At 66.1% G+C, this 57671-nt stretch carries 50 protein-coding genes (2 of these 50 cut by a window edge); 15 read left to right on the top strand and 35 right to left on the bottom strand.

The window, feature by feature from the left end; translation table 11 throughout:
- The 4 genes in view from fliO to fliR are tightly spaced (at most 57 nt apart) and all read left to right on the top strand, a layout consistent with a single transcriptional unit that may run on beyond the window.
- Positions 1-203: the 3' portion of a flagellar biosynthetic protein FliO gene (gene fliO / locus C2U31_RS18125; RefSeq protein WP_103276438.1), read on the top strand. Its footprint begins 121 nt before the window's first position; only the last 203 of its 324 coding nucleotides appear in the window; its start codon lies beyond the left edge, outside the window; the stop codon is at positions 201-203.
- A 57-nt stretch (positions 204-260) separates the two neighbouring features.
- On the top strand, positions 261-1007 hold the full coding sequence (fliP, locus tag C2U31_RS18120) for a flagellar type III secretion system pore protein FliP (RefSeq protein WP_199771043.1): 747 nt from the start codon (positions 261-263) through the stop codon (positions 1005-1007).
- Between the two features lie 15 nt (positions 1008-1022).
- Positions 1023-1292 carry a flagellar biosynthesis protein FliQ gene (gene fliQ, locus C2U31_RS18115; RefSeq protein WP_103274036.1) on the top strand — a complete coding sequence of 90 codons (270 nt, stop codon included), beginning with the start codon at positions 1023-1025 and terminating at the stop codon, positions 1290-1292.
- 23 nt (positions 1293-1315) lie between these two features.
- Positions 1316-2104 (top strand): flagellar biosynthetic protein FliR, encoded by a 789-nt coding sequence (gene fliR / locus C2U31_RS18110; protein ID WP_103274035.1) that lies wholly within the window; start codon positions 1316-1318, stop codon positions 2102-2104.
- A 166-nt stretch (positions 2105-2270) separates the two neighbouring features.
- On the opposite strand, the gene C2U31_RS18105 is transcribed toward fliR, so the two are convergent.
- From C2U31_RS18105 to flgB, 15 genes are all read right to left on the bottom strand, one after another.
- Positions 2271-3941 (bottom strand): methyl-accepting chemotaxis protein, encoded by a 1671-nt coding sequence (locus tag C2U31_RS18105; RefSeq protein ID WP_103274034.1) that lies wholly within the window; start codon positions 3939-3941, stop codon positions 2271-2273.
- Between the two features lie 118 nt (positions 3942-4059).
- Positions 4060-4539, bottom strand: a complete 480-nt coding sequence (locus tag C2U31_RS18100) for a hypothetical protein (RefSeq protein ID WP_103274033.1) — start codon at positions 4537-4539, stop codon at positions 4060-4062.
- A 28-nt stretch (positions 4540-4567) separates the two neighbouring features.
- Positions 4568-6472, bottom strand: a complete 1905-nt coding sequence (locus tag C2U31_RS18095) for a methyl-accepting chemotaxis protein (RefSeq protein ID WP_103274032.1) — start codon at positions 6470-6472, stop codon at positions 4568-4570.
- 101 nt (positions 6473-6573) lie between these two features.
- A complete protein-coding gene (locus tag C2U31_RS18090; RefSeq protein WP_103274031.1) occupies positions 6574-8454 on the bottom strand; it encodes a methyl-accepting chemotaxis protein in 1881 nt (626 codons plus the stop codon).
- 138 nt (positions 8455-8592) lie between these two features.
- Positions 8593-9846, bottom strand: a complete 1254-nt coding sequence (flgL, locus tag C2U31_RS18085) for a flagellar hook-associated protein FlgL (RefSeq protein ID WP_103274030.1) — start codon at positions 9844-9846, stop codon at positions 8593-8595.
- Positions 9847-9903: 57 nt separating this feature from the next.
- Positions 9904-11580, bottom strand: coding sequence for a flagellar hook-associated protein FlgK (gene flgK / locus C2U31_RS18080; RefSeq protein WP_103274029.1), 1677 nt, complete (start codon positions 11578-11580; stop codon positions 9904-9906).
- A 72-nt stretch (positions 11581-11652) separates the two neighbouring features.
- Positions 11653-12624: a flagellar assembly peptidoglycan hydrolase FlgJ gene (gene flgJ, locus C2U31_RS18075; protein ID WP_103274028.1), complete on the bottom strand. Its 972-nt coding sequence runs from the start codon at positions 12622-12624 to the stop codon at positions 11653-11655.
- 112 nt (positions 12625-12736) lie between these two features.
- Positions 12737-13864, bottom strand: coding sequence for a flagellar basal body P-ring protein FlgI (locus C2U31_RS18070; RefSeq protein ID WP_103274027.1), 1128 nt, complete (start codon positions 13862-13864; stop codon positions 12737-12739).
- A gap of 154 nt (positions 13865-14018) precedes the next feature.
- Positions 14019-14708 (bottom strand): flagellar basal body L-ring protein FlgH, encoded by a 690-nt coding sequence (locus C2U31_RS18065; RefSeq protein WP_103274026.1) that lies wholly within the window; start codon positions 14706-14708, stop codon positions 14019-14021.
- A complete protein-coding gene (flgG, locus tag C2U31_RS18060) occupies positions 14708-15493 on the bottom strand; it encodes a flagellar basal-body rod protein FlgG (RefSeq protein ID WP_103274025.1) in 786 nt (261 codons plus the stop codon). Before flgG ends, C2U31_RS18065 begins: the two co-directional genes overlap by 1 nt.
- Before the next feature lie 57 nt (positions 15494-15550).
- Positions 15551-16315, bottom strand: a complete 765-nt coding sequence (locus C2U31_RS18055; RefSeq protein WP_103274024.1) for a flagellar basal body rod protein FlgF — start codon at positions 16313-16315, stop codon at positions 15551-15553.
- Positions 16316-16483: 168 nt separating this feature from the next.
- Positions 16484-17983: a flagellar hook-basal body complex protein gene (locus tag C2U31_RS18050; protein ID WP_103274023.1), complete on the bottom strand. Its 1500-nt coding sequence runs from the start codon at positions 17981-17983 to the stop codon at positions 16484-16486.
- A 90-nt stretch (positions 17984-18073) separates the two neighbouring features.
- Positions 18074-18772 (bottom strand): flagellar hook capping FlgD N-terminal domain-containing protein, encoded by a 699-nt coding sequence (locus tag C2U31_RS18045; protein ID WP_103274022.1) that lies wholly within the window; start codon positions 18770-18772, stop codon positions 18074-18076.
- Between the two features lie 54 nt (positions 18773-18826).
- Positions 18827-19246 (bottom strand): flagellar basal body rod protein FlgC, encoded by a 420-nt coding sequence (flgC, locus tag C2U31_RS18040; protein ID WP_103274021.1) that lies wholly within the window; start codon positions 19244-19246, stop codon positions 18827-18829.
- Between the two features lie 156 nt (positions 19247-19402).
- Positions 19403-19810 (bottom strand): flagellar basal body rod protein FlgB, encoded by a 408-nt coding sequence (gene flgB / locus C2U31_RS18035; protein WP_103274020.1) that lies wholly within the window; start codon positions 19808-19810, stop codon positions 19403-19405.
- A 184-nt stretch (positions 19811-19994) separates the two neighbouring features.
- On the opposite strand from flgB, the gene flgA reads away from it, so the two are divergent.
- The 3 genes from flgA (at position 19995) to C2U31_RS18020 (ending at position 21653) form a co-directional block, all read left to right on the top strand.
- Positions 19995-20708, top strand: a complete 714-nt coding sequence (flgA, locus tag C2U31_RS18030) for a flagellar basal body P-ring formation chaperone FlgA (protein ID WP_103276436.1) — start codon at positions 19995-19997, stop codon at positions 20706-20708.
- 140 nt (positions 20709-20848) lie between these two features.
- Entirely contained in the window at positions 20849-21142 is a 294-nt protein-coding gene (gene flgM, locus C2U31_RS18025; protein ID WP_103274019.1) for a flagellar biosynthesis anti-sigma factor FlgM, read from the top strand.
- Between the two features lie 31 nt (positions 21143-21173).
- A complete protein-coding gene (locus C2U31_RS18020; protein ID WP_103274018.1) occupies positions 21174-21653 on the top strand; it encodes a flagella synthesis protein FlgN in 480 nt (159 codons plus the stop codon).
- Between the two features lie 56 nt (positions 21654-21709).
- Here C2U31_RS18020 and flhF read toward each other — a convergent pair whose 3' ends face one another.
- From flhF to flhD, 16 genes are all read right to left on the bottom strand, one after another.
- Entirely contained in the window at positions 21710-24685 is a 2976-nt protein-coding gene (gene flhF, locus C2U31_RS18015) for a flagellar biosynthesis protein FlhF (protein WP_103274017.1), read from the bottom strand.
- Positions 24682-26802 carry a flagellar biosynthesis protein FlhA gene (flhA, locus tag C2U31_RS18010; protein ID WP_103274016.1) on the bottom strand — a complete coding sequence of 707 codons (2121 nt, stop codon included), beginning with the start codon at positions 26800-26802 and terminating at the stop codon, positions 24682-24684. The genes flhF and flhA overlap by 4 nt, the downstream gene beginning before the upstream one ends.
- A 3-nt stretch (positions 26803-26805) precedes the next feature.
- Positions 26806-27960 (bottom strand): flagellar biosynthesis protein FlhB, encoded by a 1155-nt coding sequence (gene flhB / locus C2U31_RS18005; protein WP_103274015.1) that lies wholly within the window; start codon positions 27958-27960, stop codon positions 26806-26808.
- Between the two features lie 173 nt (positions 27961-28133).
- Complete coding sequence (locus tag C2U31_RS18000; RefSeq protein WP_233772414.1) at positions 28134-29684, bottom strand: methyl-accepting chemotaxis protein; 1551 nt, start codon at positions 29682-29684, stop codon at positions 28134-28136.
- Positions 29685-29895: 211 nt separating this feature from the next.
- Complete coding sequence (cheZ, locus tag C2U31_RS17995) at positions 29896-30528, bottom strand: protein phosphatase CheZ (protein ID WP_103274014.1); 633 nt, start codon at positions 30526-30528, stop codon at positions 29896-29898.
- Between the two features lie 8 nt (positions 30529-30536).
- Positions 30537-30926, bottom strand: a complete 390-nt coding sequence (cheY, locus tag C2U31_RS17990) for a chemotaxis response regulator CheY (protein ID WP_103274013.1) — start codon at positions 30924-30926, stop codon at positions 30537-30539.
- A 49-nt stretch (positions 30927-30975) separates the two neighbouring features.
- Entirely contained in the window at positions 30976-32034 is a 1059-nt protein-coding gene (locus C2U31_RS17985; protein WP_103274012.1) for a chemotaxis response regulator protein-glutamate methylesterase, read from the bottom strand.
- A gap of 20 nt (positions 32035-32054) precedes the next feature.
- Positions 32055-32822: a CheR family methyltransferase gene (locus C2U31_RS17980; protein ID WP_233772413.1), complete on the bottom strand. Its 768-nt coding sequence runs from the start codon at positions 32820-32822 to the stop codon at positions 32055-32057.
- Positions 32823-32917: 95 nt separating this feature from the next.
- Positions 32918-34621 carry a methyl-accepting chemotaxis protein gene (locus C2U31_RS17975; protein WP_103274011.1) on the bottom strand — a complete coding sequence of 568 codons (1704 nt, stop codon included), beginning with the start codon at positions 34619-34621 and terminating at the stop codon, positions 32918-32920.
- 93 nt (positions 34622-34714) lie between these two features.
- Entirely contained in the window at positions 34715-35215 is a 501-nt protein-coding gene (gene cheW / locus C2U31_RS17970) for a chemotaxis protein CheW (RefSeq protein WP_103276433.1), read from the bottom strand.
- Between the two features lie 15 nt (positions 35216-35230).
- Complete coding sequence (cheA, locus tag C2U31_RS17965; RefSeq protein ID WP_103274010.1) at positions 35231-37372, bottom strand: chemotaxis protein CheA; 2142 nt, start codon at positions 37370-37372, stop codon at positions 35231-35233.
- Positions 37373-37401: 29 nt separating this feature from the next.
- Complete coding sequence (locus C2U31_RS17960) at positions 37402-37782, bottom strand: response regulator (protein WP_103274009.1); 381 nt, start codon at positions 37780-37782, stop codon at positions 37402-37404.
- Between the two features lie 2 nt (positions 37783-37784).
- Positions 37785-38774: a flagellar motor protein MotB gene (gene motB, locus C2U31_RS17955; RefSeq protein ID WP_103274008.1), complete on the bottom strand. Its 990-nt coding sequence runs from the start codon at positions 38772-38774 to the stop codon at positions 37785-37787.
- A gap of 14 nt (positions 38775-38788) precedes the next feature.
- Positions 38789-39658 (bottom strand): flagellar motor stator protein MotA, encoded by an 870-nt coding sequence (gene motA, locus C2U31_RS17950; RefSeq protein WP_103274007.1) that lies wholly within the window; start codon positions 39656-39658, stop codon positions 38789-38791.
- Between the two features lie 118 nt (positions 39659-39776).
- Positions 39777-40358, bottom strand: a complete 582-nt coding sequence (flhC, locus tag C2U31_RS17945; protein WP_103274006.1) for a flagellar transcriptional regulator FlhC — start codon at positions 40356-40358, stop codon at positions 39777-39779.
- Between the two features lie 33 nt (positions 40359-40391).
- Positions 40392-40715, bottom strand: a complete 324-nt coding sequence (gene flhD, locus C2U31_RS17940; protein WP_006219025.1) for a flagellar transcriptional regulator FlhD — start codon at positions 40713-40715, stop codon at positions 40392-40394.
- 431 nt (positions 40716-41146) lie between these two features.
- Here flhD and C2U31_RS17935 point away from each other — a divergent pair, with 431 nt between their 5' ends.
- The 7 genes from C2U31_RS17935 (at position 41147) to C2U31_RS17905 (ending at position 48097) form a co-directional block, all read left to right on the top strand.
- Positions 41147-41905 carry an RNA polymerase sigma factor FliA gene (locus C2U31_RS17935; RefSeq protein ID WP_103274005.1) on the top strand — a complete coding sequence of 253 codons (759 nt, stop codon included), beginning with the start codon at positions 41147-41149 and terminating at the stop codon, positions 41903-41905.
- 183 nt (positions 41906-42088) lie between these two features.
- Positions 42089-43693, top strand: a complete 1605-nt coding sequence (locus C2U31_RS17930) for a methyltransferase regulatory domain-containing protein (RefSeq protein ID WP_103274004.1) — start codon at positions 42089-42091, stop codon at positions 43691-43693.
- Between the two features lie 257 nt (positions 43694-43950).
- Positions 43951-45723, top strand: a complete 1773-nt coding sequence (locus C2U31_RS17925) for a flagellin (protein ID WP_103274003.1) — start codon at positions 43951-43953, stop codon at positions 45721-45723.
- A 392-nt stretch (positions 45724-46115) separates the two neighbouring features.
- Positions 46116-46928, top strand: coding sequence for a hypothetical protein (locus tag C2U31_RS17920; protein ID WP_103274002.1), 813 nt, complete (start codon positions 46116-46118; stop codon positions 46926-46928).
- Positions 46929-47082: 154 nt separating this feature from the next.
- Positions 47083-47277, top strand: a complete 195-nt coding sequence (locus C2U31_RS17915) for a putative motility protein (protein WP_103274001.1) — start codon at positions 47083-47085, stop codon at positions 47275-47277.
- Between the two features lie 215 nt (positions 47278-47492).
- Entirely contained in the window at positions 47493-47774 is a 282-nt protein-coding gene (locus C2U31_RS17910) for a type II toxin-antitoxin system Phd/YefM family antitoxin (RefSeq protein ID WP_103274000.1), read from the top strand.
- Positions 47771-48097: a type II toxin-antitoxin system RelE/ParE family toxin gene (locus C2U31_RS17905; RefSeq protein ID WP_103273999.1), complete on the top strand. Its 327-nt coding sequence runs from the start codon at positions 47771-47773 to the stop codon at positions 48095-48097. Before C2U31_RS17910 ends, C2U31_RS17905 begins: the two co-directional genes overlap by 4 nt.
- A 96-nt stretch (positions 48098-48193) precedes the next feature.
- On the opposite strand, the gene C2U31_RS17900 is transcribed toward C2U31_RS17905, so the two are convergent.
- From C2U31_RS17900 to aceE, 4 genes are all read right to left on the bottom strand, one after another.
- Complete coding sequence (locus tag C2U31_RS17900; protein ID WP_103273998.1) at positions 48194-49264, bottom strand: YhcG family protein; 1071 nt, start codon at positions 49262-49264, stop codon at positions 48194-48196.
- Positions 49265-49521: 257 nt separating this feature from the next.
- Positions 49522-51303: a dihydrolipoyl dehydrogenase gene (lpdA, locus tag C2U31_RS17895; RefSeq protein ID WP_103273997.1), complete on the bottom strand. Its 1782-nt coding sequence runs from the start codon at positions 51301-51303 to the stop codon at positions 49522-49524.
- A gap of 13 nt (positions 51304-51316) precedes the next feature.
- Complete coding sequence (aceF, locus tag C2U31_RS17890; RefSeq protein WP_103273996.1) at positions 51317-52966, bottom strand: dihydrolipoyllysine-residue acetyltransferase; 1650 nt, start codon at positions 52964-52966, stop codon at positions 51317-51319.
- A 12-nt stretch (positions 52967-52978) separates the two neighbouring features.
- Positions 52979-55687, bottom strand: a complete 2709-nt coding sequence (gene aceE, locus C2U31_RS17885; protein ID WP_103273995.1) for a pyruvate dehydrogenase (acetyl-transferring), homodimeric type — start codon at positions 55685-55687, stop codon at positions 52979-52981.
- Positions 55688-56043: 356 nt separating this feature from the next.
- Between aceE and C2U31_RS17880 the strand changes: the two genes are divergently transcribed.
- Positions 56044-57671: the 5' portion of a PAS domain S-box protein gene (locus C2U31_RS17880; protein WP_103273994.1), read on the top strand. Its footprint extends 127 nt past the window's final position; 1628 of the gene's 1755 nt are visible here — the first part of the coding sequence; its start codon is at positions 56044-56046; the stop codon falls past the right edge of the window.

The raw sequence follows: 57671 nt of genomic DNA, 5'->3' as shown, positions 1-57671 counted from the left end.
TCAAGCAGGTCGCCGCCCTGCCGCTGGGCGCCCGCCAGAGCGTCGTGGTCATCGAAGTGGACAAGACCTGGCTGGTGGTGGGCGTGAGCCCGAACCAGCTCACCACCCTGCACACCATGCCTGCCGGCGAGCTGCCCGAAGGCGCTTCCCTGCCCGCCTCGGCCTTCGCGGCCAAGCTGGGCCAGGCGCTCAAGCGCCGCTAGCCCGCGACCCTCATGAATTTCCTCAGACGCATGACCTCCTCCCGCGCCGGGCGCGGCATGCTGCCCATGCTCGGCGCCGCGGCGCTGCTGGGGCTGGCGCTGTTCCCGGCCGGCGTCGTGGCCCAGGCCACCCTGCCCGCCCTGACCGCCACGCCAGGCCCGAACGGCTCCGAGACGTACTCGCTCAGCATGCAGACCATGCTGCTGATGACCTCGTTGTCGTTCCTGCCGGCGGCGCTGCTGATGATGACGGGCTTCACCCGCATCATCATCGTGCTGGGCCTGCTGCGCAGCGCCATGGGCACGGCGATGTCGCCGCCCAACCACGTGCTGATCGGGCTGGCGCTGTTCCTGACCTTCTACACCATGTCGCCGGTGTTCGACAAAATCTACGCCGACGCCTACAAGCCGCTGTCCGAGGGCTCGATCCAGTTCGAGACCGCCGTGGAGCGCGCCGCCGGACCGCTGCGCACCTTCATGCTGCACCAGACCCGCGAGAACGACCTGGCGCTGTTCGCCAACCTGGCCAAGCAGCCCGCGCTGGAGGATCCCTCGCAGGTGCCGTTGAAGATCCTAGTGCCGGCCTTCATCACCAGCGAACTCAAGACCGCGTTCCAGATCGGCTTCACCATCTTCATTCCCTTCCTCATCATCGACCTGGTCGTGGCCAGCGTGCTGATGGCGCTGGGCATGATGATGGTGCCGCCGGTGACGGTGTCGCTGCCGTTCAAGCTGATGCTGTTCGTGCTGGCCGACGGCTGGCACCTGCTCATGGGCTCGCTGGCCCAGAGCTTCTACCAATAAGCCCGGAGGACCGCCATGACCGCTGAAACCGTCATGACCATGACCTACCAGGCGATGAAGATCGCGTTGGCGATGGCCGGCCCGCTGCTGCTCGTCACGCTGGTCGTGGGCCTGGTCATCAGCATTTTCCAGGCCGCCACGCAGATCAACGAGATGACGCTGTCCTTCATCCCCAAGCTGCTGGCCATGTGCGGCGTGCTGGTGCTGCTGGGTCCGTGGCTGATCGGCCTCATGGTGGACTACATCCGCCAGCTCATCGGGCAGATCCCCGGCCTGGTGTCCTGACCGGCGCGGCCGCCGGCGCACCCATGATCGCGTTCACACTCGAACAGCTCAACGGCTGGATCGGCCAGTTCATCTGGCCGTTCGTGCGCATCCTGGCGCTGGTGGCCACCGCGCCGCTGTTCGCCGAATCCGCAGTGCCGGTGAAGGTCAAGGTCGGCTTGTCCTTCGTGCTGGCGGCCGCCATCGGCCCGACGCTGGACCCCATGCCGCCCGTGGCTCCCGGCTCCTACGCCGGACTCTGGATGGTGATGCAGCAGGTGCTGACCGGCATCGCGCTGGGCTTCACCATGCGCATCGTGTTCGCCTCCGTGCAGACGGCCGGCGAGTTCATCGGCCTGCAGATGGGTCTGTCCTTCGCGTCTTTCTTCGATCCCGGCACCGGCGCCAATACGGCGGTGCTGTCGCGCATGCTCAACGTCATCGCCATGCTGACCTTCCTGGCGCTTGACGGACACCTGCTGGTGCTGGCGGCGCTGGTGCGCTCCTTCGACACCCTGCCCATCGCGCAGATCCAGCTACACCAGAACGGCTGGGGCGTGGTGGTCGAATGGGGCAAGACCATCTTCGTGTCCGGCCTGCTGCTGGCGCTGCCGCTGATCTGCGCGCTGCTGACCATCAACCTGGCCATGGGCATCCTCAACCGCGCCGCGCAGCAGCTGTCGGTGTTCTCGGTGGGTTTTCCCGTGACCCTGATCGTGGGCGTCACCGTGCTCACCGTGGTGCTGCCCCATGCAGGGCCCTTCCTGGAATCGCTGTTCGAATCCGGCCTCTCGGCCATGAGCCGAGTGGTAGACGGATTAGCCGGAGGCTAATCCGGAGTGGAGCCCCCCCGGAGCGCTTGCGCGCTTCCCCCCAGGGGGCGCCGCTACGGACCGGCGGAGCCGGATCCGTGCGGCCCCGGTCTTGGAAGACTGAGGCAGATTGCGAGACTGCCCGTCATGGCCGCCCCTTCCAAGCCGGCACGGCCAAGCCATCCCCTCAAGGCTGGCCGGTCAGGCGGAAGACGCGGATCGTTTCGCGCAGCGAGCCAGACTGTTCGCCCAGCTGCATGACCGCACCACCCAGCTCCTGCACCAGCGAGGTGTTCTGCACCGTCATGACATCCATCTGCGACACGGCCGTGTCGACCTGTTCGATGCCGCTGGACTGTTCCTGTGAGGCCTGCGAGATCTCGCCGATGATGTCCGTGACCCGGCGCACCGCCGTCACGATCTCCTCCATCGTCGCGCCCGCCTGCTCGGCCTGGGCCGAACCCTCGTTGACACGGTCGACGGAGTCCTCGATCAAGCCCTTGATCTCCTTGGCCGCCTGCGCGCTCTTCTGCGCCAGATTGCGCACTTCGCCGGCCACGACCGCGAAGCCCTTGCCGGATTCGCCGGCGCGCGCCGCCTCGACCGCCGCGTTCAGCGCCAGGATGTTGGTCTGGAACGCAATGCCGTCGATCACCGACACGATCTCCGATATCTTGCGCGAGCTGGCCGAAATGCCCTGCATCGTCGTCACCACTTCCGACACCGCCGAACCGCCGCGCTCGGCCACGTCCGACGCGCTGGCCGCCAGCTGATTGGCCTGACGTGCGTTGTCCGCGTTCTGCTTGACGGTCGAGGCCAGCTGCTCCATCGAAGCCGCGGTCTCTTCCAGCGAGGCCGCCTGCTCCTCGGTGCGGCTGGACAGGTCTGTGTTGCCCGCCGAGATCTCGCGCGAGCCGACCGTGATCTCGTCCACGCCCCGGCGCACCGTCGACACCGTGCGCGTAAGACTTTCCTGCATGCGCTTGAGCGCCGCGAACAGTTGCCCGATTTCGTTGTGCGAACGGACTTCCACGCGGCTGGTCAGGTCGCCGGCGGCGATCTTGTCGAAATGCTGGCCGGCCTCGACCAACGGACGCACCACCAGGCGCCCGAACAGCACGCGGGCCAGCACCATCAGTATCAACGCCAGCGCCACGGCCACGCCCACCGCGATCATCGCGCGGTTGAAGTTGGCGTCGGCCTGTTCGATCGTGGCCTGCTGCTGGTCGCCGATGTACTTGCTGAACTCGCCGATGGCCTCGATGAACGCGGCGCTGCGAGGCGTGCCGTACTCATTGTTGACCATGTAGAAAGTGGAGTAATCCTCGCTGCGCAACGCTTCCACCATGGTGTCGACGCCGTCGTCGATATACGAGCGGTAGCGGCGCACCAGGTTCATCGACAGCTGGCGACCGGTATCGTCCTGCAGCATGTTCTTCTGGAAATCGGCGAAGCGGGCCCGCACGCCGGTCAGCAGATCGGTCGCGCCCTTGAGGGCCGTCGCCGCGTCGCGAGCCGAATTCTCGCCGCTGCCCCAGCCCGATTCCTGCAAGTGGCGCGCCGCCACCATCAGGTTGACGCGGGCGCGCAGCATGTCGCTGTTGATCACGTCGACCTGCTTGGAGCGATCGGTCAGCGCATTCACTTCGCGGATGGATTCAAAGTTGTGCTGCAGGAAAAATGCCGCCAGGCCGCCAACGGCCGCGATCAGCACGGCGAAGAACGCCATCACCCACAGCAGCATCGTGCCGACGCGTGCGTCGCGCAGGCGCAGCTTGCGCTTGACCTTGGGCGCGCGCCCGGCTTTCTTCTTACCGACCTTGCCGGGCTTCGCACCAGATTCGAGACTCGCTTCCATCTTCCTCCCCATCCTTCAGGAACAACTCAGACCAAAAAAACGCCCGGCCCGCGACGGACAAGCCGTCGGGCCGGAACGACGCGCGCCCCGGTCTGGCCGGGGCGTCATCCGTGGAATGTCAGGACTTGGCGGCCCCGCTCTTGCGCACGGGCTCGGGCGGCGCCGAGGGCACCGGTATCGAGATCGTTTGCTCCTCGGGCGGCGGCGCGGGGGGAGCCGGCTCCGGATTGTCTTCCGGAGGCGGCGCCGGTCCCAGCAACTTCTGACGCTCCCAAGGTTCCAGCAGAATATTGGTGCTGTCCACGAGGCGCAGCAGGCGGCCATCAGGGCCGAACTGCAACAGCGCTTCCTTGCGGCTGTAGAAGCCGTCCGGGACAAAGGTGATCTTGAAGGACCAGAGCGCCAGGAAGGTGCCGTCGGTCTGTTTGTAGTACTTGTCGGGCGGCGCGGTGAGCGCGCGCGAGGCCTCTTCCAGCGTGGTCTTCCCCGGCGTCAGGGTCGAGAGTTTGCCCGGGTCGAAGTTGTGTCCCGTCGCCGAACAACCGGCCAGCAGCGCCGCCAGCGCGGCGCTTGCCAGAAGATGAATATAGCCTCGCATACCTACCCATTTGCCGGATCGACCGGCGTCAGAAAGATTCCCAATCGTCGTCCGGCTGCGTCTGTCGACGAGGCGCCGATGCAGGCGCCGGGCGCAGTTTCTCGTCCGTGGATGCGGGCGACGTCGCCGTGCGGCGCGCGGGACGCGCCGCCGTGGCGCCCTCGGCCGCCGGCTTGGCGCGCGGCGCCGCGTGCGCGAGCCTCGCGGCGGGCCGGGCCGGTGCGCGGACCGGCGCCTGCTCGGCGGCGGTTTCCTGCACGGGCGGCGCGATGGCGGACTCTTCCTTCGGCTGCGCCGGAGCCGCCGCCGGACGAGCGGCCACGCGCGGCGCGCTGCGCTGTTGCGCCAACTGGCGCGCCGGTACCTCGATGACTTCGCCGGCGTTGATCTTGAACACCGCCACCGCCTCGGCCAGGCGCTGCGCCTGTTCCTCCAGCGAGCCCGCGGCGGCAGCCGCCTCTTCCACCAGCGCCGCGTTCTGCTGCGTCACTTCGTCCATCTGCGACACCGCGCGATTGACCTGATCGATGCCGCTGGACTGCTCTTCCGACGCCGCCGAGATCTCGCCCATGATGTCCGTCACGCGCTTGACCGACGCCACGATCTCCTGCATCGTCGCGCCCGCTCGCTCCACCTGCTGCGAGCCCGCGCCGACCTTGCCGACCGAATCCTCGATCAGGCCCTTGATCTCCTTGGCCGCCTGCGCGCTGCGCTGCGCCAGCGAACGCACTTCGCCCGCCACCACCGCGAAGCCCTTGCCCTGCTCGCCCGCCCGCGCCGCTTCCACCGCCGCGTTCAGCGCCAGGATGTTGGTCTGGAACGCAATACCATCGATCACCGACACGATCTCGGAAATCTTGCGCGAGCTGGCCGAAATCGCCTGCATCGTCGTCACCACTTCCGACACCGCCGAACCGCCGCGCTCGGCCACGTCCGACGCGCTGGCCGCCAGCTGATTGGCCTGGCGCGCGTTGTCCGCGTTCTGCTTGACGGTCGAGGCCAGCTGCTCCATCGAGGCCGCGGTCTCTTCCAGCGAGGCCGCCTGCTCTTCGGTGCGGCTGGACAGGTCCGTGTTGCCCGCCGAGATCTCGCGCGAACCCACGTTGATCTCGTCCACGCCGCGACGCACCGCCGACACCGTGCGCGTCAGGCTCTCCTGCATGCGCTTGACCGCCGCGAACAGCTGGCCGATCTCGTTCGTGGAGTTGACCTCCACGCGGGTGGTCAGGTCACCGGCGGCGATCTTGTCGAAGCTTTCGCCGACCGAGCGCAACGGCCGCAGGATGACGCGGTTCATGAACAGGAACGCGCCCAGCGACACGGCGATGAGCAGCAGCGCCAGCGCGGCATAGACCACGCCCATGGTCGCGGTGCGGCTTTGCGCCGAGGCGACCAGATCGTTGCTGTATTCGGTGATGTTCTTGCTGAACTCGTTCAGGCTCTTGGAAAAGGCGCCGCTGGCCGCGGCCGTCTTGCTGTTCTTCAGCTTCAGATACTCGGCCGCGTCGCCCTTGTTCAGCGCCGCCATCATCGCTTCCAGCGATTCGGCGAAATTGCCGAAGGTCGAAATCAATTCGCCCTCGGACTTCTTGGCCAGCTCGGTCAGCTTCGGAATATTCTTGAATGCGTCGATCTTCTTCTTCGCGTCGGCCATCAGTTCCTGCACGATGCGGGAGTTCTCGGCGGCGCCCGCCGCGTCGCCGCTGGCGCGCTGGGCGGCGGCGATGTCGGCGCGGATGGTCGCGCGCAGCATCTGCGTATATACGTCCTTGATGATGCTGCTCTGCTGGACGCTCAGACGATCCAGGTCATTGATGGCTTCGGCGCTGGACTGCATGCTGCTCCACCCCAGCACGATCGCCACCAGCGCTGCTGCGACGACGGCCAGCTGGGCCAGCATCAAGCCGGTGCGCACTTTCAGATTGCTAAGCATTTCTTTGATTCCAGTAATCGCGCTGGCGGCCCGCTGTGACCACCAAGACGTAAAAGGGATTTGTTCTACTGCTTATTCAATGCCAGGACGCGGAACGCTCGTCAGAAAGACTCCCAATCATCGTCCGCCGGCGGCGCGCGGCGGCTGGCGGACGGCGCGGCGGGCGTCACCGGCGTCACGTCGGTCGCCTCGGCCTTGCGGGCGGCCGGACGGCGCAAGGGCCTCACGGTCGAAGCGGCCTCGGCGGCCGGCTTGACCCGGGCGGTCTGCGTCACGCGCGGCGCCGGCTTGGGCGGTTCCGCCGGCGGCTGCGGCGGTTCGATCGCCGGCTCCCTGGCTTCCTTCGGCGCCACCGGCGCCGCTGCCGCCGCGGCGACGCGCGGCGCGCGGCGCTGTTGCGCCAGCTGCTGGGCCGGCACGTCGATGACCTCGCCGGCGTTGATCTTGAACACCGCCACCGCCTCGGCCAGGCGCTGCGCCTGTTCCTGCAGCGAGCCCGCGGCAGCCGCGGCCTCTTCCACCAGCGCCGCGTTCTGCTGCGTCACCTCGTCCATCTGCGACACCGCGCGATTGACCTGATCGATGCCGCTGGACTGCTCTTCCGACGCCGCCGAGATCTCGCCCATGATGTCCGTCACGCGCTTGACCGACGCCACAATCTCCTGCATCGTCGCGCCCGCGCGCTCCACCTGCTGCGAACCGGCGCCGACCTTGCCGACCGAATCCTCGATCAGGCCCTTGATCTCCTTGGCCGCCTGCGCGCTGCGCTGCGCCAGCGAGCGCACTTCGCCCGCCACCACCGCGAAGCCCTTGCCTTGCTCGCCCGCCCGCGCCGCTTCCACCGCCGCGTTCAGCGCCAGGATGTTGGTCTGGAACGCAATACCATCGATCACCGACACGATCTCGGAAATCTTGCGCGAGCTGGCCGAGATCGCCTGCATCGTCGTCACCACTTCCGACACCGCCGAACCGCCGCGTTCGGCCACGTCCGACGCGCTGGCCGCCAGCTGATTGGCCTGACGTGCGTTGTCCGCGTTCTGCTTGACGGTCGAGGCCAACTGCTCCATCGAGGCCGCCGTCTCTTCCAGAGAGGCCGCCTGCTGCTCGGTGCGGCTGGACAGGTCCGTGTTGCCCGCCGAGATCTCGCGCGAACCCACGTTGATCTCGTCCACGCCGCGACGCACCGCCGACACCGTGCGCGTCAGGCTCTCCTGCATGCGCTTGATCGCGGCGAACAGCGAGCCAATCTCATTGGTGCTGCGCACCTCGACGCGGCCGGTGAAATCGCCGCCGGCGATCTTGTCGAAATGGCCGCCCGCCTCATGCAGCGGACGCAGCACCGTGCGGTTGATGAACACCCAGCAACCCAGCGCCAGGATCACCGCGATCGCCAACATGGCGATGGTGACCATGCGGGCGGTGTTGTGGTCGCTCTCGGCGCGCGCTGCCAGCGCGTCGGTATGCGCGTCGACGAACGCCAGATAGCCGTCGATCGCTTCGCGGAACTTGCTGTTGGCGGCGCTGGCCGTATCGTTCAGGTCGAGATAATCCTGGATCGCCATGCTGGTCAGCGCGGCGGCCTGGCGCTTGATCACGCCGTCGAATTCCTTGAAGGCGCTCTCCAGCGCCGCGGCCTGCGCTTCCGAACCCGCCAGGCGCGGCACCTTGCGGAAAGTGTCCAGCATCTTGTAGCCGTCCTGCATCAGGCCTTCCGAACGCTTGGCCTGAGCGCCAGCCTGCTCGGTCTTGCCCTGCTGCATGTCCATCAGCGATGTGCTCAGCACCAGCCGCGCGCGCAGGAAAACACTATAGGCGCGGCTCAGCTGCGAGGCCTGATCGCCATAGGCCTTGTTGATCTGCTCCAGCTTTTCGTTGCTGGAATTCAACCCCATCCAGGCCACGCCGTTGGAGATGAACATGGCGCCGGTGAACAACACGAGCACCAGGACGATACATGTGCGGACTTTCAAATTGACAAGCATGGAACTTCCGAACGTTAGGCAACGTGAAACTGCGATTTCTCCCGCCGCACGCAGACACGGACGCCCCGGCGTGGCGCCGGCAGCGTCCGTCTGGGCCCTTCGGGCCGCCGGGCACCTGGACCCGACGAGTACTGCACATTACTTGCGGCTGAACAGACTCGATCCCTGGATCGTCATGAATGCCGCCGACGCGGCCTGCAGCGCCACCTGGCGGAAGGCCAACTGGCTGGCGCCCGAGTAGTAGTCCAGGTTTTCCAGGTCGGACAGGGACTTGGTATAGGAAAGACCCTTCTGCGAACCGGTAGCGTCCAGCGCCTCCAGCTCGTTCATGCGCGCGCCAACCGAGGCCGCCACCGTCAGGACGTTGTCGTAGTTGGTGGACAGCTTCTTGTTGGCGGTGGCCAGGTCATTGGCCAGCTTGGCCAAGGCCTTCTCGTCGCCGGCGATCGGCGAATCCAGCGTCTTGATCAGGTTGTCCAATGTGTTGAACACATCGACGTTGGCCGACTGGATGTTCTCGACATTGATGATGTCGCCGTTCTGCGGCTTGCCCTTGATGACGACGGACACGCCGCCGAAATCGATCGCCGCGCCATCCGTATAAGCGGTGGGGGACGCCGGCGGCGCCGGATTGATGACAGGCGGTGTGGCACCGGACGGATCGGTCGTCGTGACGCGATAGCCAATAGCGCCCGTCGTCGGATCCGCTTCGAATGCCACGCTGAAGTTCTTGCCTACGTTGGCGCCACCCGGCGTGATGGACGCCGTGCCGAACTGGGCCGTGCCGGTATTGCCGGGTGAGGCCGAGCTGACGTAACCCTGCGCGCCGGGGTTCGCCCGGCTGAAGATATCCTTGCCCAGGTCGCTGGTGGACATCTGGCGCGATTGGTCAACCTGGATGGTGCGTTCGCCCGTGGCGCCGCTGTACACGACCTGGCCGGCCGCGTTCTGTACGTAGGGCGCCGCACTGCCCTGATAACCCGAGAACATGTACTGACCGTTGCCGTCTGTGCTATTGGCCAGCCCGAGCAACGCCTCGCGAGCGCTCTTGAGCGCGGTGGACAAGGCCTGGCGGTCGCTGTCGGACATGGTGCCGTTGCCGGCCTGCACCACGCGGGTGCGCACCGACTCCAGCGCCGTGGTGACCGAATCCAGAACGTTGTTCTCCTGACCCAGGTTGGTCTTGGCCGTGTTGCGGTTGAGCTGGTAAGTGGCGTTCATGCTCTGCGTCTGCGCCACGTTGATCGACAACGCGGCCGCCAGAGGATCGTCCGCCGGGGTCAGGAACTTGCGACCGCTGCCGATCTGCTCGACCAGGCGGTTCATGTCCGTTTCCTGAGAGAGAACGCCCTTCAGGCCGTTCGCGTACATCATGGAGGTGCTCAGGCGCATGGTGAAGCTCCGAATATCTTTATCTATTGCTTATCGTGTGGCGGGCATCGGCCTCGCTCAGCCCCGCAGGCCCAGCAGCGTATCGAACATGGTGCTGGCCACGTTGATGATGCGAGCGCTGGCCTGATACTGTTCCTGGTACTGCGACAGGCTGACGTACTCCTCGTTCAGGTTCACGCCCGAGACGTTCTGCTGCGCGGCCTTTTTCTGCGTGATCAGGTTGGCCTGCGCGGTGGCGGCCGACTTGATCTGCTGCGTCTGCACACCAACGGTGTTGACCACCTGCGAGAACATTTCGTTGATGCTGGTGGTGTTGCCACCCAGGACCTTGGCGGTCTGCAGCTGCGCCAGCTTCAGGCCGTTCTTGCCATTGGCGTTGCCTCCCGTGGCGTCGGCCAGGGCGATCTTGTTGGGATCGGTGATCACGACATTGAGGTCGCGCGCCGCGTCGCGTGTCGGCGACAGCGACCACTTGTCGCCGGCCTGCGGCGGCGCGGAGATCGTCAGGCGCACGCCCGCCTCGGCGTCCAGGTCCAGCGTGGCGGTCGGCGGCGTGCCGGTGGCCGGGCCGTTGTAGACCTGCGTGCCCTCGGGCATGCGCGTCACCATGTAGTTGGTGCCGTCGAAGGTAATGTCGTAGTCCTTGGCATTGATGTTGCCCACCGTGCCGAAGGTGCCCGAAATCTGGGCGTTGCTCTTGTTCTGCGCATTCGGCACGCCTTGGGGCTGGCCGATGCTGAAGTAGTCGCCACCGGGGTTGCCGTTCTGGTCCAGGCCCAGCTTGTGCTGCGCATTGAACGACAGCGCCAGGCCCACGGCCATCTGGCCAAGCTGGCTCTGCGTCACGTCCAGCGAGTTGGCGCGGAACTGCAGCAGGCCACCGAGCTTGCCGCCGGTGACTTCGGTGTCGCCCAGCTCGACCGTGACGGTCTTGCCGCCGGCACCGGCCGGCAGCGTATAAGCCACCACCGTGCGGCTGATGTCCTTGGACGAGGGCACGGCCTGCAGCGGGTAGATAGTCTGGCCCGACAGCAGCGCCTGGCCGCCGGAAGCCAGCGAGATATTGAGCTTGTCGCCCTGCTCGTAGGTGGTGATGCCCACCAATTGGTTCAATTCGGAAACGGCCTGGTCGCGCTGGTCCATCAGGTCGTTGGGCGGCTGGCCGCCGGCCTTGGCGCGGGCAGCCGAAATCTGCTCGTTCAGGTCATTGATGCGGGCCAGGTAGCTGTTGGTCTGTTCGACCACGGTGCCAACCTGGGTGTTCAGGCCCAGGCGCTGGTTCTGCATTTCCTGGTAGGCCGAACGGATCTGGGTCGCCAGGCTGTTGGACTTGCCCAGCATGTCCGAGCGCGCGGCCGGGTCGGCGGGCGCATTGGCGGCCGTGTTCACGCCGGTGAAGAAGCCCGAAAGCGCCGGCGCGATGCCGACGGTGCGGTCCGCGAACAGGTTGTTGACCTGCGAAATCTGATCGAACTGCGTCTGCAACTGGGCGCCGCTGCCCTGCGCGCCGACCAGCTGCTTGTACAGGAAGCTGTCGTAGCTGCGCACGACGGTGTCCACCTGGACGCCGCGCCCGATGAAGCCGTTGCTGGTGGCCTGGGCGCCGGCGGTCGAGGTCATGACGCGCTGGCGGTTGTAGCCGACCGTGGTGGAGTTGTTGATATTGTGGCTGGTCGTGGCGATGCCCGCCTGCGCAGCGTTCAGACCGCCCAACGCCAATTTATACAGATTCATGCTGACATCGCCCCGTTTGTAACCGCTGCTGAAGGTGTGGATACCTGCTTAACGGCGAGAATTCGTCAAAATTTAGAGCCCATCGGGTTTTTGCGTAGATGCGCCGCGCGGCGCGCCCCGCAGCTGATTCATGATGCCAATCAGCTTCTGCGCGTACTGCGGATCGGTCGCGTAGCCCGAGTTCTGGATGCGGCGCGCCGCCTCGACTTCGTTGCGCGCCTGCGCCACCGTCTCATAGCGCGGACTGTTGCCGATCAGACGCGCGTAGTCGGCGAACGATTCCTCATAAGACGAGTAAGCGCGGAAAGGTTGCGTCACCTTTTTCGCCACGCCGTCTTCGTATTCGGTCGTGAGCACGTGCACCACCTGCCCCTTCCAGCCGGCGCCGGCCTTGATGCCAAACAGGTTGTGGCTGGTGCGACCATCCGGATGCTTGATCTCGCGCTGGCCCCAGCCCGATTCCAGCGCCGCCTGGCCCAGGATCACGCGGGCCGGCACGCCCGATTGCTGCGCCGCCAGGTTGGCCGCGTGCGACATGCGCGACACGAAGCTGACCACATGCTCCGGCGCGCCCTCGGCCGCCGCCATGGCGCGGTCGCTGGCGCGGTTGTTGCGCAACACGCCCAGCAGCGCCGACACCTGGCGCGAGCCGCCCGTGGCGTAGTCCAGATCCGAGCCCTGGCCGATGCGCTTGACGGCGTCGGCCGACAACTCGCCCGGCTTGCCTTGTTTCATCTGCCCCAGGATGGCCTGCGACAGGCCGATGCCCGGCGTGGCCAGATGCAGCGCCAGCTGCTCGTCGGCCATGGATTGCATCATCTGCGACTGCTGTGAATCGAACAGCCCTTCCTTGGGCGTGGCCTCGCGCATGCGCTTGAGCATCATCTGCAGGAACAGCGCCTCGAACTGCTTGGCGACCTGCTTCTGCTGCGCGGTGCCGTCGGGATCGTGCTTGACGTCGCGCTTCAGGTCCGACAGGCGGCCCAGGTCGAAGACCGATTCCTGTCGCCCCGCCCGTCCCGCCCCGCCATTGGTATAGGTCATGACGTCAGTTATCCATTGTGCCCACGGGGCCGCGCGGATCCGGCCTTGCCGGTCCGCCGCGGCGCCCCCTTCGAGGGGGAAGCGCGCAGCGCTTCGGGGGTGGGCTTTTCCATTAAATAATCTCGAGTTCGGCGCGCAGCGCGCCGGCGGACTTCATGGCCTGCAGGATGGCCAGCAGGTCCTGCGGCGTGGCGCCCAGCGCGTTCAGGCCCTTGACCACGTCGGCCAGGTTGGCGCTGGTGTTAACGCGCTGCAGCGAGCCGTTTTCCTGGCGCACCTCGATCTGCGTGTTTGGCACCACCACGGTCTGCCCTTGAGTGAAGGGCGTGTCGGGTTGCGACACCTGATTCTGGCGGTTGATGATGACCGACAGGTTGCCGTGGGCCACTGCCGCTTCCTCGATCATCACGGTGCGGTTCATGACCACCGAGCCGGTGCGGGCGTTGATGATGACCTTGGCCACGGTGGGCGCGCGCGCCACCTGCACGTCCTCGATCTGGGACAGGAAGCGGGCCTGGGCCGACTGATCCATGGGCGTGCGCACCTGCACCACCCGGCCGTCCAACGCGGTCGCCGTGCCCTGGCCGAACTTGCGGTTCAGCGCCGTCACGACGTTCTGCGCGGTGCCGAAGTCGGTGTTGTTCATTTCCAGGTAGATATAGCCGTCGCGCGCGAACGTGGTTGGCACGCCGCGCTCGATGATGGCGCCGCCGCTGATGCGGCCGCCGTTGAGCTGGTTGATCTGCACGCTGGAACCACCGGCCGAGGCGCCCGCGCCGCCGACCAGGATGTTGCCCTGGGCGATGGCGTAGACCTGGCTGTCCGCGCCCTTGAGCGGGGTCATCAGCAGCGTGCCGCCGCGCAGGCTCTTGGCGTTGCCCATGGAGGACACCACCACGTCCATCGTCTGACCGGGCCGTGCGAAGGCCGGCAGCGTGGCCGTGACCATCACCGCCGCCACGTTCTTCAACTGCATGTTGCTGCCGGCGGGCACGGTGATGCCCAGCTGCGACAGCATGTTGGTCAGGCTCTGCTGGGTGAACGGCGTCTGGCGCACCTGGTCGCCGCTGCCATCCAGGCCGACCACCAGGCCGTAGCCGATCAGCTGGTTGCCGCGCACGCCCTGGATCGAGGCCAGATCCTTGAGCCGTTCGGCCTGCGCCGCGCCGGCGCCGGCCAGCAGGCTGGCCGCGAGGCAGGTGCGGGCAAGCAGGCGGAAAAAAGGATTCGAGTATTTCATGTCAATAATCCATAGCCCTGCATGCCACCGGAAATGCGGCCACGACACGCCGGGGCCGTCACGAGCGGGGCCGCGCGGAGCCGGCTTTGCGGGTCCGCGGCGGCGCCCCCTTGAGGGGGAAGCGCGCAGCGCTTCGGGGGTGGGCTTTGTCTCATCAGAAAGGCGAGGCAATCAGGAAGAAGCGCTGCAGCCAGCCCATGGTCTGGACCTCGTCCATGACGCCCTTGCTGCGGTACTCGATGCGGGCATCGGCCACCTGCGTGGACGATACCGTGTTGGTGCCGGTGATCGAGCGCGGATCGACCACGCCCGAGAAACGGACATACTCGCTGCCACGGTTGATCGCGATCTGCTTTTCGCCGGCGACCTGCAGGTTGCCGTTGGACATCACGCCCACCACCGTGGTGGTGATGGTGCCGGTGAAGGCGTTGTTGGCCGTGCTGTCGCCCTTGCCCTGCGACACGTTGCCGCCCTTGGCGTCGGTGTTCAGGTTGGCGTTGGCCCAGCTGTCCATGAAGGACGGCGCCGCCGCGATGCCCAGATTGGCCGAGCCGCTGCGGTTGGTGTTGGTGGCGACGTTCTTGGACGCGTTGGTGCGTTCGTTGAGCACGATCGTCACGATGTCGCCCACGTTGCGCGGACGGCGATCCTCGAACAGCGGATAGTTGCCGTAGGCGGTGGGCTGGTAGATCGAGCCCGTGGGCTGCGCCGGCGTCGAGGGCGGCGGCGGCGGCGCGGCCGTGGTCGGCCCCGTCACCACCGGCTCCGGCGGAATCATGGCGCAACCGGCCACCAGCAAAGCCAGGGCCGCACTCGAAACCAGGCGCAGTACGGACATCGACATCACAGTTGGGTCAGGCGGGCCAGCATTTCATCGGACGTCTTGACGGCCTTGCTGTTCATTTCATAGGCGCGCTGGGTGGTGATCATGTTCACCAGCTCTTCGGCCACGTTGACGTTGGAGGTTTCCACGTACTTGTGCAGGATCGAGCCGGCGCCGTCCACGCCCGGCTGCAGCAGGTTGGCCGGGCCGGAGGCGTCGGTTTCCAGGTACAGGTTTTCGCCGACGCTCTGCAGGCCGGTCGGGTTGATGAAGGTGGCGATCTGCAGCTGGCCGATCTGCACGTTGATGCCGGCCGCGCCGGGCTGGGTCACGGTGACGATGCCGTCGTTGCCAATGGAAATCGACAGTGCGTTGTCCGGCACGTTCATCGGCGGCTGGATCACATAGCCGCTGACCGTGGTCAGCTGGCCGTTCTGGTTGCGCTGCAGCGCGCCGTCGCGGGTGTAGGCCTGGGTGCCGTCCGGCAGCTCCACTTGCAGGAAGCCTCGACCGTTGATGGCGATGTCCAGCTCGCCGCCGGTGTTGTTCAGGCCGCCGGTGGTGTGGATGCGCTCGGTCGCGGCCACGCGCGCGCCGGTGCCCAGTTGCAGGCCAGAGGGCAGCTGGGCGGCGTCGCCCACCTGGGCGCCGGGCTGGCGCAGCGTCTGGTACATCAGGTCCTGGAACACGGCGCGGCCGCGCTTGAAACCGTTGGTCGCGACGTTGGCCAGGTTGTTGGAAATGACGTCCATGGAGGTCTGCTGCCCTTCCAGGCCGGTCTTGGCGATCCACAGCGAACGCATCATGATTTGGTACTCCTGGGTCGGCGGCCCCGGGGCCGCTCGTGCAATGGGTTATTCGGTTCAGGCGCCGGCGGACAGGATGCCGTTCGCGCGTTCGGCGTTGCGGTCAGCGTGCTGGAGCACCTGCATCTGCTGCTCGAAGCGGCGGGCGTTCTCGATCATGCCGACCATGGCGGCCATCGGATTGGTGTTGCTGCCTTCCAGCACGCCGGACAGCAGCCGCAGGGACGGATCCACCTGCGACGGCGGCGCAGGCTGGCCGTTCACCGGCGCCAGACGGAACACGCCGTCGTCGCCGTGCACCAGCTGCGCCTCGGGCAGGCTGGTCATCTTGATCCGGCCCAGGTTCAGGATATTGTTCGGCGCGTCGCCCGCGCCGATGGCGGTGATGGTGCCGTCCGGGGAGATGGTCAGCGCGGCCTGGTCGGGCACGTCGATCACGCCGCCCTGATCGGACACGATGGGCTGGCCCAACGAGGTCTGCAGCTGGCCGTTGATGCCCACCTGCAGGCTGCCGCCGCGCGTGTAGGCCTCGCCCTGGGGCGTCTGCACCGCGAACCAGCCGTTGGAGCTGGCCAGCGCCACGTCCATCTCGCGGCCCGTGGTCTGCATATTGCCCATCTCGAAGTTGTTGCGCGGCGTGGAGGCCACGGTCGAGACGCGCGTCGGCAGGCTCACGCCGTCCGTCACCGGCACCGAGCGGTACATCGCGATCTGCTCGCGAAAGCCCGTCGTGTTCACGTTGGCCATGTTGTTGGCGAGCACGGACTGATGCTCCGTGATCCGCGCCGCGCCGTTCATGGCGGTGTAAATAATCCGATCCATTCGTCTATTCCGTGGCCGCAGACCGCGCGGCCTTTCTATTTCAAACGCAGAGGTACTCTCCGCCAGCAACCGCCGCCCCACAATCCAGGCCGCGCGGATCCGGCTCCGCCGGTCCGCCGTCGGCGCCCCCTTGAGGGGGAAGCGCCGCAGGCGCTGCGGGGGTGGGCTCTACTTAATATTCATCAAGACCTGCATGATTTCGTTCTGGGTCTTGATCGTCTGCGAGTTCGCCTGATAGGTGCGCTGCGCGATGATCATGTTGACCAGTTCCTTGCTCATGTCCACGTTGGAGGCCTCGGTCGCCTGGCCCACCACCTTGGACAGGCCGTTGTTGCCCGGCTGACCCAGAATCGGCTGGCCGGACGCGCCGGTTTCCTTCCAGGCGTTGTTGCCCACCGGCTGAAGGCCCTGCAGATTGGCGAAGTCGGCCAGCACGATGGTGCCGACGTTGGCGTTCTGGCCATTGGTGTAGCCGGCCATCAAGCTGCCGTCCGGGTTGATGCTGATGCCGCGGAACTCGCCCGAGGTATAGCCGTCCGGGGTGCCCTTGAACGCATACGGGCTGCCGTACTGCGTGGTGCCGGTGTAATTGATGGCGATGTTCAGCGGGTTGGCCGGCGTGGTGGCGCCGCCCGGATTGGCGAAGGTCAGGTTCACCGTGGTGGCGCTGGTCATCATGCCGGCCTTGTTGAAGGTGAACTGCGTCGGGTTGCCCCAGACGCCGCCGGCTTGCGTGGTCGGCGCCATGGCCTGGCCGTCGATCGAATAGTAGACCTCGTAGACGCTGTTGCCCGCGGCGTCGGCGGGGCGCTTGACGAAGTACTGCATCACCTGGTGCGAGTTGCCCAGCGAGTCATAGACCGTCATGGGCGAAGCGTTGGTGTAGCTGTTGGTGAGCTTGGGATCGAAGGGCTTGCCGATCTCGGTCACGGCGGCCGTGTAGTCCTTGTATCCCGGTTCCCGCGTAAGATCGCCCGTCGTGACCGACGCCGGGGTACCTGCACCCGCGATAGTGATCACGTTCGTCCCGGTACCGTAGGTACCATCAGGCGGAGGGGGAGCGTTCCACAGGACCTTGCCTGTGGCATCACGTGTAAAAGTATAGTTGCCCGTAACTCCGGGCGGGGTCGCCGCCGTCAAGGTCACTGTGCCGTTCACGGGAGGAGAGACTACAGTGGTGGTCTGATAAATCACCTTGGCGTTGGCGTCCAGGTTGGCCACGCTGGTGGCGGTGCTGGTGGCCTTGGGCGCCACGTTCGCGGTGGGCAGTTGCAGCTCCACCGGGTTGGCGCCGATCGCGTTGGCCGGGTAGCCGGTCAGGCGATAGCCCTGGGCGTTGACGATGAAGTTATTCTTGTCGACCTGGAATTCGCCGTTGCGGGTGTACATCACCCCGCCGCCGGAATCGGTGACGCGGAACATGCCCTTGGGGCCGTCGATGGCGATGTCATATTCGCCCCCGCCGCCGTTGATCGTGCCCACGGTGAAACGCTGCGTGATGCCGGACACCTTCGTGCCCAGGCCCACGCGCGAGCTGGCGTAGACGTCCGCGAACGTGGCCGAGCCGGACTTGAAGCCGACGGTGCCCGAGTTGGCGATGTTGTTGCCGATCACGTCCAGGTTCTGCGCAGCGGCGTTCAAGCCGCTCAATCCTTGTCCGAAGCCCATGTTTTCTCTCGCTGATTCCTAGTAGTCCGAAACCGCCGCGTCCGCGCCGGCGCCTATGTCTACATATATAGAGGGGTACGATTACGGCGCTCAGGCGCCGATCACCTTGCGCACATCCAGCATGCTGGTCTGGCCGTCCAGGCCCAGGTCCAGTCGCAGGCCGTTGGTCGAGTAAGCCACGCTCTTGACCTTGCCGTAGCTCAGCATTTCGGCGGCGACCTTCTTGCCCTCGGCGTCCGAGGCGGTGACCGACACCGTGTAGGCGCCCGCTTCCATCGCCACGCCCGCGTCGTTCTTGCCGTCCCAGTCCAGCGTGTACACGCCGACCTTCTTCTCGCCCAGTTCCATGGTGCGGATCACGGCGCCGTTGGCGTCCGAGATGCGGACCTGAACCTTGGCGGCGTCCTTCTGCAGGTCGATGCCGTAAGGCGTGACCACGCGGCCCTCGGGGTTCTGCGCGTCCACCCCGACCTTGACCTTGGAGCCGGGCACCAGCACGCCCTTGCCGATCATGGCCACGGCGCTCATCGATTGCGACACGTCGATCTGGCCGCCGATCGACAGCAGCGTGTTCTTCAGGTTGGTGATGCCTTCGACCGTCGAGATCTGCGCCAGCTGGGACGTCAGTTCGGCGTTCTGCATCGGGTTCAGCGGATCCTGGTTCTTCATCTGCGTGATCAGCAGCTTGAGGAACTGATCCTGCAGGCCCTTGGCGGTGTTCAGGCCACTGGCGCCGGTCTGCGCCAGGCCCAGCCCGGTCTTGCTGGTGGATTGGTCGATTACGGTCATGAACTCGTTCTCTGGTTATCCCGCGCGGGCGGCGCGGCGCGCGGAAATGGGGGATCAGGATTGGCCGATGGTCAGCGTTTTCTGCATCAGGCTCTTGGCGGTGTTGAGCACCTCCACGTTGGCCTGATAGGAACGCGACGCCGCGATCATGTTCACCGTCTCGGCCACCGGATCCACGTTGGGCATGCTGACGTAGCCCTGCGGATTGGCCATCGGATGCTTGGGGTCGTAGACCATCTTGAGCGGCGACGGGTCCTGGACCACGCCAGCCACGCGCACGCCGCCGATTTCCTGCCCCAGCGCCTGGTTCGGCGCCGGATCGACCTGAAACACGACCTGGCGGGCGCGGTACGGCTGGCCGTCGGGACCGACGACGCTGTCGGCGTTGGCCATATTGCTGGCGGCCACGTTCATGCGCTGCGACTGCGCGTTGAGCGCCGAACCGGCGATGTTGAAAATGCTCAGCAAGGACATTGCCCAATGCTCCCTTAATAAATCAGTAGACCAACATACCCGCGACATACATCACAGGTCTCGCTCCATCCAGGCCACGCGGTGCCGGCTTTGCCGGTCCGCCGTGGTGCCCCCTGGAGGGGGAAGCGCGAAGCGCTTCGGGGGTGGGCTTCACCCCTAGTCTTGAATGGCGGCCATCATGCCCTTGATGCGGCTGGACAGGATCTGCATGCTGCTTTGGTAGTGCAAGGTGTTGTCGGCGAACTGCACGCGCTCCACGTCCATTTCCACGGTGTTGCCGTCCATGCTGGGCTGATAAGGCAGCCGGTACAGCAGGTCGGTCGGACCCTGCGAGACAGCCTTGGCCGGAATGTGACGGGCCGAGGTCAGCGTCAGCGAGGTGTCGGCCAGGCGCTTGCTGCCTTCCATGGCGGTCTGCATCGCCGTGCGGAAGTCGAAGTCGCGCGCCTTGTAGTTCGGCGTATCGGCGTTGGCGATGTTGGAGGACAGCACTTCCTGTCGCTGCGCGCGCAGCGACAGCGATTGCTGGAAGAAGCGGAAATCCTCGTTGAGCCTGTCTAGCATCGGAGTGCCTTGTGGAGTGCGTGGCGGTACGGATCTGAAAACAGCCAGGGACGAGGCACGGGCCTTTATCCCATTGGATGACGGCATCATAGGGTCGGGCTGGCCGCCACAATCAGCCAAATAACCCGCCATTTCTCACGCAATTCACGTATTGCCCGGCGAGGCCCGCCTCTACAATGTGCCCATGACGACTCGCTCCCGCCTCGCCGCCCATGCGCTCACCCTCGGCCTGCTGCTGCCGGGGTCCATGGCCGTGGTCCAGGCACAGGAAGCGGCCTTCCAGGCGCCCGAGGCGATCGCGGCAACCGCGCTGTCGTATCTGCGGGAGCAGCTCTCGGCCCTGCCCGGCCAGCCGTCCATCACCATCGACCCGCCCCGCAACGAGCGCCTGACGCCTTGCGATGCCATGTCCCCGTTTTTGCCGTCCGGCATGAAGCCGCGCTCCCGGATGACCGTGGGCATCCGCTGCACCGCGCCCAAAGCCTGGACCGCCTATGTCCAGGCCAGCGTCAGCGTGCCGGGCCAATACTACGTCGCCTCGCGCACCATCGCGGCCGGCCAGGCATTGACCCCGGCCGACCTGGCGCCGCGCGACGGCGACCTGGTCGCCCTGCCCCCGGGCGCGATCACCGACCCGGACACGGTGGCCGGCATGACGGCGGCCTATCGGATCACCGCCGGCCAGCCGATCAAGGGCGCCGCCCTGCGCAACGCCCAGTCCGTGGTGCGCGGCAGCAACGTGCGGATCAACGCCGTCGGCAAGGGTTTCATGGTCAGCAGCGAGGGCCAGGCGCTGGACAACGCCGCGCCGGGCGCCACCGTGCAGGTGCGGATGCCCAGCGGGCAGGTGGTCAGCGGCGTGGTCCGCAATGCCGGGCTGGTTGAAATGCACTTGTAGGCAAGGATTGCAGGGAATGTTACATATCGCGTTGCGCCGGCGGGCCGGCTACCCTAAAGTTCCTTCCGGCCCTGTCGTTACAGAGGCATGAGTAGGCGGAACCGTCGCGAATCGACCCGGGACGCCCTGCGGAGATCATCTTGAAAATCAACTCGACCACCAACCGGCCCATTTCGGCCGACGCCGTCGGCGCCCGCCCCGAATCCGCGGCCGCGCAGGCCTACGGCGCCGTTGCCGGCGGCAGCGCCAGCAGCTCGCAAGTCGCGCTCAGCTCGGCGTCGCGCAAGCTGCTCGCGCTGCAGGAAGGATCGAATGACATCAACGTCGAACGCGTGGCCTCCATTCGCGCCGCCATCGCGTCGGGACAGCTGAAGATCGACACAGGCCGCATCGCCGACAGCCTGATCGCCAGCGCCCGCGACCTGCTGAAATAGCCTCTCTCTTCACGTCCGCCATCCTGACATCATGAGCACCGTCGAATCCCTGCAAGCCTGCATGAAGCAGGAAGACGCATTGATCACCGAGTTCGCCGCCATCCTGGAGGCTGAAACCGAGGTGCTGGTGGGTCCTGGAGACATCGACGCGCTGCATGACATCACCGAGCGCAAGAGCGGCATCGCCCACAAACTGGTGGAATTGAGCCAGACGCGCGATGCCTTGCTGGCCGAGATCGGCCTGCCCGCAGGCCATGCCGGCACCGAGCAGGCCGCCGCGCAGCACCCGCAACTGGCGGGCGTATGGCAGGCCCTGCTGAGCAAGTCGGAGTCCGCCAATGAAATCAATCTGCGCAATGGCGCCCTGATCGACGTGCACCTGCGCTATACCCAGCAGTCGCTGGACGCGCTGCGCGGACTGGGCGGCGGGCCGGCCAGCACCTCGACCTACGACGCCCAGGGCCGCGGCACGCGCAGCGCCCCGGGCCGCAAGCCCATCGTCGCCGGCTGAACGCCGGGAGCGACGCACCCCTTCCTTTTTCCCTGCCTCATTGCCAACGGCGCGCCTCAGCCGCCGTCGGCCATCTCCAGCATCGCGTACATCTTCAGGAGCGCCACCGGCAGCATGCGGCCGGTCAGCTTGACGCGATCCACGCCCGCCACGCCCGACAAGGGCCCCCTGACCACCTCCGCCGCCGGCGAATGCGCCAACTGCCAGCAGGCGGCGGCCAATTGGCCGGCCATCAAGGCCTGGCGCGCCAGCGCATGGGCGCCATCGACGGCCGGCAAGGCCTGCCAGGCATTGGCCATGTAGCGGAAACCGGCCTTGGCCTCGTCCTGCAGCACCAGCCACCGCGCGACCGTGCCGGCATCGGCCTGCGAAGCCGGCAGATTGGTCAGGCCGAAGAACTGCGCCACCACCTCGCCGCTGACCGTATCGATCAAGCGCGCGCACACCAGTCGCATCGCAGATTCGCCGGCCCGGCCCGGCAACCCGATCTCGGTGCCCGAGGCCCAGAGCGCCAGCGGCGCCGCGCGGCCGCCGGCCACCGGACGCAGGCCCGGCATGTCGCCGGGCTGCCCGACCGGCAGATAGCCCACACTCTTGCCCACGGCATTCAGATTGGTCGGACACTCGTCCTGGATCACGCGCAGGCCGCCCGGACTGCGAGCCACCCAGGACACGCCCTGTTCCGTGAGCGCCGACCAGAGCGCCGAGGTGCCCGCCTCCAGCATGTGCACCAGCGGCACCTGGCCCAGCTGCCCGCCCAGCCAGCGCACGCGCGCCTCCAGCGCCGCGGCCGGATCCGGCTGCGCGGCCGCGCCCGGCGCGAACGAGGACAGCATGCCGTGGGCCAGCGCCAGCTGCTGCGCCGGCGCAGCCAGCGCGGCGCCCCGATCGCTCATCAGCATGGAACCCAGCAGCGTGCCTCCCGGCAGGTTGTCGCCCTTCATGCCGACCTTGCCGTGCATCACCAGCAGATGCCGCCCGCAGACGGCGGAGAATTCGCGCCGCGCCATCGCCAGCGGCTCGTCGGCCAGGGCCGACAGGCTGGAACCCGCGCCGTCGCTGACATACTCGCGCCAGGACGCGCGCGCCCGGGCGCAGGCCAGATCGCTGTCCAGCCAGTTCAGCGTGTCGTCCAGATTCTGCGCCGCCTCCACCGCCGCGGCCCCGCCCTGCGGCCGCAGGATGGCCGAGGCCAGCAACTGCCGACGCCGCGCCGGGTCGACGGCCGGCGTTTCCTTGGCCGAGGACCACAGCGACGCCAGGTCCGCCTCGCTCGGGGTGTAGAGCGCGCGAGCGCGCTCCACCATGGCGAAGGCGCGGTCGATCAACGCGTCGGGGCGCGCCAGCTCCAGGTGCTCGGGCACCTTCTGGCCGACCGACATGTAATGGATCGGCAGACGGTGGCGGATGGCCGTGTCCAGCGCCGCGCCCAGGCGCGAGGCTTCGTCCAGCTTGGTGATGATGCAGCCGGCCACGTCCTCGCCCACGCCATTGCGGTAGGCGTGCGCCACCTCGTCCAGCGTGTCGCCCTGGCTGGCGGCGTTGAGCACCAGCAGGCGGCGCACCGTCTTGCCGGCGTCGCACAGCATCGCGGCCTGCTCGGCCACGTGGCGATCGCGCTGGCTGATGCCGGTGGTGTCGATCAGCACGATCTTGCGGCTGCCCAGCTCGGCCAGCAGGCGACGCAGCTCGCCGGCGTCGCGCACCGAATGCGTGGGCACGCCCATGAGGCGGCCGTAGATCTGCAACTGCTCCAGCGCGCCGATCCGGAAATTGTCCGTCGTCAGCATGGCGACCTGGTCGCGGCCCTCGCGCGCGACGCAGCGCGCGGCCAGCTTCGCCAGGGTGGTGGTCTTGCCCACGCCGGTGGGACCGACCAGCGCATACACGCCTCCGCTCAGGAACGTATCCTCCGAGCCCAGCACCGGCAGGTGCGTGACCAGTTCGTTGCGCGCCCAGGCCAGCGCGGCGTCGGCGTCCAGCCCCTCGGGCATGCGCTCGACCAGCGTGCGGACCAGCTTGGTGCTGAAACCCGCGTCCAACAGACTACGGAACAGCGCCGCGCCGGCCGGCTCGCGGCCGGGCCCCTGGCGGCCGCCCCAGAGCAGGCCGTCCATGCGGCTTTCCAGCGCGCCGCGCAAGGCGCTGATCGCATTCTGCAGGCCGGCGGCCGTGTCGGCGGGCAAGGTCCCCGGCGGCAACGCCAGTCCCTGCGGCATCGGCGCATCGGGCATGCGCGCCATGGGCGCGGCGGGCGGCCGGGGAGCCTGCGGCATCGGCGCGGCGGGCGGTTGCGGCGCGGGCTGAGCCGCGTGCATGGGCGCGGCCGGCGCAGCGGGCGCGACCGGCGGCCTGGCCGCGGGTTGCGCGGCCGGTTGTGCGTAGGCTTGCGGCGCGGCCCGATACGCGGGCGGCGTCGCCGGCGGCTGCGGCGCGGCGTGTTGCTGCGGCATGGGCTGCTGCTGCGGCGCCGGAGGCCGCGCGTAGCCTTGAGGCGCCACTGGCGGCACCGCGGGCATGGCGGGCGCGCGGGCCTGGGGCGCCGCCTGCAATGGCGGCATTTCCATGCGCACCGGCGCGGCTGGCGCCAAGGGCGGCATCTCCATCCGCACCGGCGCGGCGGACGGCAGCGGCGGAATTTCCACGCGCACCGGCGCGGCGGGCGCGGACGCCGGCATCATGCCCGCCTCGTCCTCGTCTTCCGGCAGTGCCGACGCGGCATAGGCCGACTGGTAGGCGGCGATCGGGCGCGACGGCGCCGGATAGGCCGTCGGCGGCATGACGGCGGGCGTCTGCTCCTGATAGGGCGCGTGATGCGTGGCCGGTTGAGGCGCCTGTTGCGACGCGTGCTGTTGCGGCGGCTGCTGCGCCTGTCCGGCGGCCTCGTCGAAGGCGCCGTCCACGGTCGCCAGCACCTCGATGCCGCCGTCGACGCTGCGGTTCGACACGATCAGCGCGTCCGGCCCCAGCACCTGGCGCACCTGGCGCATCACGTCACGGCTGTTCAGCCCGAAAAAACGGCTTATCTTCATGCCCCGTTACCTCCGCCGATGAGCGCCGTCACGCGGACCATGCGCTCATCCGGTATTTCCGTATTCGACAAAACGCCCAGCTGCGGCAGGTGGTGCCGCAGGAAGCGCGACAAAGGCGCGCGCAGGACCGGCGACACCAGCAGCACCGGCGCGTTGCCTTGCGACTCCTGGCGCTCCAGCGCCGCATGCGTCTCGCGCAGCAAGGTGTCGGCCAGGCCCGGCTCCAGGCCGCCGCTGGTGGTCAGCGCCTGCGCCAGCACCCGTTCCAGCTTGACGTCCAGACCGATCACGCGCAGCTCGCCCTCGCCGGGGAACCATTGCTGCGTGATGGCGCGACCCAGCGAGCGGCGGGTCAGCGCGATCAGTTCCTGGATGTCGGGCTGGCCACCGGTGGCGGCCGCCAGCGCGGCAAGGCGCGGGCCATGCTCGGACAGCGTATCGATGATGGTGCGCATATCGCGGATCGGCACTTCTTCCGCCAGCAGGCCCTGCAGCACCTTCTGCAGCGCCGTGAGCGACAGCGTCTTGGGCACCAGGTCCTCGACCAGCTTGGGCGAGTCGCGGCCGATGCGTTCGAGCAACTGCTGCACTTCCTGGCGGCCGAGCAGGCTGGAGCCGTGGCGGTGCATCAGGTGGTTCAGATGGGTGGCCACGACCGTGCCGGCATCCACCACCGTGTAGCCGGCCACCTGCGCCTGGTCGCGAAGAGCGCCGTCGATCCACAGCGCCGGCAGGCCGAAGGCCGGGTCGGTGGTGGGCGTGCCCTTGATCTGCATGGTCACGCCGCCCGGGTCGATCGCCAGCCATTGGCCGGGCATGGCCACGCCATGGCCCACTTCCACGCCAGACAGCAGGATGCGGTAGTCGTTGGGCTTGAGTTCGAGGTTGTCGCGGATATGGACCACGGGCGGCAGGAAGCCCACGTCCTGGGCAAATTTCTTGCGCAGGCTGCGGATGCGGTGCAGCAGCTCGCCGTTCTGCGCGTGGTCGACCAGCGGAATCAGCCGGTAGCCCACCTCCAGCCCCAGCTGGTCCACCATGGACACGTCGTCCCAACTGGCCTCGGCGGCCGCGGCCTGCGCCTGCGACACCGCCTGCGGCGGCACCTCGCGCGCGGCTTCCTCGGCGGCCTTGCGGCGCTTGTTCAGCGCCCAGCCGCCCCACGCCAGGCCACCGGCCAGCGTCAGGAAGGCGATGTGCGGCATGTTCGGGATCAGCCCCATGATGCCGATGATGCCCGCGGTCAGGAACATCACGCTGGGGTTGGAGAACAGCTGGCTGATCATCTGCTGGCCGATGTCCTGGTCCGTGGACACGCGCGACACCACCACGCCAGCAGCGGTCGAGATCACCAGCGCCGGGATCTGGGCCACCAGGCCGTCGCCGATCGTCAGCAGCGTGTAGACGCGGGCCGAATCGCTCATCGACATGTCGTGCTGGGCCACGCCCACGATCAGGCCGCCGATGATGTTGATGGCCATGATCAGCAGGCCGGCGATGGCGTCGCCGCGCACGAACTTGCTGGCGCCGTCCATGGAACCGAAGAAGTCCGATTCCTGCGACACCTCGGCGCGCCGCTTGCGGGCCTCGTCCTCGCCGATCAGGCCGGCGTTCAGATCGGCGTCGATCGCCATCTGCTTGCCGGGCATGGCGTCCAGGGTGAAGCGCGCGCCGACTTCGGCGATACGGCCCGCGCCCTTGGTGATGACGATGAAGTTGATGATGGTCAGGATCACGAACAGGATGATCCCGACCGCGAAGTTGCCGCCCACCAGGAAGTGACCGAAAGCCTCGATCACCTTGCCCGCCGCGTCGGGGCCGGTATGGCCGTGCAGCAGCACCACGCGGGTCGAGGCCACGTTCAGCGACAGCCGCAGCAGCGTCGCGAACAGCAGCACCGCCGGGAAGGCGGCGAAGTCCAGCGGCTTGCGCGTGAACATGGCCACCAGCAGGATCATCACCGACAGCGCGATGTTGAAGGTGAACAGCAGGTCGAGCAGGAAAGTGGGCAGCGGCAACACCATCATGCCCAGCACCATCACGATCAGGATGGGGCCGGCCAGGATCCGCGCGTGCGCGGCGCCATTGTTCTTCAGCATGGAGAGCAGAGCGCTCATTCCTTAGACTCCTTGAGCTGCGGTCTTGGCTTGCGGGTCCAGCGCGGCCGGCACAGGCAGGCGGGACGGCGCGGTCGGCTCGGTCCCCCAGCCAGCGCGCCACGAGCGCAACTGGAACACCCACGCCAGCACTTCGGCCACCGCGGTATACAGCTCGGCCGGGATTTCCTGTCCCAGCTCGACGTGTTGATGCAATGCGCGCGCCAGCGGCGGCGCTTCCAATGTGGGAATCTTGTGTTCGGCCGCCAGCTCGCGGATCTTGGCCGCGATCAGGCCGGTGCCCTTGGCCAGCACGCGCGGCGCGCCGCTCTTCGATTCGTCGTACCGCAGCGCCACGGCATAGTGCGTGGGGTTGGTCACCACCACGTCCGCCTTGGGCACGTCGGCCATCATGCGGCGGCGCGCGGCCTGGCGCTGCTGCTGGCGGATGCGCGCCTTGACGTGCGGGTCGCCCTCGCTTTCCTTGTGTTCCTGGCGCACGTCTTCCTTGGACATGCGCAGCTTCTTCAGGTGGCTCCAGATCTGCCAGGGCACGTCCAGCGCGACGATCACCGCCAGCGAGGCCACGATCAGCGCGCAGCAGATGGCGACGATGGTCAGCGCGCGCGTCAGCGCCGCCGAGGGCGCCACGTGCATGAGGCCCAGCATGTCGTCGTGGTAGCGCCAGATCACCCAGACCGCCACGCCGCCCACCAGCAGGGCCTTGGCCAGCGCCTTGACCAGCTCGACCACCGTCTGCGAGGAAAACATGCGCTTGAGGCCGGCGAGCGGGCTGAGCTTGGACAGATTGGGTTGCAGCGGCTTGCCCGAGATCACGATCCCGCCCAGCACCACGCTGGACAGCACCGCGATCACGGCCAGCAGGCCGAAGATCGGCAACAGGGTCATCAGCGCCTGGCCGAAGCCCTGCACGGCCTGTTCCATCATCACGCCCGGATCCAGCGGCACGCGCTGGTCGAAGGCCAGGCCGTTGCGCAGCACCCCGCTCAGGCCCCGGTACAGCGAGCCGCCGCCCAGCCAGATCGCCGCGACGCCGGCGGCCAGCATCATGAACGTGCCCAGTTCCCGGGAACGCGCGATCTGCCCCTCCTCGCGCGCCTTTTCCAGGCGCCTGGGAGAGGCGGCTTCGGTTTTCTCGAGGTCGCTTTCGTCGGCCATGCTCTGCGGTGGTGTCGGCGCCCGTGGATTTTCCGGTTACGAGCTGCCCGCCGAGATTCTAGGAGGCCTGGCCTTTTCGCGATAAGCCAAGAAACGGGGGGAAAGCGGCGCTATTCCGCAATGCGGCGCCGGGCCGGGTCCGACGCCGTCCCGGCCGACCCCGCCAGCGCCGTTCAGCCGGCGGCGGTCAGGGAATGGGCCCCGGCCTGGGCGCCCTGCTCCGTCGCCGCCTGGAAGCGGGCATAGTCCAGCCCGATCCGCACCGCGCCCCAGTGTTCCGGCCCCAAATAAACAGGGACGGAGATATCGTTGACGATCTCGCCGGTGTCGCGCGAATAGGTCTGGAACAGCTGCCCGGCGGTGTTGGCCGCCAGCCGCTGGCCCACCGGGTCGTCGAAGATGCGCTTATGGCGGGCGCGCGCGATGTCCACCTTCGGGTCGCCCGTCGGCGCGTGCGAATAACGACTGTTGTGCGCCGGCGCGTAGCCGCGCGCGTCGACCAGCAGCGCGTAGCTGCCGCCCGGAATGGCTTCCAGCACGCTGTCCAGCAGCCGCGTCAGCGCCTCGTCGATGCCTTGGTCGTAGACCGTGTGGTAGCGCGGCGGATCGCTCTGCGCGATGCGCTGGTAGTGGCGATCGAACACGTCCAGCCCGCGCTTGCGCGCGCCTTCCAGCAGGCGCACTGCCTGCTCGCGGAAGGCGTCCAGCGCCTCGGACAGCAGGTCGAAGGCCGTGTCGCCGGTGCGCGTGGCGGCCAGCACTTCCTGCACGCTCTCGGTCTGGCGCCGGATGCGGTCGATCTCGCCAGACATGCTGCCGACGCGTTCGAGCACGTCGGCGGCCAGCGCCGCGATGCGGCTGACCTCCTCGCTCATGCCATGGTTGGTGGCGTCGACCTCGCCGATCGCCTGCACCACTTCGCCGACCTGCCGGTTCATGCCCTCGAAATCATGCACGAAGCGGTCGAAATCGGCGCTGGTGCGCGTCAGCACCTCGCCCGAGGCCTCGACGTCGGCGCGCAGCGTGTCGGTCTGGCGGCCGGTGGAATCGACCAGCTCCAGCATTTCGCCGGTGTGCCTGCCGATGTCGCTGGTGGCCGCGTTGACGCGCTCGGCCAGGCGGCCGACCTCGCTGGCGACCACGGCGAAGCCCCTGCCCGCGTCGCCCGCCCTGGCGGCCTCGACCCCGGCGTTCAGCGCCAGCAACTGGGTCTGCAAGGCGATGTCCTTGATCAGCTTGCTGATGTCGCCCACCGAGCGCGCGCGCACGGTCAGCTGCCCCACCACCTCGGTGAAGGCGGACATTTCGCGATTCATGCGGTCGACCCGTTCCTTGACCTCGGACAGCTCGGCCAGCGCCCGCTCGGCCGCCTGCAGGTTCTGTCCGGACACCTCGGCGATCTCGCGCGCGTGCGTGGACGTGGACGCCGACAGGCCGGCGATCTGCGCGCCGCTGGCGGCCAGCGCCCCGGCGGCGCGCGCCTGCTCCTGCGCCAGCGCCGAACAGCGTCCGGCCTGGAACTGGGTGCGCGCGGCGTTGAGCGCGATCTCGATGCTGGATTGGCGGACGGTGGCGATGCGCTGGCGCATCGAACCCAGGAAACGATACAGCGGCCATGCGGCCGGACTGAGCGACAGCGCGCGCTCCGACAGCACGGCCTCGCCCCGGTTCAGGCGGCGCAACAAGCCCCAGATGCCGCCCAGGCGGAATATGGATCTGGCCAAGATACTCTCCTAGTGCCGGCCCGGATCGTCTTCTGTGGAGATCCGTTGCCTGGACGCGCAGGCGCGCGTCCTGTCTCTCGCTGCATGGCCCTGATTCTGGTTCTTATGGCCGAGAGTCTATCACCCGCCCTGGCGCCCGCATTTAAGGGAAATCATCCATGCGGGCGATGGCAGACGCCGCCGGCGTGGCCCGCCGGCGGCGCGCGGCAGCCTAGAAGCCCAGGCTGGCCAGCAGGTCGTCGACCTGGTCCTGGCTGGTGACCACGTCGGCCTTGCCCTGCGGACTGACCTGCGGACCATTGAGCAGGCTGTTGGCCTCGTCGCGCCGCTCCTGCGGCACGTTGTCCAGCAGCACCTGCAGCAGCTCGCGCTCGATCGCGCCCACCACGTCCATCATGCGCATGATGACCTGGCCGGTAAGATCCTGGAAGTCCTGCGCCATGATGATTTCCATCAGCTTGGACTGGGTCTCCTGCGTCTGCTTGGGCACATCCTGCAGGAACGCGCGGGTGTCCTTGACCAGCTCGCGGGCCTCGGGCATTTCCAGAGGCTGGTCGAACCACTGCTGCCAGCGGCTGTCCAGCGACTGCGCCGAACGCGACATGCCGTCCTGGATCGGGCCGGCCGCCTCGGTCGCGTTCAGCACGCGGTTGGCGGCCTGCTCGGTCATCTGCGCCACGTAGCGCAGGCGGTCGCGCGCGTCGGGGATCGCGTTGGCCGCGTCCTTGATTGCCTGGTCCAGGCCCAGTTCGCGCATGCTGTCGCGCAGCATGCGCGTGAGCGAGGCGATGCGGTGGATCAGATCTGGGGATTCCGCCGGATCAACATTTTCCGTCGTGCTCATGCCGCACCTCAGCCTGCGATTTTCTCGAAGATCTTCGTGAGCTTCTCTTCCAGCGTTGCCGCCGTGAAGGGCTTGACCACGTATCCGTTGGCGCCGGCCTGAGCCGCCGCGACGATGTTTTCCTTCTTGGCCTCGGCCGTCACCATCAGCACCGGCAGCGTGGCCAGCGCGGCGTCGGCGCGGATCTGCTTGAGCATTTCCAGGCCGTCGAGGTTGGGCATGTTCCAGTCCGACACCACGAACTGGAAGCCGCCGTTGCGCAGCTTCTCCAGCCCGATGGCGCCGTCCTCGGCTTCATCCACATTCTCGAAACCCAGCTCCTTGAGCAGGTTGCGGATGATCCGCCGCATGGTGGGGAAGTCATCCACCACCAGAATCTTTATGCCCTTGTCTACCATCTTCCTACTCCAAAAGAAATGTGCTTGGGAACGATCGCGAAAACCCGCGTCAAACGCGGTGGCCGCGATCTCCCAGGCGAGTCAGAATGCGCTCACTCATCGCGGAAAGCGAAACCACCTCTTCGGCCGCGCCGATGGCGATGGCTTCGCGGGGCATGCCGAACACCACGCAGCTGGCTTCGTCCTGCGCGATGGTGTGGGCGCCGGCGCGGCGCATGGCGAGCATGCCCGCGGCGCCGTCCTTGCCCATGCCGGTCAGGATGACGCCGATGGCGTTCTTGCCCGCCGCCACCGCGGCCGAATTGAACAACACGTCCACCGACGGGCGGTGGCGGTTGACGGGTTCGCTGGCGTCCAGTTCGATGACGTAGTTGGCGCCGCTGCGGCCAAGCCGCATGTGCGTGTCGCCGCCCGGGGCCAGATAGACGTGGCCGGGCAGGACCCGTTCGCCATGCACGGCTTCGCGCACCGTCACCGCGCACAGCGCGTCCAGGCGCTGGGCGAAGGACCGCGTGAAGCCGGCCGGCATGTGCTGCGTGATCAGGATCGCCGGGCTGTCCGGCGGCAGGGGCTGGAGCACCTCGCGGATCGCTTCGGTGCCGCCCGTGGACGCCCCCACGATCACCAGTTTTTCCGAGCTGGAGAGCGGGCGGCGCAGCGCCGGGGCCGGCGCGGCCGCGGGCGCGTGCGGCGCCGGCGCGCGCAGCTTGGCGCGCGAGGCGGCGCGGATCTTGTCGGCGATGATCTCGGTGTATTCGAGCAGGCCGTCGCGGATGCCCAGCTTGGGCTTGGTGACGAAGTCGATGGCGCCCAGCTCCAGCGCGCGCAGCGTGATTTCGCCGCCGCGCTCGGTCAGGGACGACACCATCACCACCGGCATGGGCCGCAGGCGCATCAGCTTTTCAAGGAAGTCCAGCCCGTCCATGCGCGGCATTTCGACGTCCAGCGTCAGCACATCCGGGTTGTGGCGCTTGATCAGTTCGCGCGCCACCAGCGGATCGGGCGCGGTCGCGACGACCTCCATGTCCGGCTGGCTGTTGATGATCTCTGTCATCAGGCCGCGCACCAGCGCGGAATCGTCCACACACAAGACTCTGATTTTCTGCATTTTTTGCCGCCTGGGCGGGCCTAGGCCCGGCCCCCGCATTCATAGACCGTCTGACCGCGCAGGCGGAAATCCTGGCTGATGTAGGTGAAGTTTTCCGAATGGCCCGCGAACAGCAGGCCGCCCGGCTTGAGCAAGGGAACGAACCGCTCCAGGATCCTGGCCTGGGTCGGTTTGTCGAAATAGATCATCACGTTGCGACAGAAGATGGCGTCGAACTTCTCGTTGATGGGCCAGGACGGCGCCAGCAGGTTCAAGGTGTCGTAGCGCACCATGTCCGCGATCTCGGGCCGCACCCGCACCTGGCCGGCATTGGCGCCGCGCCCTTTCAGGAAAAAGCGCTTGAGCCGCGACTCCTCCATCTTCGCCACACGCTCGGCCGGATAGACCGCGGCGCGGGCCCGGTTGAGCACATTGGTGTCGATGTCCGTGGCCAGCACCGTGGACGACGAGGCGCGCGGACCCAGCGCTTCGGCCAATGTGATGGCGATGGAATACGGTTCCTCTCCGGTCGAGGCCGCGCAGCACCAGATCGATACCGGGCCGCCGCGGCTGCGCGCGAAATCGGCCAGGATCGGGAAGTGATGCGATTCGCGGAAGAAGGCCGTCAGGTTGGTGGTCAGCGCATTGATGAAGTCTTCCCACTCCGGCGCGTCGGGCTGGCGCTCCAGCTGGTCCAGGTAGCTGGCGAAATCCTGCCGCCCCAAGGCGCGCAGCCGCCTGGCCAGGCGGCTGTAGACCATCTCGCGTTTGTGCGCGCCCAGCGAAATGCCGGCGCGCTCGTGAATCATCTTGCGGACGCGGGAAAAGTCCGCGTCCCGGAAATCGAATTGGCGGTCCACCGAAATGGACGGCGCCGCATTTGCCGCTGTCGCCACCGCTAGCCTCAGTGTTCAAGCGCAAGCGCGTCGGGCGCCTGCAACCGTGTGCCGTCCGCGGACGAACGCTGACCCGAAAGACGGTGGGCAGGCACCTCGATGACCTCGCCGGCGTTGATCTTGAACACCGCCACCGCCTCGGCCAGGCGCTGCGCCTGTTCCTGCAGCGAGCCCGCGGCCGCCGCGGCCTGTTCCACCAGCGCCGCGTTCTGCTGCGTCACCTCGTCCATCTGCGACACCGCGCGGTTCACCTGGTCGATGCCGCTGGACTGCTCTTCCGACGCCGCCGAGATCTCGCCCATGATGTCCGTCACGCGCTTGACCGACGCCACGATCTCCTGCATCGTCGCGCCCGCGCGCTCCACCTGCTGCGAACCCGCGCCGACCTTGCTGACCGAGTCCTCGATCAGGCCCTTGATCTCCTTGGCCGCCTGCGCGCTGCGCTGCGCCAGCGAGCGCACTTCGCCCGCCACCACCGCGAAGCCCTTGCCCTGCTCGCCCGCCCGCGCCGCTTCCACCGCCGCGTTCAGCGCCAGGATGTTGGTCTGGAACGCAATGCCGTCGATCACCGACACGATCTCGGAAATCTTGCGCGAGCTGGCCGAGATCCCGTGCATCGTCGTCACCACTTCCGACACCGCCGAACCGCCGCGCTCGGCCACGTCCGACGCGCTGGACGCCAGCTGATTGGCCTGGCGCGCGTTGTCCGCGTTCTGCTTGACGGTCGAGGCCAGCTGCTCCATCGAGGCCGCGGTCTCTTCCAGCGAGGCCGCCTGCTGCTCGGTGCGGCTGGACAGGTCCGTATTGCCGGCCGCGATCTCGTGCGAACCGACGTTGATCTCGTCCACGCCGCGACGCACCGCCGACACCGTGCGCGTCAGGCTCTCCTGCATGCGCTTGAGCGCCGCGAACAGCAGGCCGATCTCGTTGGTGTTGCGCGCCTCGATGCGGGCGGTCAAGTCACCGCCGGCGATGCGATCGAAATGGTGGCCGGCTTCCTGCAGCGGCTGCAGCACGCGGCGGCGCAGGAACACATAGGTGGCGAACACCAGCAGCGCGGCGATGACGCCGCCGGCGCTGACCGCGATCAGCACGAACTGGTAGCGCACCTGGGCGACCTCGAAGGCGTCCAGCGTCTTGCTGGCGCGCCAGAAGTCAAAGCCCTCGATGGCGCGCGCGAAGCGGCCTTCCAGCGTGTCCTGCACCATCTGCACCTGCGTCTGGTAGCCGGGCATGTCGCCCTTTTCCAGCGTGGCGGCCAGCGGGTTCAGGCCCTGCTGGATCAGGATGCTGTAGGACTCTTCGATTTCCTTGAGCGATTCGGCCGCGTCGGCGGGCTTGGCAAGGCTCTTGTAGTACTCGTACTCGGCCTGGCCCTTGTTCAGGGAGGCCTTCGCCCGCTGCAGCAGGCCGGCGGCTTCGCCGGCCAGGCCCGCCGTCGGCAGGGTCGCCTGGCCGACGTTGCGCACGATGTCCGCGTAATTGGAAGAGGCCGCGCGGCTCAGGCCGTTGAGCGCGTCCTTGTAGCTCAGGACCACCCGGCCGAGCGCATCGTCCAGTTCCTGCGATTGCTTCAGTTCGGCCAGCGTACCGTTGCTGATGCGCAGGGACAGCACGCCCAACGCGGCACCGATCACCAACATGAAAGAGAAGAACGCCAGCACCCACAACAGGCTGGCGCGTATCGTCATGTTCGCGAAAAACTTGCGCATCACAAGAACCACTCCCTGACTGCAATCGTTGAGGAAAGCGTCACATCGGGTTCAATATGACGCCTCGTCCGTTCATCCTGCCTGCCGCCCCGTTCAGGAGGCGACCTTCTCCACCAGCGCCATCTCGTCGCTGGTCATCATCTTCTCGATATCGACCAGGATGAGCATGCGCTCGTCGACCGTGCCCAGGCCCGTCAGGTACTCCGTCGACAACGTCGCGCCGAACTCGGGCGCGGGCCGGATCTGGCCGGAGTTGAGCATCAGCACGTCGGACACGCCGTCGACCACGATGCCGACCACGCGGCGCTCGAGGTTCAGGATGATGACCACGGTCTGCTCGTTGTATTCGACGCTGCCCAGGTTGAACTTGATGCGCAGGTCGACGATCGGCACGATGATGCCGCGCAGGTTGGTCACGCCCTTGATGAAGGGCGGGACATTGGCGATGCGGGTCACGGTGGCCGCGTCATAACCGCGGATTTCCTGGACCTTCAGGATGTCGATGCCGTACTCTTCGTCGCCCAGCGTGAAGACCAGGAACTCGCTGCCGACATCTTCATTGCGCGCGGCCTGCGCTTGCGGTTTGGCTGCCATGAGGTTCATTCTCCATCAATTCAAAATGGCTTCGGGCTGCGACCAACGCTCACGGTTGGCGCGCGCCAGCGCGAATACGTCGACGATCAGGGCCACGCTGCCATCGCCCAGGATGGTGGCCGCCGAAATGCCGGGCACCTTGCGGTAATTGGACTCGAGATTCTTGACCACCACCTGGTGCTGGCCAATCAGGTGATCCACCAGCAGCGCGAAACGGCGATCCTCGGCCTGCATGATGACCGCGATGGCCTGGGTGGGATCGGTCTGCGCGCCGCCCACGGAGAACACGCGGTGCATCTCGACCAGCGGCAGGTACTCGCCGCGCACCTGCATCACGCGCTCGTTGCCGGCGACCGAATAGATCTGGTCGTTGGTCGGCTGGAGCGATTCGGTCACATGGTTCAGCGGCAGGATGAAGGTCTCTTCGCCCACCCGCACCGACATGCCGTCCAGGATCGCCAGCGTCAGCGGCAGCACGATGCGCGTGGTGGTGCCGTTGCCCGGCTCGCACGACAGCTGCACGTGGCCACCCATGTCCTGGATGTTCCGGCGCACCACGTCCATGCCCACGCCACGACCGGAGATGTCCGTGACCTTCTCGGCCGTGGAGAAGCCGGGCGCGAAGATCAGTTGCCAGATTTCGTCGTCGGGCGAGTTTTCGTTGACCGGCAGGCCCTGCGACATGGCCTTCTTCAGGATCTTCTCGCGGTTCAGGCCGGCGCCGTCGTCGCTCACCTCGATCACGATGTTGCCACCGTTGTGCTGGGCGGAAAGCACCAGCTGGCCCACGGGATCCTTGCCGGACGCCACGCGCTTCTCGGGCGTCTCGATGCCGTGGTCCAGGCTGTTGCGCACCAGGTGCGTCAGCGGATCGATGATGCGCTCGATCAGGCTCTTGTCCAGTTCGGTGGCGCGGCCGTAGGTCTGCAGTTCGATCTGCTTGCCCATCTTGCCGGCGATGTCGCGCACCAGGCGCGGGAAGCGGCTGAACACGTAGTCCATCGGCATCATGCGGATGGACATCACGGCTTCCTGCAGGTCGCGCGCGTTGCGCTCGAGCTGCTCCATGCCGTTGAGCAGGCGGTCATGCAGCACAGGATCCAGCGTGGACGCGGTCTGCGCCAGCATGGCCTGGGTAATGACCAGCTCGCCCACCAGGTTGATGATCTGGTCGACTTTCTCCACGCCGACGCGGATGGAAGTCGATTCCTTGTCCGCGTGCGCGGGCGCCGCGCGGGTGGCGCGCGCCGCCTGGGTGATGGCTTCGGCAGCGGCGGCCGACTCGGCCACGGCGGGCGCGGCCGGAGCCGGCGCGACAGCAGCCGGCGCCGGCGCCTGGGCTTGCGCCTGCGCGGCGAACTGCTCGGCCGCCTGCGCGAACTGCTCGACCGGGGCCGCCGGCGCCTGCGCGCCCGGCGCCGCCTCGCGGGCGATGTTCAGCTGGTCGGCGTCGACGATGAAGCAGCAGACCGCCTCAATATCGTCAGGCGTGCAGGTGCTGTCGACCCAGACGGTCAGCGTGCCATTGGCGCGCTCGCTGGCGCGCACCTGACCCAGGTTGCCCATTTCCTCGAGCAGGGCCTCGGCGTCCTTGTCCGACACCTTGGTGATGCGCACGCGCAGCGGCAGGCCGGCGCCGTCGCCCGCCGGCGCGGCCGCCGCCGGTTCCGGGGCAGGCTCGGGTTCGGGCGCGGGCGGCGGCGCGGGGGCCGCGACGGGAGCGGGGGCCGGCGCCTGCGCGGCGGCCGCCGGATCCTTATGCTCCAGGGCCAGCTGCCTCAGTACCGCGCAGATGCGCTCGAATACGGCTTCGTCGGGCTCTTCGGAGGCCCGGTAGGCGTCCAATTGGCTTTTGAGCACGTCTTTCGTTTCCAAGAATATGTCCACCATGTCCGTGCGCAGCGCCATTTCGCCGCGACGGATCGCGTCCAGAAGGTTTTCGAGCAGGTGCGTGGTGCCGGCCAGCTGCGTGAAGCAGCCGAACGTCGCCGCGCCGCCCTTGATCGAGTGGGCGGCCCGGAAAATGGCGTTGAGCTGCTCGATGTTGGGCGAGCCCACGTCCAGCTCCAGCAGCAGCTGCTCCATCTGCGCGAGCAGCTCATCCGCCTCGTCGAAAAAGGTCTCGTAAAACTGACTGAGATCCAAACCAGAACTCATGGCCGGTACGCCTTCATAAATGAACTCGCCTACGCGCCCGGCTGCTCATTGAGCAGTTCGGACGCCAATTCCACCAGCACGTCGGGATCGACCGGCTTGGACAACCAGCCGCACACTCCCAGATCCCGGGCGGCCATCTTGCTGTCCACGTCGTCTTCCGTGGTCAGCACGAGAACGGGCACGTCCACGTACTGGTCCTCTCCCCGCAGACCCTGGATCAGCTCCAGGCCGCCCATCACGGGCATGTTCCAGTCGCTGACCACCAGGTCGATGGGATGGCTGCGGGCCATTTCCAGCGCTTCCTGGCCATTGCCTGCCGTCACGACCTTCCAGCCCGCGCCGGTCAGCGTCGCCTGCACAATCATGCGCATCGTGGCCGAATCATCGGCCACCAGTATCGTTGCCGCCATCGTTATTGAACCCCTTCGGCGCGCGGGGTGCTTTCCGCTGCGCCCTGATTGGTTTGCCCGGCGGCCCTAACCGCAGCCTGGGCCGCCTCCACCGCCGTTCCGACCTCGCGTGCATCGCGCGCGCTCACGTCGGCGGCCGCGGCGTTTTCATTCTCGATGCGCCGCTGGGTGCCCTGATTGAGCACCACAAGGCTGATACGTCTATTAACGGCTGCATACGGATCATCTTTAACCAGGCTCATGCTGGACGACAGCCCCTGGATCCGCATGACCTTGCTCTCGCTCATGCCGCCGGCCACCAGCTCCTGGCGGGACGCGTTGGCGCGGTCGGCCGACAGTTCCCAGTTGCTGTAGGCGCGCTCCCCGCGCGCGTATTGCGACGCGTCGGTATGGCCCGAGATGCTGACCTTGTTGGGCAGCTCGTTCAGGACCGGCCCCAGCTCACGCAGGATGTCGCGCATGTACGGCTGCACCTCGGCGCGACCGGTGGCGAACATGGGGCGGTTCTGATTGTCGATGATCTGGATTCGCAGGCCTTCGGTGGTCATGTCGATCAGCAGCTGCGGCCGGAAGCTCTTGAGCACCGGGCTGTTCTCGATCACGTTTTCCAGGCGCTTCTTGAGGTTTTCCAGGCGATGGTGATCGCGCCGTTCGGCGTCCACCATCGGCTGGGCCTCGACCCGGTTGCCCTGGGCGCGGCGCTCGTCGCCATCGCTGCGCAGCGGATCGCGGCCACCGCCAGGCACGGCGCTGGTCTCGGCCGAGCTGCTGGGTCCGCCGGTCAGCGCCACCCGCAGCGGCATGCGGAAGTACTCCGCGATGCCCTTGAGCTCTTCGCGCGGCACGATGCTGATCAGCCACATCACCAGGAAGAACGCCATCATGGCCGTGATGAAGTCGGCGTAGGCGATCTTCCAGCTGCCTCCGTGGTGGCCGCCGCCCCTGACCTTCTTGCGGCGGATCACCACACGGTGGTTGTTTACGGTGCTCATGGCCCGCTGCTCCGTCAGGCCTTGCCGGTGGACTTGGTCTGCCGGACGTGCTCTTCCAGCTCACCAAAGGTCGGGCGCACGGCCGAGAACAGCACCTTGCGGCCGAACTCCACCGCCAGCTGGGGCGGATAGCCATTCATGCTGGCCAGCAGCGTGGTCTTGATGCATTCCAGCACCTTGACCGCCTCGGCCGTGCGGCGGTCGACTCGCGAGGCCAGCGGCCCGACGAAGCCGTAGGCCAGCAGAATGCCCAGGAAGGTGCCCACCATGGCCTTGGAGATCAGGTCGCCCAGGATCGCGGGCGGCTGGTCCACCGCCGCCAGGGCCTTGATCACGCCCAGCACCGCCGCCACGATGCCGAAGGCCGGCAGGCCGTCGGCCATCTGTTGCAGTGCATGGGTGGGGATTTCGCGCTCGTGGCGGTAGGTTTCGATTTCCTCGTCCATGAGCGTTTCGATTTCGAACGAGCTCATGTTGCCGCTGATCATGATGCGCAGGTAGTCCGTGATGAACTCCATGAGCTTGTTGTCCTTCATGATGCGCGGGTACTCGCTGAAGATCGGGCTGGAGGCCGGATCCTCGATATGCGATTCGATGGCCATCAGGCCTTCGCGGCGCGCCTTGTTCAGCAGGACATACAAGAGCGCCATCAGCTCCATGTACACCTCTTTGCTGTACTGCGAGCTCTTGAGCGCGTCGGGCAAGGCTTTCTTGACCAGCATCAGGGACTTCTTGCTGTTGCCGGCCAGGAACGCGCCGAAGGCGGCTCCGAAGATCAGCGTGAGCTCGAAAGGCTGGTACAGCGCGCCCAGGTGGCCGCCGAGCGCGATGAAGCTGCCGACGACCGAGACGCTCACCACGAGATAACCGATAACAATCAACACATCAGGCCCCTGCCAACGAAGTCTAAAACCGGCGTCAATGATCCCCTGTTCCCCCCGACCCAAAAAGGCGGGTTACGGGGAGTTTTCCAGGGCTTTTGATGTATTTGGACGCCGCCGCTCAGGAACGGGCGGCGTCGGAGGCAGGCACGGGGCGGCTGCCGGCGCGCGCCTTGGCGGCCGCGCGCGTCTTTCCGGCGCGGGGCGGCGGCCGGCAAATGGCGCACACGAAGTCGGATTGCGGGTCGTGCGCATGGGCGATGAAATGGCCGCCGCACTGGCGGCAGGCCGACAGTTGCAGCATGCCGCTGTCGAAGAAGCGGGCCAGCATCCAGGCACGGGTGAAGCTCAGCACCGGTTCGCCGGACTCGGCGTTGTCCACGCCCGAGTTTTCCAGGTACAGCCGGTAGGCGTCGATGACCGCGCGGATGCCCTTGCTGGTGGTGCGCGCGTTCAGGAAGGAATAGACGTTGTAGAACAGCGAGGAATGGATATTCGGCAGCCAGGTCATGAACCAGTCCACCGAGAAAGGCAGCATGCCCTTGGGAGGCGAGCAGCCGCGTATTTCCCGATACAGGCGCGCCAGGCGGTCGTGGCTGAGACTGGTCTCAGCCTCCAGCACCTGCAACCGCGCGCCCAGTGAAATCATCGAGCTGGCAAGCAGAATGTCGTCGGCTTCCTGCGAAACGCTCTTGATGGCCATGACTGATTATCCGTGTGGGATCCGGAAAGGCCGTCAGGCCAGCTCTTCGACCGGCTGTTTCGCCAGCAGGATCGTCGCATGCGCTTGCTGCAGCGCGCCGCCGAGCACATCGTGCGTCAGCGCGGACAGCAGGCTGTAGTCATCGAAACGGAAGCGGCACAGCAGCGAGCTGGAGCTGGCCAGCTTCACCAGCTGCGCCGGCGACAGGCGCATCAGGATATCGGCGACTTCGTTGCTGAATCCCAGACGGAACATGGATGCGGCATAGTCGTCGCGCAGCATGCGCTGCGCCAACAACAGATAGGACAGATTCACTTCACGAATATCTGCCAGCAAAGAATTCTCGACTTGTTGCACGCCCGACTCCCTATTCCCTATCCCACGCAAGGGGCTTGATTACCAAGGGCAACGCATGTTTTGTTGCATGATTGCCCGCTGCATCCTGTTTTAATGCGAAATGTATCATTTGTTCGCAATTTAAGTAAAATTTACCACAGGTCATGTCATTTTCTATGACTTATATGACAAATCTTTGTTGATATTGCGCAACTTGCGATTTTAGATACACCTTGACATGCAATTCTTGGCCAAATTTACGTCAATTTGCCAAATAGGCATTCAAAAAGTTGCGTGCTTTAAGGAATGAAAAGAGCGCATTTGCCGACAATGACAACTTGCCGATCACTTATCCTTGCCCCGCTTTAGTGCAGCCGCGCGTTTGTCGACAATGTCGCAAATTGACAACGATCGACGGCGCGTGAAGATGGACACCGCCTGACCTTTCCGCAATGCCCCACGCAGATGACAGCTTGGTCGAATATGCCCCGCTAGTGCGGAAGCTGGCCCTGCAATTGCTCGCCCGCCTGCCGGCCAGCGTCGAGCTCGACGACCTCATACAGGCCGGCATGATCGGCCTGCTCGATGCTGTCCGTCGTTATCAGGAAACCGCCGACGCGCAGTTCGAGACCTACGCCACCACCCGCATCCGCGGCGCCATGCTGGACGAGTTGCGCGGCCAGGACTGGCTGCCTCGCAGCGTGCGCGCCAAGGCGCGCAAGATCGAGCAGGCCATCCAGCAGCTCGAGCAGCGCCTGATGCGCGCGCCCACCGAGGCCGAGATCGCCCAGCAGCTGGAATTGCCGCTGAATGAATACCAGGCGCTGCTGCACGACGCGCAAGGCGTGCAGATCGTGCATTACGAGGATTTCACGACCGACGCCGAGACTGGCCCGGGCGCGCAATCGGACTGGAGCGCCACGCTGAACCACGGCTCGGCCACCGGCAATCCGCTGGATTCCCTGCTGGCGGGCGATTTCCGCCAGGCGCTGGTGCACGCCATCGACGCCCTGCCCGATCGCGAAAAGCTGCTGCTGTCGCTGTGTTACGAGCAAGGCCTGAACCTGAAGGAAATCGGCGCGATCATGAACGTGACCGAGGCCCGCGTCTGCCAGCTGCGCTCGCAGGCCACGGCGCGGATTCGCGCCAAGCTGAAGGAACAGGCCTGGCAGGATCTGCCCAAGGAAGGGCAGATCGCGCAGATTATTTAGCGCTCTGTTTGCAGGGTTCGCACGCGAGCTGTTCGTGCCAAGCGTGCAAGATCCCGGCGAATTCCGCCGTTATTCCCCCCATTTCTTCGCGCGAGCGACAGCTAACCTTCAGACTGGCGCGCATCATGGCGCCGGCATGGGCCGGCGCCAGCGCACTCGCTCTACCGCCCCCAGGAATACGCAATGACCGATACCGACGCCGTCACCCAGGCGCTAGCCGCGGCCTACGACGAAACGCCTTACCAATCGAATGCCTTCTCGATCTCTGCCCCCGGCCATCTGCGAGCCGTGGCGGCGCTGTATGGCATCAGCGCGCCGCCCGTGGCGAACGCCCGCGTTCTGGAATTGGGCTGCGCCGCCGGCGGCAACCTGCTGCCCTACGCCGTCGCCCATCCCGAAGCCCGGGCCGTGGGCGTAGACCTGTCTGTGCAGCAGATCGAAGCCGGCCAGTCCATCGTCAAGGCCATGGGCCTGAAGAATCTGGACCTGCGCGCGATGAGCATCACGGACATCACGCCCGAGTTCGGACAGTTCGACTACATCATCGTGCATGGCGTGTTCAGCTGGGTGCCGCCGGAAGTGCGCGAAGCCATCTTGCGTGTGTGCCGGGAAAACCTGGCGCCTGAAGGTATTGCCTATGTCAGCTACAACACCTATCCAGGCTGGAAGGCGTCGGACGTGGTGCGGGATGCGATGATCCTGAACAGCCATGACGCGCAGACGCCGGAGGAACGGCTAGCGCGGGCCAAGGATATGCTGGCCATGCTGGAAAACGGGCTGTCCAACAACAATCCGCTACGCTCAGCCTTGCAGCAGGCGGCGCGCCAGGTACGCAAGCAATCCGACTATTACCTGATGCACGAGCACCTGGAGGAGGTCAACGCGCCCTGCTATTTCCTGGAATTCGTCGCCGCGGCCCAGCAAGCGGGGTTGGCCTATCTGGCCGATGCGGAACCGCAGTCCATGATCTCCACCAACTACGGCGACAACGTGGCCATGCTGCATGGCGCCTTGTCCGCCGATGCCGGCCGTGAAATGCGCGAGCAGTATCTGGATTTCGCTGTAGGCAGGCAATTTCGCAAGAGCCTGCTGATCCACGCCGACCGAGCAGAGAAAATCCTGGATCGTCCCGAAGCGAACGCGCTGGAAAAAATGCATGTGGCTGCGCGCCTGACACAAGCGCGGGCGCCAGCCGGCGCCCCGTCCAAGGAACGACACTATCTGACCGCAAATGGCGTCGGCTTGTCTTCCCAGGCGTCCAGTTTCGTGGCCATCGCCGAAGCCCTGCGGCTGGCCTGGCCCCGCGCCCTGACCTTCCAGGAACTCCTGGACGCCGCGCGCCCAAAGGCAAAGAAGACGACGACCGATGCACAACTGGGCGAGGAAATCCTGACCCATCTTGTGCTGCTCCTGAACGCCAATGCGCTGTGCTATCGGCTTGAACCCGTGGGCTACGCCCATGAAGAGCCGCAGCCTCGCTGGATCCCGGGCCTGACGCACCTGCGTGCCATCGACATCCAGGGCAGCAGAATGATTGGCCAATACAACCTGTGGCATCAATCCCTGCGCCCGCCGGTCGACGAGGTACACCGATTCGTGGGCCAGCACATCGACAAGGGCACTTCGCTACCCGAACTGCGCACCAGGCTGCGCGATGCACTCGCATCTGGCGAACTGGCACACCCCAATGGAAAATCAATGAAGCGCGTCCGCAACCTGGATCCTGTTGCACAATCCCTCTTGTCTGACGTGCTGAATCAGTTGCGCACTCTCGGTCTGCTTATATAGAAGGGCAGCGCGATCATCGCCAGGCATGGGAAAGGGGCTATCTGCCCCTTTTTTCTTATGACGCGGCGCACAGCAGCCACAGCATGGCAATGATCGAAAAGCACGCCTTTCTCAAATTTGCCCTAAAGAATGTTTTTTGACTGCCGTAATCCTGGCAACGGATGAACTTGAAAACCTCAAATTCAGTTCCTCACGTTACAGTTGGGCGGCCTAGCTGCCCGGTTTGAAGAAGCCTTTCTCTCCTTGGGAGCCTAAACATGGCTGCAGTCATCAATACCAACTACTTGTCGCTGGTTGCCCAGAACAACCTGAACAAGTCCCAGTCCGCCCTGGGTACCGCCATCGAACGCCTGTCGTCGGGCCTGCGCATCAACAGCGCCAAGGACGACGCCGCCGGCATGGCCATCGCCAACCGCTTCACCGCGAACGTCAAGGGCCTGACCCAAGCCGCCCGCAACGCCAACGACGGCATCTCGCTGGCTCAAACGACCGAAGGCGCGTCGAGCGAAGTCAACACCCACCTGCAGCGCGTGCGCGAACTGGCCGTTCAGGCCGGTAACGGCAACTACTCGCAAGAGCAGCTGGATTCGATGCAAGATGAAATCAACCAGCGCCTGTCCGACATCAACCGCATCTCGCAACAGACCGACTTCAACGGCGTGAAGGTCCTGTCGGCCAACGCCAAGCCCCTGACGCTGCAAGTTGGCGCCAACGACGGCGAAACCATCACCCTGAACCTGTCGGAAATCAGCGTCAAGACGCTGGGTCTGAACGGCTTCAACGTGAATGGCAAGGGTGTGGTGGACAACCGTTCGGCCAACATCAATGATCTGACTGGCCCGAATGTCACCGCGTCTGCATCTGGTTTGCCGAACCAATATGATGTCACGACCAAAAACGTTGATGCGAAGGCGTCTGATTTGCTGGGTAAGTTCAAGAACGGTGACAGCATTACCGTTGATCCCGCCGGCACGCCGACGAAGTATACATATGATGCTACTGCTGGCAACTTCACCTACACCAAGGTTGACAACAGCGCAAATATCGAAGCGGCAATTAAGGGCAAAATCGGTTCGACCCCTGTAAGCGCTACCTATAAGAACACCAAGGAAACGGTCGATATCAAGATCGATTCCAACGGCAATATTACTGATACCAGCGGCAAGGCGCTGTATTGGGATCCCACTGCCGGCAACCTGTCTGCGACCGACAATAAGGCTGCTGGCGGCAATCTGTCCCAGGCTAAACTTAAAGATCTGACCGACTATGCAGCAGGCGGCTCGGCTACCGTGGATCGGTCGGGTGTGGCTCTGAGCATCGGCGGCACTACCTACAAGGGACAAGCTGCTGCTGCTGATATTGCCTTCCAAACCACCGCAACCACCGACCAAGTTCTGACAGCCCTCAACGGCAAGACTGGTTCGGCCACGATGGGCTCTGGCATCCAGGCCGCCACTGTCGATATCAGCGCTACCGGCGTCTTGACGCAGAAGGATGCAGTCGTGCCCGCCAACAGCAACAAGCTGTACCTCGACGGCAAGGGAGAACTGAGCATCGTTGAAAAAACCGTTCAACGCTTCCAGTTCGATCAGCTCACGGGCAAGGTCCTGGCCATTGCCGGTGGCGATACCTTCAAGAACGATGGCGCCAGCAAGTCCATGTCCACGGATCCCAATGCCGCCTCCATCGGCAAGGAACTGAAGATCGACTCGAGCGGCAAGATGACGTTCGAAGCCCAGAGCAAAGGCGACAAGACCACCGACCCGCTCAAGACCCTGGACTCCGCGTTCAAGGTCCTGAACAAGCTGACCGGCGAGCTGGGTGCTGTGCAGAACCGTCTGGAATCGACGATCGCCAACCTGAACAACGTCGTCAACAACCTGTCGGGCGCCCGCTCGCGGATCCAGGACGCGGACTACGCCACGGAAGTGTCGAACATGTCCAAGAACCAGATCCTGCAACAGGCTGGTACCTCGGTTCTGGCGCAAGCCAACCAAGTGCCGCAAACCGTTCTGTCGCTGCTGCGTTAATCACGCCTCAGCAGGAACGGCCGGGCAGGTCCGGACCGCGAGGTCCGGCTTGCCCGACCTGGCACGGGGACCTTCGGGTCCCACCCAAGCACAAAGCCGGCGCAAGCCGGCTTTGTGCTTTCCCGCGCGCGGGCTACTCTGACGACGGATCCCGGATCTGCCGCGGTCGCAGGATCGCATGCTGCGCGCCGCCAGGCGCGAGAAAGCCCGCCTGAACTTGCGTGACCGCACGGCTCCCCTTCGTGTCGCGTCCGCCTTCCGGACACATGCTTGCACCCTGCTGGCAAGTGCCTGCCGCAGCCGGCCTTTTGCCCGCTTATTCGTTTTTTTGACCGCTACGCGCGCCCCTCATAATTGCGGTCGCATGATTTTGTATCTATAGTTTTCTCAACATGACCGCCACGCCGTCCGATCCCCTCGCTACGCAGCATGACAGCACTCCGGATCGCAATGATCAGGCGCCGGCGGATGCCCAACGCCTGCTCGAGGAAAACCGCGCCCTGCGCGAATTGCTGGCCGCCCAGGTCAGCGCGCAGCTGCCCCGTCCGCCCGGCGTGGTCCGGCGCCTGGCCTGGTGGCTGATCAGCGCGCCCGGGGCCACGCTTGTCCGCTGGCGCAGCCTGCTTGGCCGCGAAGACGCGCCCCCCATCACCGGCAAGCGCGTGGGCTGGGCCACGCTGACCGTGCTCTACACCCTGGCGATCTACGGCGCGCTGGTGCTGCTGGTCGTGTACTGGAGCACGCCCAATTCTGAGCGCACCGGCGCGTCGGCCGCCAGCCCCGTGCGGCTGCCGCTGCAGCCCTTGCAGCCCCTACCGGGTTTGGGACAGGAGCATGCCGATACCCCCCCGGAAGAACCCCGCCACGCACCGGAGCACGAGTCGGCCCCGCCCACGTCCCCCCACACGCCATCCGGCCCCACGGCTGAAGCGCCCTCGCGGCATACCGACACGCCGGGGACTGGCACCCCTTCCACGGCCACGCCTCCGCCGGCCCCGGTGCCCGCGCCCGTCCCCACGCTCCGGATCACCGAAATCCCCGCCGAACCGCGCGGCAGCTGGCTGGATGCATTGAAGGCAAAGCTGCAACGCTGCGCGGGATTGAGTTTCTTCGACCGGCCGGACTGCGCCTGGGCCGCACGCAAGCAATACTGCGAACCCAACCAAGGATGGGGTACCGTCAAGGAATGCCCTGCCCGCCCGTGAACGGGCCGGTCGGCCCGTCCGAGCCCACGCATGGTCAAGAATGAGCAAAAAATACCCGGCAGGACGCCGGATGCCGCCCCCCGAAATGCGGAAACTACGCGACAATAACCCCCACTAGGCTCATTCCCGGGCCACCCACGCAGGAACCCCAGACATGGACTCCGTCAACAACGCCGTCAACACCGTCCTGGCCATGCGCGACGCGCAAACGGTCGATCAAATCCAGGCCACCTTGCTCAAGAAAGTGCTGAACATGCAGTCGCAAACCGTGGCCACGCTGATGCAGGGCGCCGTGCCGGCCATGGCCCAGGACGCCACGCTGGGCTCGCGGGTCAATACGCACGCCTGAGCACGCGGGCCTCGCTGCGCCCGCCAGCCCTTGCGGCGATTGCCGAATCCCCACACAGCAATGGCTGCGTGGGGATTTTCTTTTTGCAGCCTGCGGTGGCGAGGATCGGATATCAGCCCGATCACCGTGGCTTGCGCAACATGGAGCACCCGAACGACGAGACTGAATTCAGACTAAAATAAGTCCGATACATCTATTTAGCTGGAGCTCTGCCCATGAAGTACTCAACACAGGTCAAACCGATCTCATATCTCAAGAGTCATGCGGCCGAAATCGTCACGACCCTGTCCCAGACGCGCGAACCGTTGTTGATCACCCAAAATGGCGAGGCCAAGCTCGTCGTCATGGATGTGCAAAGCTATGAAGAGCAGGAACAGGCGATTGCCTTGCTCCAGCTGCTTGCGCAAGGCCGCAGGGAAATAGAGGAAGGCCGGACGATCCCGGCCACGGATGTATTCGCGCGGATTGAAGCCATGGACCAGGAAGACCCTGCATGACGCATCGGGTCGTGTTTCTTCAGTCCGCAGCCGACGATCTGTTCGAGATCCGGCGCTATGTCATCAAGCACTTCTCTCCGTCCACCTGGCTGGACGCCTACGCGAAGATCAAGAAGGCGGTCCTGAATCTGGAGCGCTTTCCCGGCGCCGGCCATGCGCCGCCCGAGCTGCCCGCCACTCACTTTCTCGAGATCATTGCCGCCAAGAACCGGGTGATCTACGAAGTCGTCAGTGACGTCGTTTACATCCACGTCATCTGCGATTGCAGGCAGGACTTCAAAACGAAACTGGCGAGACGGCCCTTGCGCGCGCTCAGGCCGTAGCACGACAGCCCGGCAGATGCCCCGATGCAAGCCGAACCAGCAGCCCACAACGGCACGGCACCGCGCCGTGCATGTCCGCCGCAACCGTGCGGGCCGCTATATCGTTTCACCGCCACGCAGCTCAATCCGCAGACGAGCCCGCGTCGCCGCCTGCTGCAACTTCTCACCCAGCACCTCGCGCGACGGCAAGGCCGTCAGGTATTCGGCGACGTGTATCCCTGATCGGTCCAGTTCCAGCAGTTCGATCTGCTCGCGCTTCTTGCCCGTGCACAGGATGATCCCCAGTGGCGCGGCCTCGCCGGGTTCGCGTTCGTGCCTGTCCAGCCAGCGCAGATACAGCTCCATCTGGCCCTTGTGCGCTGCCTCGAAGTCGCCGATCTTCAGCTCGACGGCGACCAATCGCCTCAGCTTGCGGTTGTAGAACAGCAGATCCAGATGGAAATCCTCGTCGTCGATCTGGATGCGCTTCTGCCTCGCCAGGAAGGAAAAGCCCGCACCCAGTTCCAGCAGGAAGGACTCCATCTCGCGGATGATCGCGCCTTCCAGGTCGCCTTCCTGCCAGCTGTCCTGCAGGCCCAGGAAGTCCAGGATGTACGGGTCGCGCATCACCAGCGCCGGCGACATGCGCTGCGCGCCGGCCAGGGTTGCCAGTTCCTGGGCGATCAATTCATCCGGTTTTTGGGACAGCGCCGTGCGTTCGTAGAGCATGGAGTTGATGCGCTCGCGCAGGGTGCGCACGCTCCAGCGTTCGATGCTGGCCATTTGTGCGTAGTAGTCGCGTTGGAGCGGGTCTTTCAACGGGATCAGGGCGATAAAATGGGTCCAGCTCAATTGTCGTATCAGCGATACGACAATCTGCTCGTCTGGAAAGGTCGTGGCGAACTGCACCATGCGGCGCAGGTTCTTGACCGAAAAACTGCTGCCATACTCCCGCACCAACTGCGCCGCTACATTGGGCAGCACTTCCTCGCCGTAGTCGGCCCGCCGCCCCTCAAGTACTTGCGCGTGGATGCGTTGGCCGATACGCCAATAGAGCATCGTCAACTCGCTGTTCACCGCCGAGGCGGCACGCTGCCGAGCCCCCTCGATCAATATCCGGATATCCCCCAGCAACGCCTCCGGCGCCGTCTCGGGCACCGTCGCTACGGATGTCTTGCCTTTGGCCATGCCATCACCTCCCATAGGATGGATGAGTCGGCCATCGCACCATGCCAAGCTGCCACATGCCCGCACACCCTGGGCGTGAACATAGCGCAGGGCCGCCATCCCGGTCCGGCCGACAGTGACAAATCTGTCCATCCTTGTCCGCCCCTTCTGGCGCTGTTCCCCCAAAGCACGCGGCGCGCACCCGCATCGGCCAGACAAAAAAAATCCCCGCGCAGCGTCGCCGCCGCGCGGGGATTTCGCAGACAAACCGCGTCTGCTTACTTCTTCTTCATCGGCGGCAAGTCCGTGCACACGCCTTCGGCCACTTCCGCGGCCATGCCGACCGATTCACCCAGCGTGGGGTGCGGGTGGATGGTCTTGGCGATGTCGATCACGTCCGCGCCCATTTCCACGGCCAGGGCCACTTCGCTGATCAGGTCGCCGGCGTGGGTGCCCACGATGCCGCCGCCCAGGATGCGGTGCGTATCCGCGTCGAAGATCAGCTTGGTGAAGCCCTCGTCGCGGCCATTGGCGATGGCGCGGCCGGAGGCGGCCCAGGGGAACACGCCCTTCTCGAACTTAATGCCCTGCTTCTTGGCCTCGTCTTCCGTCAAGCCCACCCAGGCCACTTCCGGATCGGTGTAGGCCACCGACGGAATGACGCGGGCGTCGAAGAAGGACTTCTGGCCGGCCGCCGCTTCCGCCGCCACATGGCCTTCATGCACGGCCTTGTGCGCCAGCATGGGCTGGCCCACGATGTCGCCGATGGCGTAGATGTGCGGCACGTTGGTGCGCATCTGCTTGTCGACCTCGATGAAACCGCGGTCGGTGACGGCGATGCCCGCCTTGTCGGCGCCGATCTTCTTGCCGTTGGGGCTGCGGCCCACGGCCTGCAGCACCAGGTCGTAGCGCTGGGGCTCCTTGGGCGCGCCCTCGCCTTCGAAGCTGACGTAGATGCCGTCCTTCTTCGCCTCGGCGCCCACGGTCTTGGTCTTCAACATGATGTTGTCGAAGCGGTAGGCATTCTTCTTCTGCCACACCTTGACCATATCGCGGTCGGCGCCCTGCATCAGGCCGTCCAGCATTTCCACCACGTCCAGGCGCGCGCCCAGTGTGGAGTACACCGTGCCCATTTCCAGGCCGATGATGCCGCCGCCGACGATCAGCATCTTCTTGGGGATCTCGCGCAGCAGCAGCGCGCCGGTCGAGTCGACGATGCGCTCGTCCTGCGGCAGGAACGGCAGCTTCACCGACTGGCTGCCGGCGGCGATGATGGCCTGCTTGAAGCGCAGCGTCTGGACCTTGCCGTCCTTGCCCGTGACTTTCAGGTGATGCGGATCGACGAACTCACCCACGCCGTGTGCCACGGTGACCTTGCGCGCCTTGGCCATGCCGGCCAGGCCGCCGGTCAGCTTGGCGACCACGCTGTCCTTGTAGCCGCGCAGCTTGTCCAGGTCGATCTTCGGCTCGCCGAAGCTGATGCCGTGGGCGGCCAGCTCGCGTGCCTCGTCGATGATCGCGGCGTTGTGCAGCAGCGCCTTGGACGGGATGCAGCCCACGTTCAGGCAGACGCCGCCCAGCGTGTCGTAGCGCTCCACCAGCACGGTGGACAGACCCAGGTCGGCGGCGCGGAAGGCGGCCGAATAGCCGCCGGGGCCGGCGCCCAGCACCAGCATGTCGTACTCGGCATCGGCCGAGCCGCCGAAGCTGGCGGCGGCCGGAGCCGGGGTCGACGCAACGGCGGCGGCAGGCTTGGCCGCTTCCGCAGCCTTGGCCGGCGCGGCGGCGGCGGGCGCGGCGGCCGGCGCGGCGGCGGCTCCTGCCGCCTCCACTTCCAGCACCACCGTGCCTTCCGCGACCTTGTCGCCTACCTTCACGCTGATCGACTTCACCACCCCGCCCTGCGAGGCCGGAATCTCCATCGACGCCTTGTCGGACTCCACCGTGATCAGGCTCTGCTCGGCCTTGATCGTGTCGCCCACCGACACCAGCACTTCGATGACTTCCACTTCCTTGAAGTCGCCGATGTCCGGAACCTTGATTTGAACGGTATTGCTCATGAAGGCTCCCCGGTTACAGCGCGATGCGACGGAAGTCGGCCAGCAGCGCGCCCAGATAGGCGTTGAAGCGGGCCGCGGCGGCGCCGTCGATGACGCGGTGGTCATAGGACAGCGACAGCGGCACGATCAGGCGCGGCACGAACTGCTTGCCGTCCCAGACCGGCTTGTGCGACGAACGCGACACGCCCAGGATGGCCACTTCGGGCGCATTGATGATGGGCGTGAACGAGGTGCCGCCGATGCCGCCCAGCGACGAGATCGAGAAGCAGCCGCCCTGCATGTCGGCCGGCGAGATCTTGCCGTCGCGGGCCTTCTTGGACAGATCGGTCATTTCCTGGGCGATCTGCAGGATGCCCTTCTTGTCGGCATCGCGGATCACCGGCACCACCAGCCCGTTGGGCGTATCGGCGGCGAAGCCGATGTGGTAGTACTGCTTGAGCACCAGATTGTCGCCGTCCAGCGAGGCGTTGAACTCGGGGAACTTCTTCAGGGCCGCGACCACGGCCTTGATCAGGAAGGCCAGCATCGTGACCTTGATGCCCGACTTCTCGTTTTCCTTGTTCAGCGTGACGCGCAGCGCTTCCAGGTCGGTGATGTCCGCTTCGTCATTGTTGGTGACGTGCGGGATCATGACCCAGTTGCGATGCAGGTTCGCGCCGGAGATCTTCTTGATGCGCGACAGCGGCTTGGCTTCGATCGGGCCGAACTTGGTGAAGTCGACCTTGGGCCACGGCAAGAGGCCCAGCGCGGCGCCGTCGGCCGAACCGCCGGCGACGGCGGCCGGAGCGGCCAGCGCCTGCTTGACGAAGGCGCGCACGTCGTCGGCCGTGATGCGGTCCTTGGGACCGGAGCCCTTGACCTTGCTCAGATTCACGCCCAGCTCGCGCGCGAACTTGCGCACCGAGGGCGAAGCGTGCGGCAGCTGGCCCGGCTTCAGGTTGGCGTCTTCCAGCGCGGCGGCCGGAGCCGGACGCGCGGCCGGCGCGGCGGCGGGAGCCGCCGGTGCCGGCGCCTCGGCCTTGGGCGCGGGCGCGGCGGCAGCGGCCTGGGCGGGCGCGGCGGCGGCCGGAGCCGAGCCTTCCACCACGACCACGACCGAGCCCTTGGCGACCTTGTCGCCGACCTTGACCTTCACTTCCTTGACCACGCCGCCCTGCGAGGCGGGAATCTCCATCGAGGCCTTGTCGGACTCGACGGTGATCAGGCTCTGCTCGGCCTTGATCGTGTCGCCCACGGCGACCATGACTTCGATGACCTCGACTTCCTTGAAGTCGCCGATGTCCGGCACCTGGATCTCGACGGGACCGGCGCTGGCAGCCGGAGCCGGCGCGGCAGCAGCGGCAGGCTTGGCAGCTTCAGCGGCCTTGGCCGGCGCAGCAGCAGCGGGCGCGGCGGCGGGCGCGGCGGGCGCGGCGGCGGCGCCTGCCGCCTCCACTTCCAGCACCACCGTGCCTTCCGCAACCTTGTCGCCAACCTTCACGCTGATCGACTTCACCACCCCGCCCTGCGAGGCCGGAATCTCCATCGACGCCTTGTCGGACTCCACCGTGATCAGGCTCTGCTCGGCCTTGATCGTGTCGCCCACCGACACCAGCACCTCGATGACTTCCACTTCCTTGAAGTCACCGATGTCCGGAACCTTGATCTGCACGATGTTGCTCATGTCTCTTTACCCTCAGGCGTATTGCGGGTTGGCTTTGTTCGGATTGATGCCGTACTTCTTGATGGCCTCGGCCACCTTGGCGAGCGGCAGCTTGCCTTCGTCGGCCAGCGCGCGCAGCGCGGCGACCACGACGAAGTGGCGGTCCACCTCGAAGTGCTCACGCAGCTTCGAGCGGAAGTCCGAGCGGCCGAAGCCGTCGGTGCCCAGCACCTTGTATTCGCGGCCCTTCGGCACGAACGGACGGATCTGGTCGGCGAACAGCTTCATGTAGTCGGTCGACGCGATGATCGGGCCTTCGGTCTTGGCCAGCTGCTCGGTGACATAGGCCACCTGCGGCTTCTTCTCGTCCGGGTGCAGCATGTTGTGGCGCTCGGCGTCCAGGCCGTTGCGGCGCAGCTCGGTGAAGCTGGTGACGCTCCACAGGTCGGAGGCGACGCCCCAGTCGGCTTCGAGCAGTTCCTGCGCGGCCATGACTTCGCGCAGGATCGTGCCCGAACCCATCAGCTGCACGCGGTTCTTGCCCTTGCCGTGCGACTTGAGCTTGTACATGCCCTTGATGATGCCTTCCTCGTCGCCCGTGGTCAGACCGGGCTGCGGGTAGTTCTCGTTCATCACCGTCAGGTAGTAGTAGACGTTTTCCTGGTCTTCCACCATGCGCTTCAGGCCATGCTGGATGATCACGGCCAGTTCATGGCCGAACGTCGGGTCGTACGAGACGCAGTTGGGGATGGTCGAGGCCAGGATGTGGCTGTGGCCGTCCTCGTGCTGCAGGCCCTCGCCGTTGAGCGTGGTGCGCCCGGCGGTGCCGCCCAGCAGGAAGCCGCGCGCCTGCATGTCGCCGGCCGCCCAGGCCAAGTCGCCGATGCGCTGGAACCCGAACATCGAGTAGTAGATGAAGAACGGGATCATGATGCGGTTGTTCGAGGAGTACGACGTGGCCGCCGCGATCCACGAGCTCATCGCGCCCGCTTCGTTGATGCCTTCCTGCAGGAGCTGGCCATCGGCCGCTTCCTTGTAGTACATGACCTGGTCCTTGTCGACCGGGGTGTACTTCTGGCCTTCCGGCGCGTAGATGCCGATCTGGCGGAACAGGCCTTCCATGCCGAAGGTGCGCGATTCGTCGGCCAGGATCGGCACGACGCGCGGACCCAGGTCCTTGTCGCGCAGCACCTGGTTCAGGATGCGCACGAAAGCCTGGGTGGTGGAGATCTCGCGGCCTTCCGCGGTGGGCTCCAGCACGGCCTTGAAGGCGTCCAGCGCCGGGGCCTTGAGCTGTTCGTCGGCCTTCTGACGGCGGCGCGGCAGGTAGCCGCCCAGCGCGGCGCGGCGCTCGTGCAGGTACTTCATTTCGGGCGAATCTTCCGCCGGCTTGAAGTACGGCAGATCGGCCAGCTGGTCGTCCGGGATCGGGATGGCGAAGCGGTCGCGGAATTCGCGGATCGAGTCCAGCTCCAGCTTCTTCTGCTGGTGGGTGGGGTTCTTGGCCTGGCCGACGTGGCCCATGCCGTAGCCCTTGATGGTCTTGGCCAGGATGACGGTGGGCTGGCCTTCGTGCTTGGTGGCGGCGTCGAACGCGGCGAACACCTTGTGCGGGTCATGGCCGCCACGGTTCAGGCGCCAGATGTCCTCGTCGCTCATGCGCGACACGGCTTCCAGCAGCTTGGGGTGCTTGCCGAAGAAATGCTCGCGCACGAACTTGCCGTCGTTGGCCTTGTACGCCTGGTACTCGCCATCGAAGGTCTCTTCCATGATCTTGCGCAGGATGCCTTCCTTGTCGTGCGCCAGCAGCGGATCCCAGTAGCCACCCCAGATCAGCTTGATCACGTTCCAGCCCGAACCGCGGAAGTCGCCTTCCAGCTCCTGGATGATCTTGCCGTTGCCGCGCACCGGGCCGTCCAGACGCTGCAGGTTGCAGTTGATGACGAAGATCAGGTTGTCCAGCTTCTCGCGCGCAGCCAGGGCGATGGCGCCCAGCGATTCCGGCTCGTCCATCTCGCCGTCGCCGCAGAAGACCCAGACCTTGCGGCGGCTGGTGTCGGCGATGCCGCGGGCGTGCAGGTACTTCAGGAAGCGCGCCTGGTAGATGGCCATCAGCGGGCCCAGGCCCATCGACACCGTCGGGAACTGCCAGAAGTCCGGCATCAGCTTCGGATGCGGGTACGAGGACAGGCCCTTGCCGTCCACTTCCTGACGGAAGTGGTTCAGCTGGTCTTCGGTCAGGCGGCCTTCGAGGTAGGCGCGGCCGTACATGCCGGGCGAGGTGTGGCCCTGGAAGTAGACCAGGTCGCCGCCGTGGTTCTCGGTCTCGGCGTGCCAGAAGTGGTTCTGGCCGCAGCCGATCATGGTGGCCAGCGAGGCGAAGGAGGCGATGTGGCCGCCCAGGTCGCCGCCGTCCGGCGGGTTGTGCTTGTTGGCCTTGACCACCATGGCCATGGCGTTCCAGCGCACGTACGAGCGGATGCGCGATTCCAGTTCCAGGTTGCCCGGATGCGCCGGCTCCAGGCCGGGCGGGATCGTGTTGACGTAGGCGGTGTTGGGCGAGAACGGGATGTGGGCACCGGAGCGGCGCGCCTCGTCGATCAGGCGTTCCAGCAGGTAGTGCGCGCGCTGCGGTCCTTCGCGGTCAAGGACGGCTGCCAGGGCTTCGAGCCACTCCTGGGTCTCTAGGGTGTCTTCGTCGTTGGCAGCCTGCACGGCGCCAGCCTGGGCGAAAGAGGACATCGTGTGTCTCCTATTGGGGTTCGTTCATGACCACACCCGCGCTTATTGGTCTGCTCGCGGCCAGTCCGTGGCGTCCGGATCATCCGGGCTACCATGTCCTGCATGGGTCGTGGGTGTTCTGGAAACCTGCCTTCGGGTAGGGTTCCCTTATCAGCCGGCATTCTAAGAAAGAAGATTAACCGGTCGCAAGGAAAATTTCATGTTGCGGTACGGCATTTCACAAAGTGAAATCATGACCGCAAGCTGAAAGGTGCATCGGCGCAATTTTTTAGCCTGTCCACGCAATCGACCGCTTGATTCCCGGCAATTCCCCGGCAACACGCACTAAAATGCCGGGTCTATCTGGCCCGAATTCCATGTCCAGCGCGCCCAAGTCCAACATCCCCACCCCATTCCACGACCACGCCCGCACGCGCCGCCGCGGGGTGTACTGGGTCACGCCAGCCCTGGTGCTGATCCTTTATATCTGTGTGATGGCGGTGTTCTTCTGGCTGCAGCGCATCCACGACGACAGCGTCATGTTCGTCACCATCGACCAGGAAATGCGCCAGCAACGGCTGCTCTGGGTGGTGCTGGCGCTGTCCTGCGTGATCATCATCAGCCTGCTGATGCTGTGGCGCTATACCCGCTTCCGCTCGACGGCCGAGGCCGCGCTGATCGCCGAGACCGGCTTTCGCCGCGCCATGGAGAACTCCATGTCCACCGGCATGCGGGTGCTCGACATGGAAGGCCGCATCGCCTACGTCAATCCCGCCTTCTGCCGCATGATCGGCTGGAACGAGGCCGACCTGATCGGCCGCAGCCCGCCCTTCCCCTATTGGGTGCCCGGCCGCCACGAACAGCATCAGCACACGCTGGACGTGCTGATGTCGGGCAAGACGCCCAGCAGCGGCCTGGAGGTCGAGGCCCAGCGCCGCGACGGCTCGCGCTTCACCGCCCGCATGTACGTGTCGCCGCTGCTGGACCCCAACGGCAACCAGATCGGCTGGATGACCTCCATGACCGACATCACCGAGCCCAAGCGCATCCGCGAGGCGCTGACCGCCGCGCACGAACGCTTCATGACGGTGCTCGAAGGCCTGGACGACGCCATCTCGGTCACGGCCGACACCCACGACGGCCTGGAGCTGTTGTTCGCCAACCGCACCTACCGCCGCGTGTTCGGCGCCCAGACCGGCGGCCATGACGAACTGCTGGCCGGCCGCCGTGGCCGCTTCACCGACGAATCCGTCGAAGTGTTCGCGCCTTCGGTGCAGCGCTGGTTCGAGGTGCATCACCGCATGCTGGCCTGGACCGACGGCCGCCGCGTGCGCATGCAGGTGGCGCGCGACATCACCGAGCGTCGCACGCATGAGGAAGCCTCGCGCGTGCAGCAGGAGAAGATCCAGCTCACCAGCCGCCTGACCACCATGGGCGAGATGGCCTCGTCGCTGGCGCACGAGCTGAACCAGCCCCTGACCGCCATCGCCAACTACAGCATGGGCGCGGTGGCCCTGGTCAAGGCCGGCCACACCAGCCCCAACATGCTGCTGCCGGCGCTGGAAAAGGCCGCCTCGCAGGCCGAGCGCGCCGGCAAGATCATCAGCCGCATCCGCGAATTCGTGAAACGCAGCGAGCCGCGCCGCCAGCGCGTGGCCATCGGCCGCATCGTCGACAACGCCATCGGCTTCGCCGAGATCGACGCGCGCAAGCGCCGCATCCGCATCGACAGCTTCGTGCCGTCCAACGCGCCGGACGTGCTGGCCGACCCGATCCTGATCGAACAGGTGCTGCTCAACCTGCTCAAGAACGGCCTGGAAGCCATGGAAAAGAGCGAGTCCGACGAGCTCAAGGTGGCCGTGATCCTGCACGAGCAGCACATCGAGGTGGCCGTGGTCGACCGCGGCCACGGCCTGGCCGAGCCCGAGCGCCTGTTCGAACCTTTCTTCAGCACCAAGTCCCAGGGCCTGGGCATGGGGCTGAATATCTGCCGTACCATTATCGA

The organism is Achromobacter sp. AONIH1 (assembly GCF_002902905.1).
Taxonomy (GTDB): Bacteria; Pseudomonadota; Gammaproteobacteria; order Burkholderiales; family Burkholderiaceae_B; genus Achromobacter.
Note: the sequence above shows the minus strand (reverse complement) of the source record. Positions and strands in the feature narration are given on the sequence as shown.

Bases quoted from the DNA above. Each gene is read 5' to 3' on its own strand.
- motB (WP_103274008.1), bottom strand. From the start codon at position 38,774: ATGAGCACCGTAAACAACCACCGTGTGGTGATCCGCCGCAAGAAGGTC.
- C2U31_RS18050 (WP_103274023.1), bottom strand. From the start codon at position 17,983: ATGGGCTTCGGACAAGGATTGAGCGGCTTGAACGCCGCTGCGCAGAAC.
- C2U31_RS17975 (WP_103274011.1), bottom strand. From the start codon at position 34,621: ATGCGCAAGTTTTTCGCGAACATGACGATACGCGCCAGCCTGTTGTGG.
- cheZ (WP_103274014.1), bottom strand. From the start codon at position 30,528: ATGAGCACGACGGAAAATGTTGATCCGGCGGAATCCCCAGATCTGATC.
- cheW (WP_103276433.1), bottom strand. From the start codon at position 35,215: ATGGCAGCCAAACCGCAAGCGCAGGCCGCGCGCAATGAAGATGTCGGC.
- C2U31_RS17910 (WP_103274000.1), top strand. From the start codon at position 47,493: ATGAAGTACTCAACACAGGTCAAACCGATCTCATATCTCAAGAGTCAT.
- flgJ (WP_103274028.1), bottom strand. From the start codon at position 12,624: ATGACCTATACCAATGGCGGGGCGGGACGGGCGGGGCGACAGGAATCG.
- flgL (WP_103274030.1), bottom strand. From the start codon at position 9,846: ATGCGCCTGAGCACCTCCATGATGTACGCGAACGGCCTGAAGGGCGTT.
- aceF (WP_103273996.1), bottom strand. From the start codon at position 52,966: ATGAGCAACATCGTGCAGATCAAGGTTCCGGACATCGGTGACTTCAAG.
- flgA (WP_103276436.1), top strand. From the start codon at position 19,995: ATGACGACTCGCTCCCGCCTCGCCGCCCATGCGCTCACCCTCGGCCTG.
- flgK (WP_103274029.1), bottom strand. From the start codon at position 11,580: ATGAATCTGTATAAATTGGCGTTGGGCGGTCTGAACGCTGCGCAGGCG.
- C2U31_RS18045 (WP_103274022.1), bottom strand. From the start codon at position 18,772: ATGACCGTAATCGACCAATCCACCAGCAAGACCGGGCTGGGCCTGGCG.
- C2U31_RS18090 (WP_103274031.1), bottom strand. From the start codon at position 8,454: ATGCTTGTCAATTTGAAAGTCCGCACATGTATCGTCCTGGTGCTCGTG.
- C2U31_RS18105 (WP_103274034.1), bottom strand. From the start codon at position 3,941: ATGGAAGCGAGTCTCGAATCTGGTGCGAAGCCCGGCAAGGTCGGTAAG.
- flhC (WP_103274006.1), bottom strand. From the start codon at position 40,358: ATGGCCATCAAGAGCGTTTCGCAGGAAGCCGACGACATTCTGCTTGCC.
- C2U31_RS17920 (WP_103274002.1), top strand. From the start codon at position 46,116: ATGACCGCCACGCCGTCCGATCCCCTCGCTACGCAGCATGACAGCACT.
- flgC (WP_103274021.1), bottom strand. From the start codon at position 19,246: ATGTCCTTGCTGAGCATTTTCAACATCGCCGGTTCGGCGCTCAACGCG.
- fliR (WP_103274035.1), top strand. From the start codon at position 1,316: ATGATCGCGTTCACACTCGAACAGCTCAACGGCTGGATCGGCCAGTTC.
- C2U31_RS17980 (WP_233772413.1), bottom strand. From the start codon at position 32,822: ATGATTCACGAGCGCGCCGGCATTTCGCTGGGCGCGCACAAACGCGAG.
- C2U31_RS17915 (WP_103274001.1), top strand. From the start codon at position 47,083: ATGGACTCCGTCAACAACGCCGTCAACACCGTCCTGGCCATGCGCGAC.
- C2U31_RS17935 (WP_103274005.1), top strand. From the start codon at position 41,147: ATGCCCCACGCAGATGACAGCTTGGTCGAATATGCCCCGCTAGTGCGG.
- C2U31_RS18055 (WP_103274024.1), bottom strand. From the start codon at position 16,315: ATGGATCGGATTATTTACACCGCCATGAACGGCGCGGCGCGGATCACG.
- C2U31_RS18095 (WP_103274032.1), bottom strand. From the start codon at position 6,472: ATGCTTAGCAATCTGAAAGTGCGCACCGGCTTGATGCTGGCCCAGCTG.
- aceE (WP_103273995.1), bottom strand. From the start codon at position 55,687: ATGTCCTCTTTCGCCCAGGCTGGCGCCGTGCAGGCTGCCAACGACGAA.
- fliQ (WP_103274036.1), top strand. From the start codon at position 1,023: ATGACCGCTGAAACCGTCATGACCATGACCTACCAGGCGATGAAGATC.
- flhA (WP_103274016.1), bottom strand. From the start codon at position 26,802: ATGAGCGCTCTGCTCTCCATGCTGAAGAACAATGGCGCCGCGCACGCG.
- C2U31_RS18070 (WP_103274027.1), bottom strand. From the start codon at position 13,864: ATGAAATACTCGAATCCTTTTTTCCGCCTGCTTGCCCGCACCTGCCTC.
- C2U31_RS17900 (WP_103273998.1), bottom strand. From the start codon at position 49,264: ATGGCCAAAGGCAAGACATCCGTAGCGACGGTGCCCGAGACGGCGCCG.
- C2U31_RS18065 (WP_103274026.1), bottom strand. From the start codon at position 14,708: ATGTCGATGTCCGTACTGCGCCTGGTTTCGAGTGCGGCCCTGGCTTTG.
- cheA (WP_103274010.1), bottom strand. From the start codon at position 37,372: ATGAGTTCTGGTTTGGATCTCAGTCAGTTTTACGAGACCTTTTTCGAC.
- C2U31_RS18100 (WP_103274033.1), bottom strand. From the start codon at position 4,539: ATGCGAGGCTATATTCATCTTCTGGCAAGCGCCGCGCTGGCGGCGCTG.
- flgG (WP_103274025.1), bottom strand. From the start codon at position 15,493: ATGATGCGTTCGCTGTGGATCGCCAAGACCGGCCTGGAAGGGCAGCAG.
- C2U31_RS17960 (WP_103274009.1), bottom strand. From the start codon at position 37,782: ATGGCGGCAACGATACTGGTGGCCGATGATTCGGCCACGATGCGCATG.
- C2U31_RS18020 (WP_103274018.1), top strand. From the start codon at position 21,174: ATGAGCACCGTCGAATCCCTGCAAGCCTGCATGAAGCAGGAAGACGCA.
- fliP (WP_199771043.1), top strand. From the start codon at position 261: ATGCTGCCCATGCTCGGCGCCGCGGCGCTGCTGGGGCTGGCGCTGTTC.
- cheY (WP_103274013.1), bottom strand. From the start codon at position 30,926: ATGGTAGACAAGGGCATAAAGATTCTGGTGGTGGATGACTTCCCCACC.
- lpdA (WP_103273997.1), bottom strand. From the start codon at position 51,303: ATGAGCAATACCGTTCAAATCAAGGTTCCGGACATCGGCGACTTCAAG.
- flhB (WP_103274015.1), bottom strand. From the start codon at position 27,960: ATGGCCGACGAAAGCGACCTCGAGAAAACCGAAGCCGCCTCTCCCAGG.
- flgB (WP_103274020.1), bottom strand. From the start codon at position 19,810: ATGCTAGACAGGCTCAACGAGGATTTCCGCTTCTTCCAGCAATCGCTG.
- C2U31_RS17925 (WP_103274003.1), top strand. From the start codon at position 43,951: ATGGCTGCAGTCATCAATACCAACTACTTGTCGCTGGTTGCCCAGAAC.
- flhF (WP_103274017.1), bottom strand. From the start codon at position 24,685: ATGAAGATAAGCCGTTTTTTCGGGCTGAACAGCCGTGACGTGATGCGC.
- C2U31_RS17985 (WP_103274012.1), bottom strand. From the start codon at position 32,034: ATGCAGAAAATCAGAGTCTTGTGTGTGGACGATTCCGCGCTGGTGCGC.
- C2U31_RS17930 (WP_103274004.1), top strand. From the start codon at position 42,089: ATGACCGATACCGACGCCGTCACCCAGGCGCTAGCCGCGGCCTACGAC.
- C2U31_RS17905 (WP_103273999.1), top strand. From the start codon at position 47,771: ATGACGCATCGGGTCGTGTTTCTTCAGTCCGCAGCCGACGATCTGTTC.